This window comes from Stenotrophomonas sp. CS3K5 (assembly GCF_059515225.1).
Map to the genome: position 1 here is coordinate 1 of NZ_JCAKRX010000012.1, position 56,310 is coordinate 56,310.

Genomic DNA, 56,310 nt, shown 5'->3' on the forward strand with positions numbered 1-56,310 from the left:
TCGCCTCACCGGAGTGGACGTTGTTGCCGATGCTGCTCCGTCGTTAGACCCGAGAGTCTTTCGTCGTTGCGAGCCGCCTATTATGCCGGACTTTTCGAGTCCGTCAACACCTTCGTTCGATCATCTCGTTCGTCGGTGGTGGCGTCGCTGCTCGCGTGCCGTTTCCGAAGAAGCGATGCGCTGCAGCAAGGGGGCGAATTCTAGAGATCCCGCAGATTTCGTCAAGCTCTTTTTTGCATGTTGATGACAGAAGCGCCACGACATCACGCATGACCTACGCTCGACGATCACTGCGGCGTTGCCCGCGCGTTGCGCGGTCAACGCCGCAACCCCTATCAATGCAGGGATGCACAATGCAGGGATGCACAGTGGAGACAGAGCAATGAACATGCAGGTGCGGCATGGCTGGTGGCGCGATCTTTCGGTACCGGCAATCGTCGCCGGCTTCATCACCGTGCTGGTCGGTTTCGCCAGTTCTGCGGTGATCGTGTTCCAGGCCGCACAGGCCGTGGGTGCCGACCAGGCGCAGATCGCCTCGTGGATGTGGGCGCTGGGGCTGGGCATGGGCGTAACCTGCATCGGGCTGTCGCTGCGCTATCGGGTGCCGGTGGTGACGGCATGGTCGACCCCGGGCGCGGCCATGCTGGTGGTCGGTGCCGGCGGCGCGTCGCTTGCCGAAGCCACCGGTGCCTTCCTGCTTGCCGCCGTGCTGGGCATGCTGGCCGGGTTCTCCGGCATCTTTGCGCGGCTGATGCAACGGGTGCCGATGGCGCTGGCTGCCGGGATGCTGGCCGGGGTGCTGCTGCGCTTCGGCCTGGAGGTGTTCGTGGCAATGAACACCCAGCTGTTGCTGGCGCTGGCGATGTTCGCCACCTGGCTGGCCGGACGTCGCCTGTTCCCGCGCTATGCGGTCATCGCCACCCTGCTGGTCGGCATTGCGGTTGCGGCCAGTCGTGGCCTGCTGCACGCACAGCAGGTGCAGCTGCAACTGGCGGTACCGCAATGGGTGACCCCCTCATTGTCATGGACGGCGGTGGCCGGCATCGCCCTGCCCCTGTTCGTGGTCACCATGGCTTCGCAGAACATACCGGGCGTAGCGGTGATGCGCGCGTCCGGCTACGACGCCCCGGTGTCGCCGCTGATCGGCTGGATCGGTGTGGTCAATACACTGCTGGCGCCCTTCGGTGCCTATGCACTCAACCTGGCGGCGATCACGGCGGCGATCTGCATGGGTGGCGATGCGCATGAGGATCCGGCGCGCCGCTATATCGCCGCGATGGCCGCTGGCGCGTTCTACATTCTCATCGGCCTGTTCGGTGCCACCGTGGCCGCACTGTTCACTGCCTTTCCGAAGGAGCTGGTGGCCTGCGTGGCCGGTATCGCGTTGTTCGGCACCATCGCCAACAGCCTGGCCAGTGCGCTGGCGGTGGAGCGCGACCGCGAGGCCGCACTGGTCACCTTCCTGGTCACCGCCTCCGGCGTCTCCCTGGCCGGCATCGGCTCGGCGTTCTGGGGCCTGGTGGCCGGTGCGCTGTGCCTGCTTGTGCTGCGGGCCAGGACGACGGCCTGAACGATCAGGTCAGCCCGCGACGCCGCCGGCGCAGGTGATCACCATGCCGGCCTCAGCCGGCAAGCCCCTGCGCCACCAGTATCACCGCGACGACGACGATGGCCACCATGGCCGCGGCCGGCGCATGGGTGTCGCCGCGCGCGGCCAGCACACTGTGCAGGCGTGCCTCATCGCCTCCAGCCTGCGCCCTGGCGCGGGCGATCTCGCGCTGGCAGTGGGCCAGGTACCAGCGGTTGGCATACAGCGCAGCGGTGGTGTTCAGCCCCAGGGTGATGATCACCGACAGGCCTTCAGGCACCCCCAGCAGCATTTCGGCAATGCTGAAGAACACCAGCGTGCCGGCCCAGATGGCGGCGAGCCGGTACATCCTGCGGTACGCCATCCAGATCACGCCGATCAGGAATGCCGGCCAGTGCCAGGTGCCGCGGCCATCGGCAACCCCCTGGTCCAGCCGCCAGCGCTGACGGTAGATCGGGAAGTTGCCCCCGACCACGGCGGCATACAGAGCCATGTCACCGTCCAGCCCTGCCACCGGCGTGGCGATGGGCGCCGTTGCGGGTGCGCGATAGGGGTCGGCGCGATCTGCGACGGCGACCGCAGTGGCAGCAGCAGGCTCCGGCGAAGGCGCGACCGGCTCGGCGGCGGCCACCGATGGATCCAGTTCGGCCAGTGGTCGCCACGACGGCATTCCCTCCCGCCACACCAGCGTACGCGCGGTCACGGTTCCGTCCTGCTGCAGGCGGCGCAGCCCGGCCAGGTCCACCGGTCCCTCGCTCTGTCTGCTGTTGGCATACCACCACTGCGCATCCTGCATGCGGCCCATCCCTGTTGAATCCATCGTCACTGTGAGGCACTGCCCAGGGTCTGCGCCATCTGGTGGCGCGCGCCCGGCGCAAGAGTAATCCGCTCCGGTCCGGCATTGGCCACTTCCAGGCACACATAGTCGCGCCAGCCATCGCCGACATCGGCCATTTTCGCTGCGGCGTCGGCGCCGGGATTCCAGACCACCAGGGTCTGGCTGCCTTCGCTGCGGATCTCGATCTGCCGCTGCAGCACCGGATCGCGCAGCAGGTAGTGGCCAGCAGCGCCGGTATAGATGCGGTCGCTACGGCCCGGGTCACGCCGGTCACGCAGCGACCATGGACCCTGCTGCTGTCGCGGCGGCGCGCCCTCCTCGTATTTGTCCAGGTACTGCAGGCCGTCAAGGCCTTCGACCTCGACCCGGCTGGCGTCGCCCACCCTGAAATAGCTGTGCAGGGCCTGGGTGAAGGTCAGCGGCGAGGACCCGATGTTGTCGGTGGTCAGCTGCTGGCGCAGCTGGTGGCCGATGCGCAGCTGCATCTGCATGTGCAGGCCGGACGCACTGACATCCACAGGCGCCAGCTGCAGTTCCACCGCACCGTGATCGTCATACCGGGCCTGCAGCAGCTGCCAGCGCGCGGTTCGCACCAGGCCGTGCGCCGGTACATCATCGCTCTGGTCCTGGCGACCGAACCAGGGCCAGCACACCGGCACGCCCCCGCGGATCGGCGTCGGCAGCGCGGCGCGCGTGGGTGACAACCACAGCAGGTCCGGCTGTCCTTCCGGAATGAATGACAGCAGCTGTCCACCGAACACGCTGATGGCGGCAGTGGCGGCGGGAGTCCTTACCAACCACGCCTCAAGCCCGTGGAACAGGCCGGTGCTGATGTCCGGAGTCGATTGCATGCGCTGACGCTCTTTTGGTGGCCGCGGCGATGATGTCGCGGCCAGTGTGCGAACGGCAAGACCTAACGCGCGGCGGGGGCGGTGCCGGCCGCCGCTTCCTGCTGCAGCGTGCGCAGGATGCGCTGCCCGGCACGACCGTCCGCCGTGGCCCAGCCGAGGCGCTGCTGTTCGGCCTGGATCGCACGGCGGGTGGCGGCACCGATCATGCCGTCGGCGGCACCGATATCGTGGCCACGCGCCAGCAGCAGGGTCTGCAGCTGGCGGCGCTCGTCGCGGCCGATGCCGGGATCGTCTGTCGGCCAGGCGGTGGCCAACCCACCGCCGCCGCGCAGCAGGTCGGCCAGCGTGGCGATCGCCAGCGCATAGCTTTCGGCGGCGTTGTAGCTGTAGATGGCGTCGTAGTTGCGGAACACCAGCAATGCCGGGCCGTTGCTGCCGGCGGGCAGCAGCAGAGCCGCGCGCGCGTCGGCCGGCAGATTGGGCGGCACCACTGCGCTTCCATCCAGCGCGGTCACGCCCAGTGTGCGCCAGTCCGCCAGCGCGCGGCGCTGGGTGCGACCGGCCTGGCTGGCATTGAAGCCGGCCGGCACGCGTACTTCCATGCCCCACGGCTCGCCAGTGCGCCAGCCCGCACGCTTGAGATAGTTGGCGGTGGACGCCAGCGCATCGGGAATGCTGCCGACCAGGTCGCGGCGGCCATCGCCATCGCCATCGACGGCGATACGCGCATAGGTACTGGGCATGAACTGGGTATGGCCGAAGGCGCCGGCCCAGGAGCCGGTCAAGCCCTGTGCCTGCAGGTCGCCACGGTCGATCAGCGTGAGCAGGGCCAGCAGTTCACCGCGGAAGAACGGCTGGCGGCGGCCGGCGCAGGACAGCGTGGCCAGCGACTGCAGCAGTGGGCGCTTGCCGAACACGCGCCCGTAGTCGCTTTCCACACCCCAGACCGCAACGATGGTGGCCGGGTCGACGCCGTACTGGGCCGACACGCGTTGCAGCAGATCGCGATGCTGTTGCAGCAGGGCGCGCCCGTCGTCCACGCGCTGGCGGTCAACCAGTGCTGCCAGGTAATCCCAGATCGGCGTGGTGAATTCCGGCTGCGCGTCGAGCAGGCCGAGCACGCTGGGGTCCGGCGTGAGGCCGGCGGTGATCTCAGCGAAGCGCTCGGCGCTGATGCCGCGGCTGCCGGCGGTCGTCTGCAGGCCAGCCATGCAGCGGACAAACGCCGGATCGCCGGCGGTGGTCGCTGCTGCCGGCGCTTGTGGTGCCGTTGCCAGAGCGGCCGCCAGGCCGAGCGTGGTCAGGGTGGGCATGGCGTCCTCCGTGTTGCCGTTGCAGGGCCATCTTAGGCCGAGCGCCGCCCCTGAACCTGAAGCGGCGCCGGCTGCCGGCCGCTAGGTGACGCGCAGCAGCCGCAGGCCGTAGGCCGGGCTGTCGGCATCCCAACGCTGCACGACCTGCAGGCCGGCCTGCAGCAGCAGCGCATCGAAGCTGTCATCGGTGTACTTGTGGCTGTACTCCACGCGGATGGGTTCGTCGGCGGCGAAATGGAAAGTTCGGCCACCGAGATGGACATCCTGCGCCCAGCGGCTCACCAGGTCGGTCTCGATGCGCAGCCGCGCGGTGCTGTAACGGGCGCGATGGCGGAAGCCGTCGAGGTCGAAATCGCTGCCGATCTCGCGGTTGAGCCGGGCCAGCAGGTTGAGGGTGAACGCGGCGGTGACGCCCTGCGCATCGTTGTAGGCCGCTTCGATCAGCGCCGGGTCCTTGTGCAGATCGATGCCAACCAGGGCCAGGCCATCAGCGCCCATGGTGTGGCGCATCGCGCGCAGCAGGGCAACCGCATCCTCTTCGGCGAAGTTGCCCAGTGTGGAACCGGGGAAGAACAGCAGCCGGCGTGCAGGCCGGCGCTCGGGTGTGGGCACGGCGACAGGCCGGGTGAAGTCGGCGCATACCGGCAGCATCTCGACCTCGGGCAGCGCCGGCGCCAGATGGTCGATGCTGGACAACAGCGCCGCCCGCGAGATCTCGATGGGGGTGTAGGCCACCGGGTCCTGCAACGCGGCCAGCAGCAGCGCGGTCTTGCGGCCACTGCCGCTGCCCAGTTCCACCACGTGCAGGCGCGGACCCACGGCGCGTACGATGTCCGGCAGGACACGATCAAGCAAGGCCAGTTCGGTGCGTGTGGGGTAGTACTCGCGGGTCTGGGTGATCTGCTCGAACAGGCGCGAGCCGCGCGCATCGTAGAAGTACTTGGAGGGCAGCTGGCGCGAGGCCCGCGACAAGCCTGCCACCGCATCGGCCAGGATCTGCTGGCGGCCCGGGGTCAGGTCGGTGAGCGCCTGCAGGGCGTCGTGCACTGTACTCATGTTGGATCCCGGGCCAGGCGCAGGCCGGAGAACTGCCAACGCGCCGGCGGCATGAAGAAGTTGCGGTAGCTGGCACGTACGTGGCCGCCGGGGGTTGCGCAGCTGCCGCCGCGCAGTACCCACTGCCCGCACATGAACTTGCCGTTGTATTCACCGAGATTGCCGGCGAACGGACGGAAACCCGGGTAGGCGCCGTAGGCGCTGTGGGTCCATTCCCAGACATCGCCGAACAGCTGGCGCAGGCCGTGGCCCTGCGCGGCCTGCGGATGCAGGTGATCGTCATCGGCGAAATGACCACTCACCGGCCGTGATGTGGCGGCCGCCTCCCATTCGAATTCACTGGGCAGGCGCGCACCGGCCCAGCGGGCACAGGCATCGGCCTCGTAGTAGCTGAGATGGCAGACCGGTGCATGCGGATCCAGTTCGCGCCAGCCGCCCAGGGTGTATTCGCGCTGCAGGGTATCGTCCCAGTACAGCGGATGCTGCCAGTCTTCGGTTTCGCGCAGTGCCCAACCCTCGCTGAGCCACCAGCGCGGTTCGCGGTAGCCACCGGCCTCGATGAAGTCGAGGTATTCGGCATTGCTGAGCGGGCGCTCGGCCAGCGCGTGGGCGGGCAGCAGCACCCGATGCTGCGGTGACTCGTTGTCGTAGGCGAAGGCGACGTGACGAGGCCAGGCGGCAGCGCCGACGGTGACGATGCGCTCGGGCGATTCGACCCAGCCCTGTGCGCTGGCGATGCTGCTGGCCGGTAGCAGATCCTCGCGATACGGCGGCTGCAACGGATTGCACCAGAACGCATGCTTGATGTCGGTCAGCAGCAGTTCCTGGTGCTGCTGCTCGTGCTGGAGGCCGAGCTGCAGGTGCTGCAGTGCCTGCGGATCAAGATCGCCGTTGGCCAGCCGTGCCTGCACATGTGCATCGACCTGCTGGCGATAGTCGTAGACCTGCTGCAGCGAGGGGCGCGACAACAGGCCCCGCTGCGGCCGTGCGTGTGCCGGACCGATGCTCTTGTAGTAGCTGTTGAAGAGGTAATCCCAGGCAGGGTCATGCGCAGCTGCAGCCGGGAAGCCGGCCAGCACGAAGCGTTCGAAGAACCAGGTGGTGTGGGCCAGGTGCCATTTGCTGGGGCTGGCGTCGGCCATGCTCTGCAGCATGGCGTCCTCTGCGCTGAGGGGCGCCGCCAGCTGCACGCTGCGGTTGCGCACACGGGCGAACTGACGGGCGAGATCGCGCTGCGGGGCAGCGACGGCGACGGGTACGCTGTCCATGGCCGCAGGATCGGCGCCAGCGGGTGAGTGCGATGTCATGGTCTGGCGTCACCGCGTTCACATGGATGACCGGCTCGCATTCAAGAAGCGTGCGTCAACGCCGCTAACGGCAGTGCTGCGGCCGCGTTGTCACCGCACTGGACTTCCTGCGTGCCCCTGCATCCGCTCCGCCAGCCTGCGCATTACTTGTTCGTGCTGCCCGCCGTGCTGGTCGTGCTGGTGCTGTGGATGGCGCTGGGCAACGAGGACGTGGCCAGCCCGGCGCAGCGCATCCTGCCCTGGCTGCTGGCCTGTCTCGGTGCAGGCCTGGCCCTGCTCTACCACCAGATGCGCACGCTGTGCCTGCTGCTGGTGGTGGCGCTGGTGTTCGCTCTGCTGCACCAGGATGTCGGCGGCTACCTGCGCCGTGGTCATGTCGACCCGTTGACCCCTCTGCGCTTCCACGCCGTCTCAGCATGGGTGCCGCTGCTGTTCGGCGGGCTGGCACTGTGGCCCGAACGCGGACGCCGTCGTCACGATCTGCTGCTGCGCGGCGTGGTGTGGGGTGTGGCGCTGATGATCTTCCTGCTGCTGGCGGTGCAGCAGCCACGCGGGATGCACGATCTTCTGTCTGACCGTCACTGGGCCTGGATCCCGGCCAGCTGGAACGCGCTGGCGCAGCTGCCGGCCCTGCTGTTCCTGCTGGCCACCGCCGCGCTGGCCTGGCACGCATGGCGATACCCGCGACCATTGCACACGGCCATGCTGCTGGCCCTGCTGTGCCTGTGGTGGATGCTGCCGCGGGTGTTCCTGCAGCCGGTGCTGCTGCCCGCGCTGAGCAGTGCCGCGTTGCTGCTGATGCTGGGCGCGATGCTGCAGGAATTCTTCCACATGGCCTTCCGCGACGAGCTGACCGGCCTGCCCGGGCGGCGCGCGTTCAACCAGACCCTGCAGCGGGCGCGCGGCACCTTCAGCATCGCGATGGTGGACGTGGACCATTTCAAATCATTCAACGATACCCATGGCCACGATACCGGTGACGATGTACTGCGCCTGGTGGCCTCGCGGTTGGCGCGGGTGGGCGACGGCGGCCAGGCGTTCCGCTACGGGGGCGAAGAGTTCGCGGTAGTGTTCCTGGACCGCCCGGCGGCGGCCTGCGTGGATGCAGTGGAGGCCTTGCGGCAGCGTATCGAAGACACCCGAATGCAGCTGCGTGACCGCAGTACGCGCAGCCGTGACGACGAGGCCGGGCGCCAGCAGCGCGGACGCGGTGGCAGCGGCCAGGTGGTGCAGGTGACGGTGAGCATCGGGCTGGCCGACAGCCGCACCGACCCGCGTCCGTTGGCGGTGGTCAAGGCCGCCGACCAGGCGCTGTATGCGGCCAAGGGCGCCGGCCGCAACCAGGTGCACGCGTCAGCGGACGCTCAGACCGCGTCGAGGTAGTACCAGCGGCCGTCGATCTGCCGGAAGCGGCTGTGCTCGGTCATCTTCACCGCGCTGCCGCCGCCGACCCGATAGCGGGCGGTGAAGCGCACCTCGGCACTGTCGGCACCGGTAACCGTATGTTCGTGCACGGTCAGGCCCAGCCACTGCGTGCGCTGGCCGGGCGCATCCTGCAGCGACAACTCGGCAGGCCGGGTGTCCGGGTGCCAGGTCTGGCGCAGGTAGTCGGCCAGGCCGCGCACGTAGGCGCTGTAGCGCGAGCGCATCAGCCGCTCGGCATCGGGTGCGGCCGCGCCGGCATGGAAGCGGCCGCAGCAGGCGGCATAGTCGGCGGGCAGGCCACAGGGGCAGGGATCAGCAGGCGTTCGGCTCATGCCGGCATTGTCGCGCGGGACGCGGCCAGCATCCATCACCGATAGGCGTATGCTGTCGCGCCCCCACCTTGATTGATCGCCGTGCTGGAACTGGTTCCCCCTGAGTTGTGGTGGCTGGTGGTGATCGCGTTCATCGCCGGCCTGGTCGATGCCGCCGTCGGTGGCGGTGGGCTGGTGCAGCTGCCGGGCCTGTTCACGGTGCTGCCGCAGCAGACGCCGGCGATGCTGTTCGGCACCAACAAGTTCAGCTCGATGTTCGGCACCGGTGCGGCGGCGTGGCGCTATGCGCGCAACGTGCGTTTCCCGTGGAAGCCGGTGCTGTTCGCGGCGGGTACGGCCTTCGTGTTTTCCTTCGCCGGCGCCACGGCGGTGAGCCTGCTGCCCAAGGACGCGGTGCGCCCGCTGGTGCTGGTGCTGCTGATCGCGATGCTGGCCTACACGCTGTGGAAGAAGGATTTCGGCGCGCTGCACCGGCCCCAGCAGATCGGCCGCCGCGAGCTGGCCATCGCGCTGGCCATCGGTGCGGCGATCGGCTTCTACGATGGCTTCTTCGGGCCGGGTACGGGCAGTTTCCTGATCTTCCTGTTCGTGCGCTTCTTCGGGCTGGATTTCCTGCGCGCCTCAGCAGCGTCGAAGGTGGTGAACCTGGCCACCAACATGGCAGCGATCTCGTTCTTCGTGCCGACCGGCAACATCCTGTGGCTGTTCGCGCTGCCGATGGCGGCGGCCAACATCATCGGTTCGGTGGTGGGCACGCGGTTGGCACTGAAGGGCGGCACGCCCTTCATCCGCAAGCTGTTCGTGGGCCTGGTGGTGGTGCTGATCGCGCGGATGGCGTGGGATACGTTGCGCGGTTGATGGTGGGTGTTGCCGGCCAGCGGCCGGCACTATCGGGTCATGAACCCACCCCGCGGTAGTGCCGGCCGCTGGCCGGCATTCCCGTTCAACCGGCCGGGTCAGGCCTCGGCTTCTTCCGGTTCGCTGGCCTGCTGGCGGCTGCGCTCGGGCAGCTTCAGGCGCTTGCCTTCTTCGTCGTACTCGATCAGCAGCACGCCGGAGTCGTGACGGCCGCTGATCTCGACGAAGCAGGCGCCGCCGATGAACGGTTCCAGCGTCATCACCGACTTCAGCGGGGTGGCGACCACCATCTGGAAGCCGAAGTTGTCGAAGATGTTCATCGCCAGCGCGGTGAACTCGTTATCGGCCTTGTCGAACGCTTCGTCGAGCACCACCGCGGCGTAGCTGGGCAGCTGGCTGTCGGCACCGCCGAGCTGGTAGCGCAGCGCGGCGGCCAGGCAGGTGGTGGCCAGCTTCTGGCGCTGGCCACCGGACTTGCCGGCGCCGCTGCGGTAGATCTCGACCTGCTGGCGCGTTTCCGCGTCCAGCTCGACGCCGATGAACTCCACGTGCATGCGCACGTCCAGCACCAGTTCACGCCAGCGCTTGTCCTCGCCTTCCTGCGAGCCGAGGCGGTTGACCAGCTGGCGCAGCACGGTGAACTGCGATTCGGCCAGCTCGCGCTGTTCAGTCTGCTGCTGTGACAGCACCTCGCGCAGCTGCTGCTGGAACTCGCCGACTTCCGGCAGGCGACGGTCGCTCAGCTCGATGGTCAGCAGCGTGCCACGGTTGAACGGCACCTGTTCCAGGCTGGCGTTCACTTCGTCCAGGCGCTGGCCGATCGACTTGCGGGCCTCGGCACTGTGGCGCTGCAGCGCCAGCAGGTTGTTCTTGCTCTGGTTCTGCAGCAGATCGAAGAAGCGCTCTTCGTGCTGCGGCAGGCCGTCGCGTTCCAGGCGCTCGAGGCGGGCCAGGAAGTCCTCGGCCGAGGCCACCGACACGGTGAAGTCGCCCGATTCCTCCGGCCATTGCTGGATGAAGCGACGGAAGCAACCGACCAGCTGGTTCTCGATGCGGTTCAGGTCCTGCTGCGAGGATGACAGCTGCTCGTTCAGTGCATTGCTGACCTGGCGCATGTGCGCCTCCAGCGTTTCCAGGCTGAGCGGGCCCTGCTCCTGCAGGCGCTCGGCCAGGCCGGCTTCCTGCTCCTGGGCCAGGGTCGGCAGCACCAGCGCACGGCTCTGCTGGCGCGCGCGGTCGAGCCGATCGCGTTCCTTGACCAGCTGGCCACGCTCGACGCGGACGTCTTCATAGGTGCGGCGCGACTGCTCGATATCGGCGCGCACCGCGTCGATCTGCTTGGCCAGCTTGGCCAGGTCGGCGTTGCCTTCGCGCAGATCGCGCAGGGTCGCTTCGATATCGCTCAGGCGCTGCTGCGGGGCGGCGATGTCGATCTCGTTCCAGTTGATGCTGACCAGCTCGTGGCAGGCGAGGCGACGTTCGTTGTCGCGGTCACGCTGGCCACGCAGGCGCGCGATGTCGGTCTCGCAGCCGGCGATGCGCTTGGCCAGTTCCTTCGCTTCGCGCTCGAAGGCGCCGACCTTGTCGTGGTTGTTGAAGCCGAGGATCCAGCGACGGCGATCGCCGACGGCACTGCGGTCATCCTTCTCGAAGCGGTCACCGGGATGCTTGACCTGGCCTTCGCGGGTGATGCCGCGGTCGACGTTGCGCAGCTGCTTGGCATCCACGCACTCGTAGTCGAAGCGCTTGCCGAGTTCACGGCGCAGCCAGCCTTCGAACACGTGGTCGCGCAGCTCCAGCTTGTGCAGCAGCGACTTGGCCGACGGCTCGCGGGCGAACGCTTCATCGTTGCGGCGTACGCGGTAGTAGGTGAAGCGCATGCCCAGGTGGGTACGGTTCACCCACTCGGCCACCTCGTTGTAGTGCTTGTCATCGACCAGCAGCGACAGCGCGAAGCCACCCAGCACGCGTTCAATGGCGCCCTGCCAGCCCTGTTCTTCCGAGCGGACCTGGATCAGCTCGCCGACGAACGGCAACGCCGCTTCGGCGATGCCGGTTTCCTCGGCCAGGCGCGCGCGCAGCTTCTGCATCGGCGCAGGAATGTTGGACGGCGTGCGCTGCATCGCCTCCAGCTCAAGGCGCACTTCACCGAAGCGGCGCTCGTCATCGCGCTTGCCGCCCAGCCGGTCGCTGATGGCATCGTCCAGTGCCGCCGAGGCGCGCTGGCGGTCCTGCAGTTCGTTCTGCGCGCGCTCGACCAGTTCGGCGAAGCCATGGGCATCGTCGGGCAGTTCGGCCTGCAGCTGCTGTGCGGCCTCGCGAGCCTGTTCGCGCTTGGCCTGGCGGCGGTCGCGCTCGGCTTCGGCGCGGCCCTGCTCCCGTTCCAGTTCCTCGATGCGCTCACCGCCCTGCTGGCGACGCTGCAGTTCCAGTTCGGCCAGGCGTTCGGTGTGGTTGTCGAGTGCGGCACGGCGCTGGGCTTCTTCGCCGAGCAGGCCGCGGTCGCGCACGTCCATCTCGCGCAGGCGCGCTTCGATCAGCGCCTGGCGACGGCTTTCGCGGAAGCTGTCGACGCCGAGCTTCAGCGCTTCGTCGTCGCCGCGCTGGCGATGCATGCGCTTCAGGTCGTTGTAGTAGGCGCGTGCCGGCAGCAGGGTCTCCACCTGGCGGCGCGCGGTGACCACGGCCTGGTGCGCGCCATCGAGCTCGGCGAAGTCGCTGACCAGGCGCTCGGCGGCGTCAAAGGTCTTCGGCGTGTCGAGCATGAAGTCGCGCAGGAAGACGTTGAGGTCGCCCAGGTTCTTGGCCGACTGCGTTTTGTGCAGCAGGCGAAGCGCCATCTCGTTGTCGATGCCGAGCAGGTCGCGGAAGCGCTCGGCGTAACCGGAGAAGGTGTCGAAGTGGTGCAGGTCGGCCAGCTTCTGCTTGAGCTTGCGCAGGTCCAGGTCGAAGCCGCCGAGATCCTTGGCGATGTCGAACGGACGCTCGGCGATCATGTAGTGCTTGCGCACGTCACCGGCCGAGGTGCCGTTGCCGGAGATCCACAGCAGGCGCACCAGGCTGACCACGCGGCCATCGCCAGCGCGGTACTCCAGCACCAGTGCGGTCCAGGTGGCACCCTTGCGCAGGTACTGGGTGGCGATCTCGCCGGTGCCGCTGTCCTGCTGGTCGGCCCAGGCGCCACGCACATAGGAGACCAGGTTGCGGTCGCGGCCACTGCGCTCGGCTTCACGCGCGGCGGCGTTGAAGTCGACGATGGCCGGCGGCGTCAGCAGCGCGGACATGGCATCGAGCAGGGTCGATTTGCCCGAGCCGGAACGGCCGACAAACAGGAAACCGCGCTCGGCGATCGGCACTTCGGTCAGGCCGTTGAAGGTGCCCCAGTTGTGCACCTGCAGGCGGCGCATGCGGAACTGCTGCAGGCGCGGGTCCGGCAGGCCTTCGTTGAACAGGGCGGGAGTGTGCTTGGAGATAGCCATGCGATGGTCGGGTCTCTCAGGCCTCGGCGGCCGGGGTTTCGCGCAGCTGGCGGTAGACCGCCGAAAGCTGGGACACGTCTTCGGCGGAGAACAGCAGCTTCAGCGCCGGCGAGACTTCGTGGCGGTCTTCCTGGCCGCTGAGGCGGGTCAGGATGTGGTTGTCCTTCATCTTCTGCACGGCCGAGGCGACGCGGCGGTTGAAGCCAGCGCGGTCGGTGGACAGGTTCTTTTCGTAGATGGCCAGCGCTTCGGCCATCTCGGCGTCGGCGACCACCGCGCGGTTGCCGCGCGCATCGGCCTCGGCCAGCTGCTGGCGCAGGAACAGCAGCAGCACCGAGTCGATGAAGGTCAGCGGCGAGGTGCGCAGCAGCACCGGCGCATCGACGTCTTCGGTATCCGCCTGGCGGGTGAAGGCCACGCCACTGTCACGGTCGAGCACCAGTTCCAGGAACAGGTCAGCCAGTGCCGAACGGATCGCCGCTTCACTGCGGATCAGCGCCGGCCACAGCTTGGCGTGGCGCAGCTGGTCGATGCTGGGGCCGATCAGCAGCTGGCACAGCGCGCGGCGCGCATCCAGCGGCAGCCGCCCGGTATCGCCGAGGTAGTACACGTCGTTGCCACGGCGGGGCTGCGCCATGGTCGCCACCGGCTCGGCCTCGTAGGCGTCTTCCGCCACGTCGGCCTGCGATGCGTCGATGGGATCTTCATGCCAGCTCATGGCGTCTCTCCTGGGTAAACCAAACCAGCGGGATGCGGGCGCGACGGATCTGGCCGTCGCCACCACGCCATTGCGCAAGCTCCTGCTCGCCGGCAACCACGTTGCCGAAGCGCGTGCCCAGCGACAGGTAGCCGATGACACTGCCGAGCCCCTGCGGCGCTTCGCGCTGCGACAGGGCCTGGGCAATGCTGAGCCGCGGCTGTGCATCGAGCAGGTCGTGCAGGTCGCGGCGCAGGGTGCGGAAGTCGATTTCGGACGAGGCCACCAGATCGCCGACGCTTTCCAGGCTGATCGCGGCCGCGTCGTTGTACTCGACGTTGCCATCGACCTGGGCACTGCGCGGATCGTGCAGCTTCCACTGCGACCACGAACGCAGGCGGCTGGTGGTCAGCTGCAGGTCGCGACCGATGCCGCGTTGTGCGGGGAACTCGTCACGCAGCGCCAGCGCTTCGGACTGTGCCTGCTTCAGCAGCTGGTTGAGGCGGCGCTGTTCCAGGTAGCCACGGCTCTGCACGAAGCCGCGCAGGCTGCGCGCGAAGTTCTGCAGCACGTCGTGCACCTGGCCACCGCGCTCGAGCATGGTGCTGGTGAACCCACGCAGGAAGTTGCGCTCGTTGCGGTCCAGGCGGCGGGCAAAGCCACGCGCCAGCACCGCTTCCAGTGCGGCATCCAGCTGCGCGCTCTGCTCGGCGTCGTTGAGCAGCCGCCAGAACGCCTGGAAGCTGCGGCCAGCGTCGCTTTCACCGATCACGTCCACGCCTTCGAACAGCTGCGACAGCACGTCGCCGCGTTCGCCTTCGTCGTCGATGATGCGTTCGCGGAAATCGCGGTTGAGCTGCTCGAAGTCGTCACGCACGCGGCGGAAGTCTTCGGTCAGTTCGTCGGCCAGGCCGATGATCTGGCGCGCACGTTCCAGCGCGCGCTTGCCATCAAGCGCGATCACGCGGCCGGCGCCGACGCGGGCGATCTCGGCGTCGATGCGGTCACGCTCATCGCGCAGCGCCGACAGGCGTGCGTCCGGATCGGATTCGGTCTGCGCGGCCAGCTGCGAAAGCTGTTCGATGACCAGCGCCAGGCGGCTTTCGGTGGCGGCTACGCGGGCCTGCTCGAGGCCATCGGCGAAGCGGATCGCCTGCAGTGCGGCGGTGGACAGCTCGTACTGCTCCTGGTCGGCACCTTCGGGCAGGCGTCGTTCCAGCCAGCCCTGGGCCAGCCAGTGCGCGATATAGGCCTGCGCGGTACGCGGCAGCTCGCGCGACAGTTCATCGCCGTTGAGCTGGTCCAGTGCGCGTTGCAGGCGCTCGTTGAGCACCGACGACGGCAGCGTGCGCTCGCCGTCCATCAGCAGCCCTTGCAGCAGGCCGATGATTTCCGGGGCGTGGTCGGCGGCGAGCAGCTTCCACTGGGGCTGTTCGCGCAGATGGCGGTAACGGGAGATGCGTTCGCGATGCTTCATGCAGCGAAAGAGGTCTGTAGGGCTGACAGGGACGCGCCGTCACGCACGGCTGCCGCGCGGGCAGCCGTGAGCATGCCGGCCACACCGGGCCGGCGGGGTGCGGGCACGCGGCTCAGCGCTTGCCGCCCACTTCGATGAAGCGCAGGAACTCGGCGCGGGTGCGCGCGTCGTCGCGGAAGCTGCCCAGCATCTTGGAGGTGACCATGCTGACGCCGCGCTTGTGGATGCCGCGGGTGGTCATGCATTCGTGGGCGCCTTCGACGACCACGCCGACGCCGATCGGCTGCAGCACATCCTGGATGCACTGGGCGATCTGCGCGGTCATCTTCTCCTGCACCTGGAAGCGGCGGGCGTAGGCTTCGACGACGCGGGCCAGCTTGCTGATGCCCACCACCTTGCCGGCCGGCAGGTAGCCGACGTGCACGCGGCCGATGATCGGCGCCATGTGGTGTTCACAGTGGCTTTCGTACTCGATGTCGCGCAGGACGATCAGTTCGTCATAGCCGGCCACTTCCTCGAAGGTCCGCTCCATGTAGGCGCGCGGGTCGTCGCGGTAACCGCTGAACCAGTCGCCATAGGCTTCGGCGACACGGCGGGGGGTATCCAGCAGGCCTTCGCGGGACGGGTCCTCACCGGCCCAGCGCAGCAGGGTGCGCACCGCATCCTCGGCCTGGTCCTGGGTCACGTCGCCCTGCGGGGCGGCCTTTTCGTTGTTCTTGCTCATTGCGTACAGCGTCCCGAACGGGGGGCGAGCATCGTACCCGACCGGGGGGTGGGTCGTCCTGTGGGGACGGTTCATCGGGGGGTCGTTGCTGGCGCGTCGTTGCTATCGGTTTGGAGGAGGAGAGGGGGCTGCGCAGGACACGCCGTGAACCCGTCCCTGGGGGCTCGATGGCGCCATCCATGGCGCCAACGGTCCTGCGCAGCCCCCTCTCCCCCTCCCTGACGGTTTCCTGCGGGCGCGGCCGGACCGCCCGAAAGCGGGGTCAAAAGCTGGGGTTCATGGCTGCGGCGAGCGCACCGGTAGCGCCGGGCCATGCCCGGCGAGCCAAGCGGTGCGACCAGGAGCCGCCGGGCATGGCCCGGCGCTACCGCTCTTGCCTTTAAAGAGCCAACCCACCGCGCTCGCACGGTGATGGGCGGGCCGCGGGGGTCGGGCGGTGCAGGACCGTCCGCGGCATGGATGCCGCGGCCGAGCCTACAGGGACGTACTTGCGGCGTGTCCTGCACCGTCCGGCCCCCGCTGCCCCACCCGACAGCAGGCAGGCGCAACGCCTTCCTCAACACACCCAGCCCATTCAGCAAAAACTATTGATAGGAATGAAATTAGTAGTATCCTATCTATCTCTTATGGACCGACCCCTCGACGAGCGCACCGTGCTGCAGATGCAGCTCAGCTCCGGCCTGCTGTACGCAGGGCGGCAGTGGCAACGCCTGGCCGACAGCCGGCTCGGCAGCTACGGCATCTCCACCGCCTGCACCATGCCGCTGCTGATGATTGGTCGCTCCGGCGGTGGCATCCGCCAGGTGGCGCTGGCCCAGCAGCTGGGCATGGAGGGGCCTTCCCTGGTGCGCCTGCTGGACAAGCTGTGCGCCAGCGACCTGGTCCGCCGCGAGAGCGATGCCAGCGACCGCCGCGCCAACCTGTTGTGGCTGACCGACGCCGGCCAGGCGCTGGTGAGCGAGCTGGAAGACCAGTTGATCGGCCTGCGCCAGGACGTCTTCGGCGAACTGTCCATGGATGAACTGCACGCCGTGCTGAAGGCATGGCGCCTGCTGGCCGAGGCCGCCGACCGCATCACGTAAGCGCACTGCCCCCGAACACCGCCGCTGCCGTGCACACGCCAGCGGCTTTTGCCTGTTGCTGTTGTTTCGTTGTCCCTCCCCTCCCCCACCTCGTCCCCGCCCCTACCGATGCCCGGTGAATTCAGTCTCCACGGAGTGTTCGTCCCGACCCTGCTCGGGTTGATGCTGCTGGCCTACCTGGTCAACAGCGGCCTGCACGCGCTGCTGCAGCGTGCCGGCGCCTACCGCCACGTATGGCACCCGGCGCTGTTCAACCTGGCCCTGTACGGGATCGTGCTTGGCCTGCTGTTCCACCTCGTGCGTTGGATGCAATCGTGAACAAGATCGTGAAGAAAGCCCTTCCCGTACTGCTGACCAGCGCAGCGGTGATCGTCGCCCTGCTGGTGCTGCGCCAGTTGTGGGTCTATTACATGGATGAGCCATGGACCCGCGACGCCCACGTCGGCGCCGATGTGGTGCAGGTGGCGCCGGACGTGTCCGGGCTGGTGGAAACGGTGGACGTGGCCGACAACCAGGCGGTGAAGAAGGGCAACCTGCTGTTCGTGGTCGACCGCGCCCGCTACCGCATCGCGCTGGAGCAGGCGCGGGCCAGCCTGGCCGAGCGCCAGGCCTCGGTGGCGCAGCTGCGCCGCGAGATCGGCCGCGACCGCAGCCTGCAGGATCTGGTGGCTGCCGAAGACGCCGAAGTGCGCCGCGCCAAGCTGCAGGCCGCACAGGCGGCGCTGGCCACCGCACAGGCCGCGGTCGATCTGGCCGAGCTCAACCTCGGCCGCACCGAAGTGCGCGCGCCAGCCGATGGCCGGGTCAGCGACCGCACGATGCGCGTGGGCGACTATGTGGTGGCCGGCAAGCCGGTACTGGCACTGCTGGATACCGGTTCGTTCCGCATCGATGGCTACTTCGAGGAAACCCGCCTTCGCGGCGTGGCGCCGGGGCAGCGCGTGGACATCCGCCTGATGGGTGAATCCACGCCGCTGCGCGGCCACGTGGAAAGCATCGCCGCCGGCATCGAGGACCGCTATCGCAGCAACGGCAGCACCCTGCTGCCGAACGTGACCCCGGCCTTCGACTGGGTGCGGCTGGCGCAGCGCATCCCGGTGCGCATTGCCATTGATGAAGTGCCCAAGGGCGTGGAGCTGATCGCCGGCCGTACCGCCACCGTGACCGTCGAAACCAACAGCGCCAAGCACGCAGACAAGGCCGGCACCACGCCGACACAGGCGGGCCTGTGAACGCCGCCCTGCCCCGCCTGGGCCTGATCGTCGCGCTGGCCAGCCTGGCCGCATGCAGAACCGTCGGCCCCGACTATGCCTTGCCGGAAGGCTCGGCATTCAAGCGCCCCGAAGCCAATGCCGCCTTCATCGATACGCAGAACCCGCAGGTCGCGGCCAACCAGGCGCTGCCCGACCGCTGGTGGTCGCTGTACAACGACCCCGTGCTGGACGGGCTGATCACCCAGGCGCTGCGTGACAACGTGGAACTGAAGGCCGCCGATGCACACCTGCGCCGCGCCGCGGCCGTGTACGAGCAGGCGCTGGACGCCGGTGGCTTCGAGTACGAGGCCGAGGCCGGCGTCAGCCGTGCACAGCTGTCGGCCGAGTCGTTCCTGCAGGAGCACGAGCTGCCGGTGATCAACCTGGCCGACGGCAAATTCGCGGTCAGCTACCAGTTCGACCTGTTCGGCAAGCTCAAGCGCGGCGCCGAAGCGGCGCGTGCCGACGAGCAGTCGGTGGCGGCGGCACGCGATCTGGCCCAGGTCAGCGTGGTCGCCCAGGTGGCCGACAGCTACCTGGAAATCTGCCACGCCAACCACGAGCTGCACGTAGCCGAGCATTCGCTGCAGCTGCAGCAGCGCAGCCGCACGGTTACCGAACGCCTGATTGCAGCCGGTCGCGGCACGCCGCCGGAACTGGCCCGCGCCAATGCGCAGGTGGCGCTGCTGGAGGCCGCGCTGCCGCCGCTGCGCGCGCAGCGTTCGGCGGCGGCCTATTCGCTGGCCGCGCTGCTGGGCCAGACCCCGGGCCAGCTGCCGGCCGGCGTGATCGACTGCGCGCACGCGCCCGGCCTCGCGCAGCCGCTGCCAGTCGGTGATGGCCGCGCCCTGCTGCAGCGCCGCCCGGACGTGCGCCAGGCCGAACGCAAGCTTGCCTCGGCCACCGCGCGCATTGGCGTGGCCACTGCCGAGCTGTATCCGGACATCCGCCTGGGGGCCTCGCTCGGTGCCGCCGGCCTGCTGGAAGACTTCGGCACGCCGATGACCCAGCAGTGGTCGATCGGCCCGCTGATCTCGTGGACACTGCCGTCGTCGGGTACGCATGCGCGCATCCACGCTGCCGAAGCCGGCGCCGATGCGGCGCTGGCCGAGTTCGACCACACCGTGCTGCAGGCGCTGCGCGAGACCCAGACCGCGCTGGACCGTTATGCGCAGGACCTGCGCCGCCTGCAGTCGCTGCGCATTGCGCAGCAGCAGGCCGCGTTGGCCGCCGAGCAGAACCGCCGGCTGTACCAGGGCGGCCGCACGCCCTACCTGTCCAGCCTGGATGCCGACCGCAGCCTGGCCACCAGCGACGCCACCCTGGCCGCTGCCGAAGCGCAGGTCTCGCGCGACCAGATCCATCTGTTCCTGGTGCTGGGCGGCGGCTGGCAGGCAACGGTCGCCCCGTCGGCGCCGGCCACCGCACAGGCCCCGGCGAAGTAAGCCATGAACGCGCTGACCGACCGCCAGGCCTGGCTGTTCTCGATCAAGACCTATCTGGCCGCGGTGGCCGCGCTGTACATCGCCATGGCCGGCAACCTGTCGCGCCCGTACTGGGCGATGGGCACGGTGTACATCGTCAGCCAGCCGCTGCTGGGCCCAACCCGCGCCAAGGGCGTGTACCGCATCGTCGGCACCATGGTGGCCGGGCTGGCCACCCTGCTGGTACTGCCGGCGCTGGTGGAAACGCCGCTGCTGCTGAGCGCAGCGATGTCGATCTGGCTGGCCGGCTGCCTGTTCATGGCGCTGCTCAACCGCGGCCCGCGCGGCTACGCATTCCTGCTGGCCGGCTACACCACCGCCTTCATCGGCTTCCCGGCGGTGACCTCGCCGGAAACCATCTTCGACACGGTGGTGGCACGCAGCGAGGAGATCATCCTCGGCACGGTGGTGGCGGTACTGTTCGCTTCGCTGCTGTTCCCGGCCTCGGTACGACCGATGCTGCGTGCACGCATCGGCAACTGGATGGAGGACGCCGCGCAGTGGTGCCGGCAGATCCTCGAACGCGGCCGCGCACATGCGCCGCGCAACCGGCTGGCCGCCGACCTGGTGCAGTTCGAGGCGCTGATCGAGTTCCTGCGCCGTGATGACCCACGCCACGCCGGTTCGGCGGTGTCGATGGAACGGCTGCGCGAGCGCATGCTGCTGCTGTTGCCGGTGCTGTCCTCGATCGCCGACCGCCTGAGTGCGCTGCGCAGCGATGGCCAGGCCCTGCCGGAGGGCCTGCCTGAGCTGATCGATGACATCCACGACTGGCTGGATGGGGCGACCAACGCCAGCGAGTACGCGCGGCTGCGCGCGCGCATCAGTGCGTTGAAGCCGCAGGTGGACCGCGACCTGCAGCACCTGCAGCTGGCCAGCCTGCTGCTGCGCCTGGAGGAGCTGGTGGACCTGTGGCAGGACTGCCGCACCCTGCAGCACGCAATCGACCACGGCACTGCACCGCTGGATCGCGCGCACTACCGCATCCGCACCGAACGTGTGGCCGCCGACAAGCACGTCGACTACGGCATGGCACTGTTCTCCGCGCTCAGTGCCGGCGTGGCGCTGATGAGCTACTGCGTGCTGTGGATCGCACTCGGTTGGGAAGGTGGTGGCAACGGCGCGATGATGGCCGCGGTGACCGCCGCGTTCTTCGCCGCACAGGACGACCCGGCACCGAGCATGGTCTCGTTCCTGGTGTGGGCGATGGTCGCCTCGGTGGTGGCCGGCGTGTACCTGTTCGGCGTGTTCCCGGCGGTGCACGACTTCGGCCTGCTGGCGCTGGTGCTGGCGGTGGTGTTCCTGCCGCTGGGGTTGATGCTGCACCACCCGAAGAGCGCGCTGTTCGCACTGCCGTTGACGGTGAACCTGGCCGCGCTGCTGAGCCTGCAGAACACCTACAGCGCCAACATCCAGACCTTCCTCAATTCGTCGATCGCGATGTTCATCGGCATTGGTTTTGCGGTGGTGATGACCCGTCTGTTCCGTTCGGTGGGTGCCGAATGGACCGCGCGCCGGCTGGTGCGGCAGGGCTGGACCACGCTGGCCGAGGCCGCCGAGGGCCGTGGCCAGCAGGACCGGCAGCGCTTCGCCGCACGCATGCTCGACCTGCTGGGCCTGCTCGCACCGCGCCTGGCGGCGACGCCGGAAGGCAGCGACATCGCCTCGGTGGACATGCTCAACGAGGCACGCATCGGCCTGAACATCCTGCAGTTGCGCCGCGCCCGTCTGGAGCTGCCCGAGCGCAGCCGCGAGGCGGTCGAGCACATCCTGGAGGACATCGCCGCGCACTACCGGCGGCAGATTGCCGCGCGCAAACCGATGGTGGCGGCCGAGGCGCTGCGCGAGCGGCTGGATACCTCGCTGGGCCGGGTTGGCAGCGTGGGCGCGTGCAAGGCCCGCGACGAGGCGCTGATGGGCCTGATCGGCCTGCGCTTTGCGCTGTTCCCGGAGGCGAAGGCGCTGGCGCCGGGGTTGGCAATGGACATGGCAACGCAGCCGTAGCGCGCTACCCTGCGTGTCCACAGACTCCGCTCCGGGGTCGGATCCTTCGTCCCGGCGAAGGCTCTGACCCCCGCTCTGCACAGGAAGCTCCAATGAGTTACGACATGATGGTGTTCGAGGCCAGCGCCGCTCCACGGGAGGCCGCGGCCTTCATCGCCTGGTTCGAGAAGCAGACGCAGTGGAACGAACGCCACGAGTATGACGACCCGGTAGTCAGCAGCCCGGCGCTGCAGGCGTGGTTCGCCGAGATGGCGCAGGAATTCCCGCCGTTGAACGGGCCATTGAGCAACGACGATGACGAACGCGCCGAGGTAACCGAGTACAGCATCGGCGGCCAGGTGATCTACGCCGCATTCGCGTACTCGGTGGCCGAGCGCGCGCATGGCCGCGTGCAGGACCTGGCCGAGAAGCACGTCGTGGGCTTCTTCGATGTCAGTGCCGATGAAGCAGCCATCGTCTTCCCCGATGGGTTGGTCCTGATCGCGGAATGACGCCCGGTCAGATCCCTCCCGAAGGGAGGGATCTGACCCCGGTTCAGAACAACTGGCCCTGCACCGTGGGTTGCTCGATGGGTGCCGGTGCTTCGGCCACATCGTCGGCACCCAGCCGCCAGGCCAGACCACCGAGGCGGCTGGCGTGGCGCTTCAACGCAGCCTGCAACACGTCGGCGCTGCCGGCCACATGCAGCACCTGGCGGGCGCGGGTCAGGCCGGTGTAGACCAGCTCGCGCGACAGCACGCGGCTTTCCTGGCGTGGCAGCTGCAGCCACACTTCGTCGAACTCCGAGCCTTGCGCCTTGTGCACGGTCATCGCGAACGCGCTTTCGTGCGCGGGCAACGCGGCCGGGTGGAAGGCGCGCGGCTGCTCTACGGTCTCGCCGGGGAACCAGGCCACCATCGCGCCGCGGCCATCGCGCAGGCAGATGCCGATATCGCCGTTGAACAGGCGGTGCCGATAGCTGTTCTCGGTGACCAGCAGCAGGCGGCCCTGGAAGTAGCCCGGGGTATTGCCGGCCAGCAGCTGTTCGATACGGCTGTTGAGGCCGCGTGCGCCCTGCGGGCCTTCGCGCAATGCGGTCAGCACACGCAGGCGCCCGGCCTGCTGCAGCGCAATCTCCGGATCGGCCGCCTCGGCCAGCGCGCGCCAATGGCCGAGCAGATGCTCACGCTGGCCGCGCAATGGATCGGCCTCACCTTCGTGGAAGTGCACGCCCGCCAGCGACCCACCACGCAGCAGCTGCAAGGCGGTGCTGCTGTCGCCTTCGCGCACGGCGTGCGCCAGCGGCGCCAGGTCCAGCGCATCGCTCTGCCGGTAGCCGCGTTGCAGCTGCACGCGGCGACCGGCGAAGGGGCGTGGTGCGGCCTGGGGTTGCAGCGTGGCCGGCGCCAGCAGGCCATGCAGCGCCTGCGCGTCGTCGGCGCGGGTGCCGAAGCCATCGCCGCTGGCGCGCAGGATCGCGCTGAGCACATCACCAGCCTCGACCGACGGCAGCTGGTCGGGGTCGCCAAGGAGAATCAGGCGGGTGCCGCTGGCGATCGCGTCGACCAGCTTGGTCATCATCGGCAGATCGATCATCGAGGCTTCGTCGACCACCACCACATCCACCGGCAGCGAATTGTCGGCGTGGTGCCGGAAGCGTGGTGAATCGGGAATCACCCCGAGCAGGCGATGCAGGGTGGTGCCGGTACTGGGCAATGCCGCGCACAGCGCCGGGTCCAGTCCTTGTTCCTGCAGACGTTGCACGGCTACGCGCAGACTCTCGGCCATGCGTTCGGCGGCGCGCCCGGTGGGTGCGGCCAAGGCCACCTCGGGCAGCGGTTGGCCCGCCTGCCGGGCCTGTGCCGCCAGCAACAGCAACAGGCGCGCGATGGTGGTGGTCTTGCCGGTGCCGGGACCGCCAGTCACCAGCGCCAGCGGATGACGCAGGGTCACGCCGGCGGCGCGCGCCTGGTGATCCTCATGGCCCGCTGCCTGCGGGAACAGGCGCGCGAACAGCGGTGCCAGTGCGCTCATGTCCGGTGCCGGCAGCGGATGGCGGCCGATGCGCTGCAGGCCGGAGGCCAGCTGGCGTTCGTACTCGCGGTAGCGGCGCAGGTACAGCAGGCCGTTCTCCAGCACCAGCGGTACGTCCTCGGCGATGGCGTCGGCCTGCTCGGGTGTCGCCACCCACGGCGACGCACGCAGCTGTGCCAGCCAGTCGTGCGCAGCAGGCCACTCGGGTACGCCTTCCAGCAAGCGCTGCGGCTGCGCCGGATGGAAGCCGGCGTGGCCCTGCGACACCGCCAGCGAGGCCAGTGCCGCAGCCAAGGCCACGCTCTCGGGCGTGTCCTCGCGCAGCCGTTGCAGGCTGGTCGCCAGTGCGTGGTCGAGGGTGCGCAGCAGGCCCTTCTGGTGCAGTTCCTTCAGCAGGCTCATGCGCTGGCTCCCCGCGCACGCGCGGCCAGTTCGGCCTGGGCCTGCTCGCCACCGGCGAACAGCGCATCCAGCGCATCCACCAGTGCCAGCGGGAAGCGGTCCACATGCACGCCGTTGCCCGTGCCATCCAGGCCGCGGCAGAACAGGTAGCGGATGCCGCCCATGTCACGCTCGTAGTCGTAGGCCGCGCCGAGCCGGAAGCGCAGCCAGCGATGCAGGGCCACGGTGTAGATCAGCGCCTGCAGGTCGTATTCGCTGTGGCGCATGGCGATGGCCAGCAGGTCCGGGCTGTAGCCGGGCAGGCGGTTGGACTTGTAGTCGAGCACGTACCAGCGCCCGTCGCGCACGTAGGTCAGGTCGATCATGCCGGTCATCAGTCCTTCCAGGCGGCGGCGCTGGCCGAAGCCACGCCGTGCGCTGGAGACACCATGCGCGTGCAGCACCTGCAGCAGCGCCGGCACGCTGGTGGCCTCGATGGCGAAATGGAAATCGATTTCGGCGCGGCGCTCGCCTTCGCCGAGGCTGTGCAGCGCGCCGCCCTCGGGCAGCGGCACGGTCAGCGTGTGGCCCACCAGCGGCACCAGCACCGCCACACCATCATCCAGATCGGTGTCGGCATAGCCTTCGTCGTGCAGCGCCCTGCGCAGCACCTCGATCTGCCCTTCGGGCGCGTCCAGGCCCGGTTGCCAATCCGCCCAGGCGGCGAAGTCGACGTTCTCCATCGCCTCATGCAGCACGTTGCCGAAGCGGCTGCCCATGAAACGCGGGTCGAGCGGTGTGCTGTCTTCGGCGACCGCGGCGGGTTCCGGCAGGGCCGGTTCCAGCGGCAGTTCCGGGCCGGCCGGTTCGTCGGCCGCCGGTGCTGGCAGTTCGGTGGCGGCCGCTTCGATATCGTCGCCGGCGCCAGCATCGGCGTGCGCCAGCTGGGTGAAGCTGTACACCCACCAGTCGTGCGGCACGCGCCGGCTCAGCGCGCGCACGGCCGGAAGGTCACCTTCCACCTCGGCGGCCAGCGGCGGCAGGGCGGCGGGCACTTCGCTGTCATCGACACTTACATCGGCCTGCCCACGCAGCACCTGCAGGTCGCCCAGCAGGGGTGCCAGGCGCGTCTTTCCCAGCCCGGCCAGGTCGCCCACGGCGATCCACAGCGCGTGCTCGGCACGGGTCAGGCCGACATACAGCAGGCGCGCATCCTCGGCGCGTTGCTCGCGTTCGCGCTGCGCGGCGGCGGCCTCCCAGGCCTCGTCCCTGTCCAGTTTCCAGTGCAGCTGGCGCTGGCCATCCACATGTATCGTGCAGTGCGCCGCCGTGTTGGGGGCGCCGCCGTCGATGCCGACGAACGGCAGGAACACCAGCGGGTATTCCAGGCCCTTGCTCTTGTGCAGGGTGATGATCTGCACGCGGCGCGCGTCCGACTCCAGGCGCAACAGCTGCTGCTCGTCATCCTGGTCGGCGCTGGCCATCTGGCCCTGCAGCCAATCCAGCAGGCCGTGCATGCCCAGCGCCTGCGCCGAGGCCTCCTGCAGCAGTTCGCCCAGCTGCAGGTAGTTGGTCAGGCGACGTTCGCCGTCGATCAGCGCCAGCAGGCGTTCGCCCTGTTCGGCACACACATCGGCGATCACCGCGAACGGTCCGCCGCGCTGCCAGCGCTCGCGCCACTGCAGCAGCTGCGCCTGGAATTCGCGTTGCAGATCGCCTTCACGCTCCATCGCGGTGATCGCACTGGCGCGTTGGCCCAGCAGCACGGTGGCCAGCGCTGCGCGCAGGCGGCCTTCGTCAGCCGGTTGCAGCAGTGCCAGCAGCAGCGCGCGCAGATCACGCGCTTCGGGGGTGGCGAACAGGCTCTGCTTGCCGGCCGCCACTGCCGGAATGCCGGCCGCGGCCAGCGCGCGCTGCACCAGGGTGGCCTCGCGGTGCGAACGCACCAGCACGGCGATGTTACCCGGCTGCACCGGTCGCCCTCGCAGCACGGCCCTGCCGGCGCGCGCGTCGACCAGGGTCTGGTGGATGGCGGCGACGCAGGCCCGGGTGGCCGCCTCGCGCGAGGCGTCGGCGCTCATTGCCTTGTCGCCGCCGCTGCGCAGCACACGCAGGGTCAAACCGGGGGCGCAGAGGCCGTCGCGCAGGTAATCATCATCGCCGCGCACCCCGCCAGGGCGCACCGGTTCGAACTGGATGTCCGGTTCGAGGAAGGCGTCCTCGCCGCCGTTGTCATACAGCGCCTGCAGCGCGCGCAGCACGGCCGGGCGCGAACGGAAGTTCTGGTCCAGCACCGGCGCCTGCTGCGCCGCCTGCTTGGCCTTCAGGTAGGTGTGGATATCACCGCCGCGGAAGCCATAGATGGCCTGCTTCGGGTCACCGATCAGGAACAGCGCCGGCGCCAGGCCCAGCTCGCGCACCTCCGGCGAATCGCCGAACACGGTGTGGAAGATGCCCCACTGGCGGTCGTCGGTGTCCTGGAACTCATCGACCAGCGCGATGCGGTACTGCGCGCGCAGCTGCCGGACCAGTGCCAGCCGCTGCGGGCCTTCCAGGGCCAACGCCACGCCATCGATCAGGTCATCGTAGGTCTGTACCCGGCGCGTGCGCTTCAGTGCCTGCAGGCGTTGCGTGGCTTCGTCGCGCAGCATGTGCAGGAAATTCAGCGCGGTGGCGCGCAGCCAGGTGTCACGCTCGGCCAGCAGCGCGACGTAGCGGGCCAGCTCGGCCTGCAGCGGCGACGACGGCGTGCGCTCGGCGAACTTCTTGTTGGTCTTGGCCGCCAGCGCCTCCGGCAGCAGCGCCGGCAGGCGTTCGCTGGTCAGCAGCTCGCGCGGGTCGGCGCGCTCGGCCCAGGCCAGCAGCTGCCGGCCCAGCGGATGCAGCCAGCCCAGCTTGTAGGACACGCCGTTGATCCACTTGTTGTCGACCGCATCGCAGAGGTCGATGAAGAACCGCTCGCCGTGTTCGCGCACGCGTGCAGACAGCGCTTCCGCCGCGTCCTGCAGGGCCACATGTGGATCGGCCAGCGCCACCGGCTGCGGCAACGGGTGCAGGGGCGGCGCCGCCAGCAGCGCGCGCAGATCGGCGGCCAGTGCGTCCGGGGTGGACCACAGCCAGGTCAGCGGCTCCAGCGTGACCGGGTCATTGGCATGCACACGCCACAGGTCGGCCGCCAGTTCCTCCAGCAGCTCGCGGTCGCTGGCCAGCAGTTCCGGCGGGTCGAAGGTATGGCTGCTCTCCAGCGCATGCTCGCGCAGCACGCGGTTGCAGAATCCGTGGATGGTGAAGATCGAAGCGAGGTCGATCTCATCGGCGGCCACCTGCAGGCGACGCTTCAATGCCGGCGCGCTTTCGCTGCCCCCCTGCAGATGACGCTGCAGCACCTCGCGGGTGAGGCGCACGTCCGGCGCTTCGCCCTCGGCCGGCTCCAGATCGACCAGCCGCGCCGCCAGCGCCAGGCGCTCGCGGATGCGCTTGCGCAGTTCCTGGGTGGCGGCATCGGTGAAGGTCACCGCCAGGATCTGGCCGATGCGCAGGCCCTGCTCCACCACCAGGCGGGTGAACAGCGTGGCCAGGGTGAAGGTCTTGCCGGTACCGGCGCTGGCCTCGATCAGGCGGATGCCATGCAGCGGCAGCGCCAGGTAGGGATCACCGCCGGAGCGGTCGATGCGGTCGTCCACGTTGACGTTGTTCATTCGCTGCCCTCCTGGCGTGCATCCGTACCAAGAGTGCGGCCTTCGCGTACCGCACTGAAGACCACCAGGCTGTTGCGCAGCAGATCGGCATAGCTGGCGTCGGTGGCGAACGGATCGGCACCGCGCAGCAGCAGCTGCCAGGCGTCGCTGCTGGATTCACCCCAGCTGCGATCGCTGCCATGCCACTGCTTCCAGCCTTCGCTGCGTTGCTTCTCGCCCGCGGTGCTGTACAGCACCCAGCCGGTATAGGGCGCAAAGCGCAGCGGTTCTCGCAGGCCGCGCTGGCGCAGTTGCAGCAACGCACGCAACGCCGCGCGTGCTGCCGACACGCTCAACGCCGGCTGCACATGCGGGCCCGGCCCGGCATCGCCACCGTCGTGGAACTGCACCAGTGGCAAGGCATCACCGGCGGCATTGGCCAGCAGCCAGTCCAGGCCCTGGCGGATCACCGCATTGCCGTTGAGGGTGCCTGCGCGCAGGCGCACCAGGCCTTCGGGATGGCGGTCGGCGATCCGGCCGTGCAGGCGCACGCCATCGATGTTCACCTCATAGCGGCGGCTTTCCAGCGCTTGGCCCTGCATCCAGCCCAGCAGGGCGCTGGCATACGGGCGGGTCTTCAACTGCTCCACCTCGAACTGGCGCTCGCCCAACGCACCGGAGGGCAGCAGGCCGCGCGCGCGCAGCCGCGGATACAACGGCTCGGTGTCACCATTGAGCGTGGCCCGCACCACCGCCGCCTGCACGCTGCGCTTTTCCGGGCCGCGCGAAGACAGCACCAGCGGCTCCACGTCGTCCACCTCTTCAACCTCATCGGCCAGGCGCAGGCCGAGCGACTGCGCCAGGAACTGCCCGGCCGGGTCGCACAGGAAACGGCGCAGGCTATCGAGCGCAACCTCGTCTTCCACCGCGTCCTCCGGCGGTGGCGGCAGCGGCGCATCGAACCACGGCGGCAGGCCACCGCGCTGGCCGCTCAACCGGCCCGCCGCCGGATGCCATTGGCGGCGATAGCTGAAACGGCGCGGATCGCCATCGCCGAACGCCGCTGGCGAGAACGGCTGCAGCGCATGGCGCACGGTGAAACCACCCACCGCCGCCGCCGGATCGAGGTGATAGGCGGCAGCGGCATCGATCAGTTCGCTGACCAGCACCGACGGTTCGCGCACGCTGCCATCGCGCGGATCGGCGCCCAGGTAGCTGAGATAGAACACCTCCTGCGCGGCGGCGAACAGCTGCAGGAACAGGAAGCGGTCATCCTCGCGGGTGGAGCGGTCGCCCGGACGGCGGCGCGGTGTATCCAGCTCGGCGGTGAGCTGGTTGAGGCCGGCGGCCGGATCGCGGCGCGGGAAATCGCCGTCGTTGAGCCCCAGTACGCAGATCACCCGGAACGGCAGCAGGCGCATCGGCACCATGCGACCAAAGCTGATGCCACCGGTCAACAGCGGCGCACGCGTATCGGCCTCGCCCAGTGCACCGGCAAAGTGTGCACGCACCACCTCCGGTGGCACGCCCTCGTCGAAGCCGGCCTTGGCAGCGTCTTCGGCAAACTGGTTGAGCAGCTTGCGCAGGCGCTCCAGCGCACGCTGACTGTTGGGCGAGCTGGGCGCGACCGGCAGCAGCGCCTCGAGCAGCGACAGCAGCCGCTGCCGCCATTGCGCCGGGGTCAGCAGCTCGCCGAGGCGACGCTGATAGATCGCCAGCACGCGCAGCAGCCGCAGCAGCCGGTCCAGCGCCTCCAGCGCGCCGCCTTCCAGCTCGATCCACGGTGCCACCCCGGCCAGGTCGGCCTCGCTGCCGGTGGCATGGCCCAGCAGCAAGCGGTCCAGTGCGAACTGCCAGGTGTAGGCATCGTCGGCCGGCGCCTGGTGCTGGTGGCGGTGCCTGGCATCCAGGCCCCAGCGTGCGCCGGCCTGCTGCAGCCAGCCGTGCAGGCGATCGAAGTCCGCCGCTTCCAGCCCGGCCGCTTCGGCCAATGGCGCGCTGGCCAGCAGGTCCAGCACCTCGTTCAGGCCGAAGCGCGAGACCGGCAGGCCCAGCAGGTGCACGAACACATCGGCCAGCGGCTCGCCGGCCAGCGGGCTGCTGTCGGCCAGCGCATAGGGAATGTGCTCGTCCTCGCCGGCGCGACCACCGAACACCGCTTCCAGGTAGGGCACGTACGGGTCGATATCCGGCGCCAGCACCGCGATCTCACGCGCCTGCAGCGGCGGGTCGAAGCGAGGGTCCTGCAGCAGGCTGCGCAGCTGGTCATGCAGTACCTGCAGCTCGCGCAGGCGGGTGTGGCAGGCGTGTACCTGCAGGCTGGGGTCGTCGCTGCGCAGCCCGTCGCGCAGTGCGCCCGAGGGCAGCGCGCGGCGGTGGAAAAGGTCGCGCTGCAGCCGGTGCAGCAGGCTGTCGGACAGGCCGCCGTCGTCCAGGCTCGGCCGGGTGTCCTCTTCCGGATCGGAATAGGCGGCGATCTCGCCGGCCGGGTGCACCACCTCGTAGCTGCCCAGTACCGCCATGAAGTCGCGCCCGGCCGCGCCCCAGGCTTCCAGCAGGCGGTTCTCGCCGGCGGCCTCGCCGAAGGGGTCGGGCGCGCCGCTGCGCAGGCGCTCGGCCAGCGTCTGCAGGTCGCCCCAGTACGACTGCACCGGAGTGGGCATATAGAAATGGAGTTCGCCCACCCGCGCCTGGGTCGCCATCACCCGCAGCACGTCGGGGGAGATGTTGAGCGTTGCGAACGCGGACATGCGCAGCGGCAGGCCCTGCGGCAGGGGTTGTTCGGGCCCTTCAAAGCGGTCCAGGTAGGCCTGGATGCGGCGCGCGCGGTAGTCGCGCCCTTCGGCGATGGTGCGCCAGAGGATCGCCTGCGGATCGGCCGGATCGGCGCCGGCCTCCCAGCGCAGCAGCCAGTCGCGGCGCCAGGCCTGGTACTTCTCGAATGCCGAGGCCAGCTCCCCGGCCAGCGCCCAGGGCTTGAGTGCATCGTCGCCGGCAAGGTAGCTCTGCAGCGCGCGCATCGGCGGTTGCGCCAACAGGGACGGATCACGCAGCGCCTGGTACAGCTTCCAGTGCAGGCCGGCGGCATCCAGATCGTCGTGTTCGCCCGGCACATTGGCGTTGAGTGCACGCGCCACGAACTCACCGGGCGTGAGGAACTCAAGATTGGCGGCCACGCCATACTCGGCGGCCAGCGTCGCCTGCAGCCAGCGCCGCATCGCCACCTGCGGGATCAGCACCACTTCCGGGGCGAGCAGCGGCTGGCCCGGAACCGGCGCACGCACGTTGCGCGCCAGCAGCGCGGCCAGCACGTCCAGGGAGTTGGAATGGTAGAGGCGGAAGTCGCTGCCCGGGTCACTCATCGTGCACAGTGTGCAGCACCGCAGGCTGTATTCAATGGCCGATGCCGTCACCGGTACGGATTGTTCCGGCGCCCCCGCCGATTGTCCCGGGCCGGGCGAGCCCTTGTCGTGCAACAATACTGGACCGTCCAGTCTGCTTTTGTTCAGCCGACTGACCCGATCCTTCGATGTCTAAAAAACGTTAATGGTGCCCATGTCGGCTTCCGCCTCCAGTCTGGTGCAGTTGTCCAACGTCCGCATCGAACGGAGCGGGCGCACGATCCTGCGCGACGTCTCGCTGCAGGTGCGCACGGGCAGCATCACCGCCGTGCTCGGTCCGTCCGGCAGCGGCAAGTCGACCCTGCTGGCGGCACTGACCGGCGAGCTGCGCCCGATCGCCGGCGAGGTCACGCTGTTCGGCAAGCCCATCCCGCACGACAGCGGTGCACTGCTGGAGATGCGCAAAAGCGTGGGCGTGCTGCTGCAGGGCAACGGCCTGCTGACCGACCTTACCGTGGCCGAGAACGTCGAGCTGCCGCTGCGCACGCATACGCGCCTGCCCAGGGCCGTGCTGCGCCGGCTGGTGGAGATGAAGCTGCATGCGGTGGGACTGCTGGCCGCCGCCGATGCCTGGCCGCGTGAGCTGTCCGGCGGCATGGCGCGCCGCGTGGCGCTGGCCCGTGCGCTGGCGCTGGACCCGCCGCTGATGATCTATGACGAGCCCCTGACCGGGCTGGACCCGATCGCCTCCGGGGTGATCATGAGCCTGATCCAGCGCCTCAACCACAGCCTGGGCCTGACCAGCATCATCGTCACCCACCACGTGCACGAGACCCTGCCGATCTGCGACCAGGTGATTGCGATCGCCAATGGCGGCATCGTCTTCCAGGGTACGCCCGAAGCGCTGCAGTCCAGCCAGGACCCGCTGCTGCGGCAGTTCCTGCATGGCCAGCCCGATGGCCCCATCCCGTTCGATGCCGCGCCGCGTGCGAGGGTTGCCTGATGCCGTTCGTTCAAGCCACCCGTTCGCTGGGCCGCGCCGGCCTGTTCTCGCTGACCGTGCTGCGCGGTTCGCTGCCGACCCGTGATTTCATGGCCGAACTGACCCGCGAGATCTACAAGATCGGCGCGCGCTCGCTGCCGATCATCGCCGTCGGTGGCGCCTTCGTCGGCCTGGTCCTGACCCTGCAGGGCTATCGCACGCTGACCACCTTCGGTGCGGCAGACGCGCTGTCGACCCTGCTTGGCCTGTCGCTGTACCGCGAGCTGGCCCCGGTGCTGACCGCGCTGTTGTTCATCGGCCGCGCCGGCAGCTCGATCGCCGCCGAACTGGGCCTGATGCGCGCCACCGACCAGATCAAGGCGCTGGAGCTGATGGCCATCGACCCGGTGGCCAAGGCCGTGGCGCCGCGCTTCTGGGCGGCGGTGCTGACCGTGCCACTGCTGACCGGCGTCTTCTGTTCGCTGGCGATCAGTGCCAGCTACTTCGAAGCGGTGCACGTGCTGGGCCTGGACAATGGCGTGTTCTGGTCGGCGCTGCGCAACAGCGTGGACTTCTGGGATGACTTCGGCGTGGCGATGCTGAAGTCGGCAATCTTCGGCGGCACCGCCGCGCTGGTTGCCGCCTACGTTGGTTTCCACGCCGAGCCGACCATCGAGGGCACCTCGGTGGCGACCACCCGGGCGGTGGTCAACGCCTCGCTGCTGGTGCTGATGTTCAACTTCGTGCTGTCGGCAATGTTGTTCACCTAACCCCTCCACCGGCGGTGCGCAGGCGCGCGCGGCCACCACGACTCGATCAGGTAATCCACATGGCCATCCGCGGTCCCAGACTCGAATTCTCCGTCGGCGCTTTCCTGCTGCTGGCCCTGGCCTCGCTGATGGTGCTGGCCGTGGCCTCGACCAACCAGCGCTGGAGCTGGGGCAGCGACGGCTATGAGCTGAAGGCACGCTTTTCCCAGGTCGGCCAGCTGCGCAAGCAGGCGCCGGTCAAGATCGGCGGCGTCACCGTCGGCCAGGTCGCGGCGATCGACCTGGACCCGGTGAAGTTCGAATCCATCGTGACCCTGCGCATGGACAGCAAGGTCAAGGACCTGCCGGCGGACACCTCGGCCGGCATCTTCACCAGTGGTTTGCTCGGCGAGAGCTATATCGGTCTGCAGCCGGGCGGTGATCCGGAGGTGCTCAAGGCCGGCGACGAGATCGTCTTCACCCAGCCGGCGGTGGACCTGATCCAGCTGGTCGGCAAGTACATGTTCAGTGGCGGCGCCGGTGGCGGCGCTGCTCAGAAGCCCAACGATGGCGCGCAGGCGCCTGCAACGGAACCGCAACCATGAAGATGAAACTGATCCCGGCCCTGCTCGCCTCGGCGCTGCTGGTAGCCACCCCGTTCCTGGCCCAGGCCCAGGCCGCCGCCCCCGCCGCAGCCGCGACCCAGGGCCAGGCCGGCAAGGTGGTGATCGATGCCAGCAGCCGCATCCTGGCCACCCTGCAGCAGCGCAAGAGCGAGTTCACCAGCAACCCGGCCAGCCTGCGCAGCTACATCGACAGCGAACTGACCCGCACCTTCGACCGCGACTATGCCGCGCGCCTGGTGCTGGGCCCGCACGCCCGCGGCGCCTCGGACGCGGACATCAAGCTGTTTGCCGATGCGATGGCCGACAGCCTGATGCAGCGCTACGGCTCGACCCTGCTCAACATCCAGGGCAAGCCCAGCTTCCGCCTGAAGGGTGAGAGCCCGCTGCCGGGCAACCGCGGCGTGCGCGTGAGCACCGAGCTGGTGCGCGCCGGCAACGAGCCGACCCCGGTCGAATACTGGATGCGCAACGTGAATGGCCAGTGGAAGATCTTCGACGTCAACATCGAAGGCATTTCCTACGTGCAGACCTTCCGCAACCAGTTCGACACCCCGCTGCGCCAGAAGGGCATCAAGCAGGTGGCCAGCGACCTGCGCAGCGGCAGCATGCAGGCCGGGCCCACGGGCAATGGCAAGTAACGCACTGGCGCTGCTGGAGGGCGACACCCTGCGCCTGCGCGGTCTGCTTGACCGTGCCGCGGTGATCGCGCTGTGGCCGCAGCTGCAGGCGCTGCCGGCGAAGCTGGCACGGCTGGACCTGGGCGAGGTCGAGCGCGTGGACAGCGCCGGCCTGGCCCTGCTCGCCGAGCTTTCGGCGCGCGCACGCAAGGCTGGTCACCCGCTGGCGATTTCCGGCGTACCGGCAGGCTTCAACGAGCTGAGCGCGGCCTACCGGCTGTCGCCCGACCTGGATTTCACTGCAACTTCTGCTGCGAGCTGACATGAACGTCGTACGCGCTTTTCCCCTGATCGTCCTGGCCACCGCGCTGACCGCCTGTGCCGGCAAGCCCGCACGCAGCGATGCACCGGCCGCCAGCACCGTCGTTCCGGCCAGCTCGGCCGCCGAGGCCCCGGCCACTGCCGATACCAGCATGGCCGAGGCGGCACCGGTGACGCCGGTGGCCGCTCCGCCGGCCGCCGCTGCGGCCTCGCCGGCGCCCCCCGTTGCCGGTGCCGATACCGATGCGGCCAGGACCGCAGCAGCCACCGCACCAGGCGGTGATGACGATTTCGATGCCCTGTACGGTGGCACCAACAACACCGGCAGCGCGGCCGCCTACGACCCGTGGGAACCGTTCAACCGCAAGGTGCACAGGTTCAACAACGCGGTTGACCGTGGCATCGCCCGTCCGCTGGCCACGGCCTATACCCACGTGGTGCCACGCTTCGCACGTACCGGCGTGAGCAACTTCTTCAGCAACCTGCGCGCACCGGTGACCATCACCAACCAGCTGCTGCAGGGCCGTGGCGCCGATGCGTGGGACAGCCTCGGCCGCTTCCTGATGAACAGCACGCTGGGCATCGGTGGCCTGTTCGATCCGGCCAGCAAGGCGATGGTGCCGCGTCGCAACGAAGACTTCGGCCAGACCCTGGGCGCCTGGGGCTGGCGTCGTTCGCGCTACGTGGAACTGCCGTTCTTCGGCCCGCGGACCGTGCGCGATGTGTTCGGCCTGGCCGGTGACATCCCGTTGTCGCCGATCCGCCGCATCGAAGAAGACAAGCTGCGCATCGGCCTGCAGGGCCTGCAGCTGGTCGATACGCGCGCACAGCTGCTGGCGATCGACGATCTGCGCGACACTGCCGTGGACGAGTACTCGCTGGTCCGCGATGCGTGGATGCAGCGCCGCAACTACCAGATCGAGAACGATCTGCGCAGCAAGCGCGACCGTGGCCACGACGATGCCAACTCGCCGATTCCGGTCGACGCGATGCCGATGCCGCAGTGGACTCACTGAGGTCGCTGATCGGTGCATGAAAAACCCCGCCTCGGCGGGGTTTTTCTTTTCCGGTAGGTGCCAACCTTGGTTGGCACGCTTTGCTCAGGCCGCCAGCGCGGCCTCGATGGCTTGGCGCAGGCGCGCGTCATCGGCGGCCACGTCCGGGGCGAAGCGGGCAATGACCTTGCCATCGCGACCGACCAGGAACTTCTCGAAGTTCCACAGCACCGCCGGTGCGGCGTGGATCGGAATCTCCTTGCTGGCCAGGCGCTCGCGCAGCGGGCCTTCACCGATCGACTGCGGCTGCGCGGCGGTCAGCTGCTGGTAGAGCGGGTGGGTGTCTTCGCCGGCCACGCTGATCTTGGAGAACATCGGGAAGGTGACATCGTAGGTGAGCTGGCAGAACTGCTGGATCTCCGCCTCGCTGCCCGGTTCCTGGCCCAGGAAGTTGTTGGCGGGGAAGCCCAGCACTTCCAGGCCTTGCGCGTGCTTTTCCGCATACAGCGCCTGCAGGCCTTCGTACTGTGGGGTCAGGCCGCACTTGGAGGCGACGTTGACCAGCAGCAGGACCTTGCCCTGGTAATCGGCAAGCGTGGACGGCTGGCCGTCGATGGTGGTGAGGGAAATGTCCTGGATCGGGGTGCTCACGCGGAGGCTCCGGCTACGGCGGGGAATGGCCCACCAGCATAGCGCTGTGCGATGCCCGTAGCGTCGAGCTTGCTCGACGGGATTCACGCGCGATCGCGAGCGTTGATGCGGTTGCCGGCCAGCGGCCGGCACTGCCGTCAACCCACGCACATCTCTGACGCGGTAATGCCGGCCGCTGGCCGGCAATCGCGGCAGTTTCATCAATCCACGCAGATCGTGCCCTGCGCTTTGCCCTCATCAACGCGCTGGCGGCAGCCGAAGTTCTGGCGGGCATCGCGCTGGCAGGTGCCGGTGGTGGCGATGCCGGCGGCCACTTGGCCGGTGGCCAGGCACTGGCCCGTGCAATCGCTCTTGCGGCTGCAGGCCTTGCCGGCGTCGGCATAGGGAATCACGCACTGCAACCGCTGCAGGCGGCCGAGCCGTTGCAGCGTGCCGCCGGCGGCCTGGCAGTCGACATCGCGTGCCTCCTGGTAGGCCTCGGCGGCCTGCGGGCTGTCGGTTGCGTCCGCAGCAGGTGGGGCCGGCGGCGCACTGCTGCAGGCGGCGAGCACGGCGGACAGGAGCAGGCTGATACAGAGGCGAGAATGCATGGCGGCACCCGAACGCGGCGGACAGGCCGCCAGCATACGCATGGACGATGCAGGCGGCGTGTCAGCGTGGCTCAGGTTTCTTCACCGTCGCCACTGTCGTCGGCCGACAGCGCATCGGGCAGCAGCTGCCGGCTCTGCTCGACCGGCAGCGATTCGACATCGCGCAGCTTGCGGGCGATCGCGCGGGTGCGCACGCCGGTCTGGTCGATCTGCTTGCTGGCCTGATCGAGCTTGGCCTTCACATTGTCGAGCACGTCGCCGAACTTGCCGAACTCGGTCTTCACCGCGCCCAGCAGGCTCCACACTTCGCTGGACCGCTTCTCGATGGCCAGGGTGCGGAAACCCATCTGCAGGCTGTTGAGCAGTGCGGTGATGGTGGTCGGCCCGGCGACCACCACGCGGTGGTCGCGCTGCAGCAGGTCCACCAGGCCGGGGCGGCGGATCACCTCGGCATACAGCCCTTCGGTCGGCAGGAACATCACCGCGAAATCGGTAGTGTGCGGCGGCACGATGTACTTCTCGCAGATGGACTTGGCCTGCACCTTCACCGCGCGCTCCAGCTGCGCGCCCTGCACGCGCACCAGTTCTGCGTCGCCCTGCTCCTGCGCGTCCAGAAGGCGCTCATAGTCTTCGCGCGGGAACTTGGAGTCGATCGGCAGCCACACCGGCGTGTCGTCGCTGCTGCGCCCCGGCAGGCGCACGGCGATGTCGACCATTTCCCCGCTGTCCGGGCGTACCTTCACCGCGCGCGCGTACTGCTCCTGGATCAGGGTCTGCTCGAGGATGTTCTCCAGCTGCACTTCACCCCAGCTGCCGCGCGTCTTGACGTTGGTCAGCACGCGCTTGAGGTCGCCCACGCCGGTGGCCAGCTGCTGCATCTCACCGAGGCCGCGCTGGACCTGCTCCAGGCGCTCGGAGACCAGCTTGAAGGACTGGCCCAGGCGGGTTTCCAGCGTGGACTGCAGCTTCTCGTCCACGGTCACGCGCATCTGTTCCAGCTTCTGTGCGTTGTCGCTCTGCAGCGCACGCAGCTGTTCTTCCAGCGTCGTGCGCATCTCGGCGATACGCTGCTCGTTGCGCTGGGTCAGCTCCTGCAGCCGCTGGCCCAGGTTCTCGGTCAGGCGCTGCTGCGACTGCGCGCCCTCCTCGCGGCCCTTGCGTGCATCGTCCACCTGGGTCTGGCGCAGGGCACCGAGCTGGCTGTCGGTGCGCGTGGTCAGTTCCTGCAGCTGCTGGCCGAAGGCATGGATGCGCGCCTCCTGCTGCTGGCCAAAGGTATCCAGCTGGCCACGCAGTTCCTGCAGGCGCTGGCCCATCAATGCAGCGCCGCGCTGCTGGCTTTCGGCGGACTCGGCGCGCGCCTTGCGGGCGTCCTCGCCCAGGGCCTCGCGCAGCAGGTCCAGCCGCTGGTCGGTACGCGTGGACAGATCGGTCAGCGCGCGGGCGAAGGTGTCCAGCTGTTCGCGCAGTTCGCTGCGCCCGGCCCGCGCCTCCTCGCGCACCGCCTGTTCCAGGCGGTCGTGGGGCGGGCGCCGCAGCAGGGCGACCAGCTGCAGGATGAGCACGGCCAATAGAAGGCCGCCGATGAGCAGGGATTCGGTTTGCATGGGGCAAGTGTAGGCTGGTGCCGTCTCAAACGCTGCGCCGGGCCATGCTGGAACTGTACGGAAAACCGACCTCGATCAACGTGCGCAAGATGCTGTGGCTATGCGCCGGGCTGGATCAGCCGGTGCAGCACGAACCGGCACCGCCAGCGGATCTGCTGGCCGCGCTCAACCCGAACCGGCAGGTGCCGGTGCTGCGCGACGGAGACTTCGTGCTGTGGGAGTCCAACAGCATCTGCCGCTACCTGGCCGCCCGCGCCGGCCGCGACGACCTGCTGCCGGTTGCGCTGCAGGCGCGTGCGCAGGTTGAGCAGTGGATGGATTGGCAGGCCAGCGACCTCAACAGTGCCTGGCGCCAGGTGTTCATGGCCCGGGTACGGCAACACCCGGACTACCCGGATGACGCCCGCGCCGAGGCCAGCTGGGCACAGTGGAACCGGCTGATGGGCGTGCTCGACGCGCAGTTGGCCGATGGCCGGGCCCATGTCACCGGCAGTGCATTCACCCTGGCCGACATCGTGCTGGGCCTGTCGACCCAGCGCTGGCGCAGCACGCCCGGCGACAGGCCTGCACTGTCCAACGTGGAGGCCTGGTTCGAGCGCCTGCACCAACAGCCCGGTTTCGCCGAATACGTCGACAACGGCGTGGCCTGAGGCAGGGGTCAGATCCCTTTCCCAAAGGAAAAGGGATCTGACCCCAACGACGCAGGAGAAAGCCGGGCCTTACCAGCCTTCCAGCACGATCTTGCCCTTGGCGCGGTGGCTCTCCAGCAGCGCATGGGCGCGCCGCAGGTTGGCCGCGTCGATGCGGCCGAAGTGCTCGCCGAGGGTGGTCTGCAGCACACCGGCATCGATCAGCTCGGCCACCCGGTTCAACAGCTCGTGCTGGCGCTGCATGTCCGCCGTCCTGTACAGCGGGCGGGTGAACATCGACTCCCAGTGCAGCGACAGCGCCTTGCGCTTGAGCGCCATCACATCCACCTGGCCCGGATCATCGATCAGACCGAACTGGCCCTGCGGCGCCAGCAGCTCGACGATCTGCGCGTAGTGCTGGTCCGAATGGGTCAGGCTGGCCACGTGCTGCACCTCGCTGATGCCCAGCCGTGCCAGGCCCTCGGCCAGTGGCTGGCTGTGGTCGATGACGTGGTGGGCGCCCATCGCGTACACCCAGTCCTGGGTATCTGGACGCGAGGCGGTGCCGATCACGGTCAACTTCGTCAGCTTCCGCGCCAGCTGCACCAGGATCGAACCGACACCACCGGCTGCACCGATCACCAGCAGGGTCTGGCCCTCGCCACCGCCTTCGGGAATGCGCAGGCGGTCGAACAGCAGCTCCCAGGCGGTGATCGCGGTCAGCGGTAATGCTGCGGCGGCGGCATCGTCGAGGCTGGCCGGCTTGTGGCCGACGCTGCGCTCGTCCACCAGCTGGTACTCGGCGTTGCTGCCCGGGCGGTCGATCACACCGGCGTAGTAGACCGCGTCGCCGGGCTGGAACAGGGTCACCTCGCTGCCGACCGCGTCGACGATGCCGACCGCATCCCAGCCCAGCACGCGCGGGCCATCGGTGGCCACGCCCCGGCGCACCTTGGTGTCGACCGGATTGACCGCCACCGCGCGCACCGCCACGCGCAGGTCGCGCGGGCCAGGCTGGGGCAGTTCCAGTTCGATGTCGATCAGGGCCTGGGCATCTTCGATCGGCAGGCCGGCGTGGGTATAGGCAATGGCGCGCATGGTGGCGGTCCAGTGGGGAAGGAGGCGACAGGTTGCGCCGCGCACGGCCCTTCAGAAAGGCGCAGAATCGGGCATCACTTTCACTCCGGCAATGAAGATGATCCGCTTCGATGACCTGCACCTGTTCGTCCGCACCGCTGCGCTGGGCAGCTTCTCGCAGGCCGCGCGCGAAGCCGATCTGCTGCCCGGGCAGGTCGCGGCCGCGGTGGCGCGGCTGGAGCGCGAGCTGGACCTTCGCTTGTTCGTGCGCACCACCCGCAGCCTGCGCCTGACCGGCGAGGGCGCGCTGTACCTGCCGTATGCGCAGGAGGTGCTGGCCACCCTGCGCGAAGGCCAGGCCCGGGTGCAGGGCGAGGACGCCGACCTGCATGGCACCCTGCAGCTGTCGGCACCGTCGGACTTCGGTCGCAACCTGCTGCTGCCGTGGCTGACCGCATTCCGTGCCGCGCACCCGCGGTTGCGCCTGCACCTGCGTCTGTCCGATGAAGTGGCCGATGTGTTCCGCGACCCGGTGGATGTGGCGATCCGCATCGGCCACTTCGATGACGCCAGCTATGTCGCCCTGCCACTGCTGGAGGGCAACCGCCGTGTGCTGGCCGCCTCGCCCGATTACCTGCAGCGGCGCGGCATGCCTGCGCGGCTGGATGACCTGCGCGAGCATGATTGCCTGGTCTACCAGCTCAGCGGCCGCGCCTACGATCGCTGGTCGTTCGAGGTCGACGGGCGCCGCGTGGTGGTGCCGGTGCGTGGCCCGCTGGTCTGCGATGACGCCGATGTGGTGCGACGCTGGGCGGTGGCCGGCGAAGGCATCACCTACAAATCCTGGCTGGACCTGCGCGAGGACGTGCTGGCCGGGCGCCTGCAGCTGCTGCTCGATGGCGTTGGCAGCCACATTCCGCTGCAGCTGGTATGCCCGCACCGCAAGCAGTTCTCGCCGGCGGTGCGGCAGTTGCACGCGCAGCTGCGCCAGCACCTGCAACCGCTGCTGTCTGGCATGCCCGATGGACTCGCCGGCCCCCTGTCGCCCGTTCCGGTGCTGGCCGACAATGGCGGCCCCCCGTAAGAGAGAACACCGCCATGCCGTGGATGGGCATCCAGGACCTGTGGACGTTTCTGGTCGCCGTGCTGGTGTTTCTCGCCCTGCCCGGCCCCGGCACGTTCACCCTGCTGACGGCCACCGGCCGTGGCGGCGTGCGTGGCGGCTACACCGCGCTGGCCGGCCTGCTGGTCGGCGACCAGATCCTGATGTGGCTGGCCCTGGCCGGTGTGGCGGCACTGCTGAAGGCCAATCCGCTGGTGTTCCACGCCGTGCAGTACCTGGGTGCGGCCTACCTGGTCTGGGTCGGCATCAGCCTGCTGCGTACCCCGAAGCACGAGGGCGGTGACGCCGGTCCCATCCGCATGCAGCCCGGCCGCTATTTCCAGCAGGCGATCCTGGTCAGCCTGCTCAACCCGAAAGCGATCCTGTTCTACATGGCGTTCCTGCCGTTGTTCATCGACCCGAAGGCGCACCAGGGCATCGCCACCTTCGGCGCGCTGGCCGGCATCATCCTGGTGGTCAGCATCGCGTACTGCTCGATGCTGATCGGGGTGGGCAACCTGGCCCGCCGCCGGTTGATCCAGCACCCGCGCATCAGCGACGCATTGCGCCGCGTGGCCGGCCTGTTCCTGGTCGGCTTCGGCATCCGCCTGGGGTTGAACGGGTGAAGGCCTGGCGGGCCGCGGTCGGCGCGTTGCTGTTGACGGCCGGTGCTGCCTCGGCCGCCACCGTGCAGGACCATCGCTGCCTGAGCGGCGGTCGCGATGACCGCATCCATCTGGAATGGCGCTGGCTGGATGACGGTGGCGCCGATGTGCGCTACGCCGGCCAGCATGAGCGCCTGACGCTGCGCCGGGTTGCGCTGGAGACCACGGTGCTGGCCGAAGATCGCCCCTACCAGTTCGACAGCGTGTGGGAAGAGCGCATCGACGGGCGCCTCAACGGCCACTACCGGTTGAGCACCCAGGGCGCGCTGGTGCTGGAGTTGAGCTACCAACGCGCCCGCGACGGCCGCACCACCGCCTTCCACGATGCTCCCGAGGCCTGGCAGGAACACGGCTGCCACTGGCCCAGCGCCCGATAGCGCAGCACCGGGCCGACGGCCCTTTATGCCGATTCCGGCAGACTGCTCGCGGTACAGCGCGCGACGGGTCGGGCATGACCCCCGTCAGTGGCAATGCTGCGCTGCGTTCGGTCACACTCGGGGACTTGTCGTTCTCAGTCACCCCTTCCGAGGCCTGCATGTCCCTGCTCCGGCGCAAGTCCCTAGATTCCGTCACCGTCCATGAAGCCGGCAGGCGCCTGGTTCCCACGCTCAGCTGGCCGCACCTGATCGCACTGGGCATCGGTGCCATCGTCGGCACCGGCATCTACACGCTGATCGGCGTCGGTGCCAACCTGGCCGGCCCGGCGGTGCTGATCTCCTTTGCCATCGCCGGCGCGGTCTGCGCCTGCGCGGCGCTGTCCTACGCCGAGCTGTCGACGATGATGCCGGCTGCCGGCAGTGCCTATACCTACAGTTACAGCGCGCTGGGCGAGGTGTTCGCCTGGGTGGTGGGCTGGAGCCTGATCCTGGAGTACTCGCTGGTGGTGAGTACGGTGGCCGTGGGCTGGTCGGGCTACTTCGTCGGATTCCTCGAATGGGTGCACACCCAGTTCGGCTGGAACGTGCACCTGCCGGCCTGGCTTGCGGCCGGCCCGCACGTGGAAGGCGGCATGATCAACCTGCCGGCGATCGTCATCACCTGGCTGGTGGCCGGCATGCTGATGGCCGGCACCAAGGAAAGCGCCACCCTCAACGCCATCCTGGTGGTGTTCAAGCTGATCGCGCTGGCGATCTTCGTGGCCGTGGCACTGCCGGCGTTCGACAGCGCCAACCTGCAGCCGTTCATGCCCTATGGCTTTGCCAAGTCGATCGGCCCTGATGGCGTCGAACACGGCGTGATGGCGGCGGCGGCGATCATCTTCTTCGCCTTCTACGGCTTCGATGCGATTTCGACCGCCGCCGAGGAAACCAAGAACCCGGGCCGCGACCTGTCGATCGGCATCATCGGTTCGATGATCGGCTGCACCATCGTCTACGTGCTGGTGGCATTGGCCGCCGTGGGTGCGATGAGCTACGCCGTGTTCGGCCACAGCGCCGAGCCGCTGGCGCTGATCATGCGCCAGCTGGGCCATCCGACTGCGGCGATGGTGATCGGCGTGATCGCGATCATCGCGCTGCCGACGGTGCTGCTGGCCTTCCTGTACGGCCAGAGCCGCATCTTCTTCGTGATGAGCCGCGACGGCCTGCTGCCGCGTGGCCTGTCCAAGGTCAACGCTCGCACCGGCACGCCGGTGGCGACCACGCTGTTCACCGCAGTGGTGGTGTCGGCGCTGGCCGGCGTGGCGCGCCTGGACGAGATCGCCGCGCTGGCCAACGCCGGTACCCTGGCCGCGTTCACTGCGGTGGGCATCTGCCTGGTGGTGCTGCGCCTGCGCGAGCCGAACCGCGAGCGTACCTTCCGCACGCCGCTGGCCTTCGTGGTCGGCCCGCTGGCCGCGCTGGGCTGCATCTACCTGTTCATCAGCCTGCCGCACAGCACCCAGCTGTACTTCCTGCTGTGGAACGTGCTCGGCCTGGTGCTGTACTTCCTGTACAGCCGCCGCAATGCGTTGATCGCGAAGTAAACGCATCACCGGGTATGCCGGCCAGCGGCCGGCACTACCGCAGGGCGCTCAGCCATCCTGCTTTGGCATCACGGGTAGTGCCGGCCGCTGGCCGGCATTTCCTCAGGGCGCTCAGCCGCCCTGCGTTGCCGCGTAGTCCTGCGCCTGGCGCATCACCCGCAGCAGGTTGCCGCCCCAGATGCCGGCAATCTGCCGCTCGGTGTAGCCCTTGCGCAGCAGCCAGGCGGTGATCTTCGGCAGCTGGCTGACATCAGGCAGATCGCTCAGGCCGCCGCCGCCGTCCCAGTCCAGGCCGATGCCCACGTGTTCGGGGCCGACCACCTTGAGAATGTGCTCGAAGTGGGCGAAGAAGTCGTCCAGGCTGGCGTGGCGCACCGGGTGCTCGTGGTCCAGCGCCTGCTCGGCCTTGAGCAGCGCGACACCCTGCTCGATGCCCATCCCTTCCCAGCCGCCCAGTTGCTTGCTCAGCGCTTCCTCGGCCAGCTTGCGCTCGGGCGTCTTGGCGGCGTCGATCAGATAACCGCCATAGGCATTGACCTGGATCACGCCACCGGCCTTGGCCAGCTTGCGCAGGCGTGCATCATCGAGGTTGCGCGGGTGGTCGTAGACCGCCTTGGCCGAACTGTGCGAGAGCACGAACGGCACCGGCATCATCGCCAGCAGGTCATCGAACACCGCATCCGAGGCATGCGACTGGTCGATGACGATGCCCAGCTTCACCGCCTGCCGCACCAGTTCCTTGCCGGCCGGGCTCAGGCCTTTCCATTCCGCACCCTTGGGGTCGGTGGCCGAATCGGCGAACTCGTTGTTGGCGAAGTGCACTGTGCTGAGCAGGCGCAGGCCGGCGCGGTGGTAGAACGAGAGCAGGCTCGGGTCGGCCACCAGCGGGCTGGCGTTTTCCATGCTGATGTAGACCACGCGCTTGCCCGCCGCCTTGATCCGCGCCGCGTCATCGGCGCTCAACGCCAGCGCGAAACGCTCGGGATTGGCCGCCAGCATTTCTCGGATCTGCATCAACCGCTGCAGGCCGTGGTCACGTTCGGCCAGATGTGCAGCGGCGCTGCGGTCGCCCTGGTCGGTGTAGATCGCCCAGAAACCGCCGTCCAGGGCGCCTTCGACCATGCGCGGGTAATCCACCTGTGACAGCGCGTTGCGGTCGTGGCGCTGTTCGATGTCAAAGCCGCTGCGGCCGAAGTTGGCCGGCGTATCCAGATGGCTGTCGAGGGTGACCAGGCGCTGCTGCAGGGTCTTGGCCCGCGCCAGCTCCTGCGCGCTGAACTCGATGGCATGGGCCGACAGCGGCGCACTCAGCGCCAGGGCAAGCAGCAAGGACAGGCGACGCAGCGACGGCATGGGACTCTCACCGGTGAAGAGAAGAGCCCGACCATAGCGCTGCGCCCGGCCTTTTTGTAGGGCCGGGCATGAGCCCGGCACTAACAGACGGGTGCCAGGCGTCGATCAACCCGGCAGGAAGTGCTGCATCAGCTGCAGCTCATCAATGGCGGCCATGTACGGTGCAAAGCGCGCATCACCACCCGCGAACGCCTGTGCCACCGCCTGCGCGCTGGCCAGGTCCTTCCAGTGGGCGATGTCGACGAAGCGGTCGTCGCCATCCATCGGCGAGAACGGCTGGTAGTCGATCAGGCCGGGAAACTGCGCGATGGCCGCGCGCAGCTGCTCACGCAGCATCGGCATGTCGGCACGGGCGTGCGGTTTGACGGTGAACACGGCCAGTTCGAGGACAGAAGAAGCAGGGTGCATGGAGATGCCCGTTGTGGGAGGAGCGCGCAGTCTGCGCAGCCCCTGCTGCCAGCGGGGTGTCAGTGGCCGCGCAGCGCCCAGGCCCGCTGTTGGTAGCCCAGATAGGCTTCCAGACAGACCTGCGCCGGCAGGTCCAGCCCCTCTGCTTCGGCGAGGGCTTCGATCTGGTCCAGGCGGAAATCGCGGTAGTCCTGGCGCAGCGCGCACCAGCTGCCCAGTGTCCAGTGCTGGCCCCAGTGGAACAGGCCAAGCGGGTGCACGGTCCGCTCGCTCGATGCGCCCTGCAACGTGCGATATCGCAGCTGCACACTGCGGCCGTCGGCGATGGCCGTATGCAGTGGCTGCCAGCACGGCAGCGAAACGGGTATGGCACGCAGCGCGCGGGCAGTGCGTGGGCTGGTCGCACGCGTGGGCATGGCCGCCTGCAGTTTGTGCAGCAGCGAACGCGCCGCAGGTTGCAGGTGGCCCGCGCCACTGCAGGCCAGCATCTCCACGGCCAGCTGCAGTGCCTCGGCTTCTGCCCCATCCAGGTTCAGAGGCGGCAGTTCGAAACCGGGATCAAGGCGATAGCCGATACCGGCCTCGCCATAGAGCGGGATGCCGGCCACGGACAGATCATCGACGTAGCGGTAGATGCTGCGCACCGACAGGCCCAGTTCCGCCGCCAGCACGGCGGCGGTCACCGGCTGGCGCACGCGGATCAGGTTGACCAGTTGGAACAGGCGGTCGGCTTTGCGCATGGGCGGTCTTGGTTGTGTAGAGCCGAGCCCATGCTCGGCTGCCAGGCCGATCAGCCGAGCATGGGCTCGGCTCTACAGAGATCGGCGGTCACGCGGTCAATCAACCACGCGGCAGAACACAGCCTTCAGGTAACGCGATTCCTGCACGTGGGCCATGAACGGATGGTCCGGACCGGCGCCGGCCACCTTCAGGATCTGGATCGTGCGGCCGGAGAAGTACGCCGCCCGACGCAGCATGTCCAGGAACTGGTCCTCGGCCACCAGGCCGGTGCAGGAGAACGTGGCGAACAGGCCACCGGGCTTGACCACGCCCAGCGCGAGCTTGTTCATGTCCAGGTACTTCTTCAGCGCGGTGATCACCTGGTCGCGGTCGCGGGTCATCTTTGCCGGGTCCAGGATCACCACGTCGTACTGCTCGCCGCGGTTGGCGGCATCGCGCAGCCACGGGAAGATGTCGGACTGCACGAACTTCGGGCGCACGTTGTTCAGGCGCGAATTGCCCTTGGCGATCTGGATGACGTCCTCATCGATGTCGATGCCAACCACTTCGGTGGCTCCACGCGCAGCGGCATACACGGCGAAACCGCCGGTGTTGCAGCACAGGTCCAGCACGCTCTTGCCTTCCACCTGCTGGCTCAGCCACTGCCGGTTTTCGCGCTGGTCGGCGAAGAAGCCGGTCTTGTGCGCGCCGGCCGGGTCGGCGCGGAACTTGATGCCGTACTCGGTGATTACCGCCGCTTCGGTGGTGGTGTTGCCGTGGAAGTCGAAGCTTTCCTGCTTCTGCACATGTTCGTCGGCGAAGCTGTGGAAACGGCAGCCCGGGAACTGTTCGCGCAGGGCGTCGTAGATCCACTCGCGGTGGCGGAACATGCCGGCGGCGAAGAATTCGACCACCACCAGGTCGCCGTAACGGTCGACCACCAGGCCGGACAGGCCGTCGCCTTCGCTGTGCACCACACGCCAGGCGTCGGACACCGCGTCGAGCTTGAGCACCTCACGGCGCAGCGACACCGCCTGGGCGATCTTGCGCGAGAACCAGCCGGCATCGACCGGCACATGCTGATCGGTTTCAAGGATGCGCACGGCAATGCGCGAATGCCCGTTGTAGAACCCACGGCCGATGAACTCGCCCTCGATGCCGACCACGTCGACGATGGAACCGGGCTTGGGCCGGACGGTCGGCTTCTCGACCAGTTTCTGGAAGATCCACGGGTGGCTGGAACGCCACGCGTTCTTGAGGCGGACAATCGGAAGGGGGGTATTCATCCACCTATTGTAAACCGGCAGCCGGGGGTCGGATCCCCAACGGGGCTCCGACCCCGCCGCCGCCCCATTTGACGGCGGCCCGGCCAGACGGCAGAATCGGCGCCAGAAGGGGAGTAGCTCCCAGACGTTGTCGCCGTCAATTCGAGCCCGCAGGCTCCGGTGCAACGGCAGTTCCAGCCATTGGAACTGCGAGCGAGACCTTCGCCGTACTGGCGAAGCTCTGTCCCTGGATCCCCTCCCGATCCTCCGTTGCAGATCCTCGCCGTCCGGCCTGGCATTCACTTTTCCAACGGACATTCCCAATGCAGACGATCGGTAACGTGTGGTTGTGGGGCGGCTTCGCAGCGGTGGTGGTCATCGCCCTGCTGGTCGACCTCGTATTGATGCGCCATGGTGGACCGCACAAGGTCACCTTCAAGGAGGCCCTGTGGTGGTCCATCGGCTGGGTCGCGCTGGCCCTGCTGTTCAACGCCGGCCTCTGGTACTACCTCAATGAGACCGCCGGCCAGGTGGTGGCCAACAAGGTCGGCCTGGAGTTCCTGACCGGCTACCTGGTCGAGAAGGCGCTGGCGGTGGACAACATCTTTGTCTTCCTGATGATCATGAGCTACTTCGCGGTGCCGGAGGAGCAGCGCCAGAAGGTGCTGATCATCGGCATCCTGGGTGCGATCGTGCTGCGTACGATCATGATCTTCGCCGGCAGCGTGCTGATCAGCCAGTTCCATTGGCTGCTCTACGTGTTCGGTGCCTTCCTGCTGTTCACCGGCTGGAAGATGTGGTTCGCCGCCGGCCAGGAGCCGGATCTCGAGAGCAACCCGGCCCTGCGCTGGATGCGCAAGCACCTGCGCCTGCTGCCGAACTATGAAGGCAACGCACTGAGCGTGACCCGTGATGGCGTGCGCTGGTTCACCCCGCTGTTCGCGGTGCTGATCCTGATCGCGGTCACCGACGTGATCTTCGCGGTGGACAGCATCCCGGCGATCTTCGCGATCACCACCGACCCGTTCATCGTGCTCACCTCCAATGTGTTCGCGGTGCTGGGCCTGCGCGCGATGTTCTTCCTGCTGGCCGGCATGGCCGACCGCTTCCACCTGCTGCCGTACGGCCTGGCGCTGGTGCTGGGCTTCATCGGCATCAAGATGATGATCATCGACCTGTTCAAGATCCCGACCCCGGTGTCGCTGGGCGTGGTCGCGGTGATCATCGCCGCCACCGTGGTGCTGAGCCTGAAGTACCCGCCGAAGGAAGGCTCGGGCCACGCCTGAACCTGACCGGCGGGAAGACGCGGCCGGCGGGATTGTCCCGTCGGCCGCACCCACTCTCCCGCAGCGGTGGCCTTGGTTTCGCGCCGGCCACCGCCATTGCTTGAGGTATGGACAACAACGCGCCCCTGCCCGCTGGCGATGCGCCGGCCCCCCGCAATGACCGCTCGCGCATCCTGCGGGCGTTCAACGTCAGCCTGGCCGCCGTGCTGGTGCTGGTGGTCGTGTTCGCCCTGCAGGGCACGTTTGACTGGCGCCCCTGGGCGGTGGCGCCGCTGGAAGCCAAGGGCCTGCTCGGCCTGATCGGAGGCCCGCTGCTGCATGCCTCGGTCGAGCACATCGCGGCCAACAGCATCGCGATCCTGATCCTGGGCACCCTGGCCGGCAGCGTCTACCCGAAGGCCACCGTGCGCGCCCTGCCCCTGCTGTGGCTGGGCTCGGGTGTTGGCGCGTGGATGCTGGGCAACCCCGGCAGCGTGCACCTGGGCGCCAGTGGCGTCACTCACGGCCTGATGTTCCTGCTGGCCAGCCTGGGCCTGCTGCGCCGCGACCGCGCGGCCATCGCCACCGGCCTGATCGGCATGCTGTTCTACGGCGGCATGCTGATGACCATCCTGCCGCATGCCGACGGCGTGTCCTGGCAGTCGCACATGGGCGGCGCCTTCGCTGGCATCATCGCCGCGCTGTTGTTCCGCAACGCCGACCCGCTGCCGCCGCGCCAGCGCTACAGCTGGGAAGATGAGGAAGAATCAATCGAGCCACTGGCCGACGACGAGCTGGAGCCGCCGTCACCGCAGCGTGTGCCGGTGCTGTGGCAGCCGCGCGAGGGCCAGGACTACGTGGTGATTCCGTTCCGCCGCCCGGACGATCCGCGCGGTTGAAGCAACGGTAGTGCCGGCCGCTGGCCGGCACTACCAGAATCAATTGCCCGCCGTACCCATCCCATCCACCGCCTGCCGGCCCAGCGCCGGGTCATCGGTGAAGAACGCATCGATGCCCGTGGCCAGATAGGCGCGCATCTCGGCGATCGACCCCTCGGCATTGCGCGCGCTGTCGGCGCCCTTGCGCAGGTTGCTAGCCTGAAAGTGGTTCTCCGGGCGGAACGTGTACGGGATCACCATCAGGCCGGCGGCGTGCGCATCACCTACCAGCGAGGTCGGCGCCCCCAGCGCACCCTGGGCATCAAGCGGAATGATCGAACGCAGCTCCGGGCCGATGCCATCGGCATAGGTGGCGATGTCCTTCAGGCCAGCCGGGGTCATCATCTGCGCGTAGGTCAGCGTGCCGCCAGCCTTGGCGATGTCGGCAGGCTGGGTATCGCCCTTCCACAGCAGCTGCAGCAGGCGGATGTTGCTGCCGCGCCCGATCTTGCCGCGCAGATAGCGCAGGTTGGCGGTCTCGAACGACTGGATCGTGACCGGGCCGACGTTGGTATATGCGTTGCCGCGCAGCGCGGCCAACAGCGCGTCTTCCATCGGCAGTCCGATGGACTGGAAGTAGGTCGGGTGCTTGATCTCCGGCACCAGACCGATGCCGCGGTTGGCGCGGCCGGCCTGCTGTACCAGGAAGGCCAGGATCTCATCCAGGCTGGCGATGCGGAACTGGCCGTCGTAGGCCGTGCTGCGCAGGTCCGGCAGGCGCTCGCGCGCGTACAGGGTCTTCAGCTCGGCCAGGGTGAAGTCTTCGGTGAACCAGCCTTCCACCTTCTGGCCATCAATGATCCGGGTGGTGCGGCGGTTGGCGAACTCCGGATGCGAGGCGACGTCGGTGGTGCCACTGATCTCGTTCTCGTGGCGGGCCACCATCACCCCGTCCCTGGTCATCACCAGGTCCGGTTCGATGTAGTCGGCGCCATCGGCAATCGCCTGCGCGTACGAGGCCAGGGTGTGCTCGGGCAGCAGCGCACTGGCACCGCGGTGCCCATAGACCGACGCCTTGGAGGACGGGGTGGAGGATTCAGCACTCATGGCCACCGATGGTGCCACGGCCAGCGACAACAGCAACGCACAACCCCACGACTTCACTGCGACTTCCCCAAGCGGTATGTGATGGGCGTCAGTATGCGGCGGCAATATGACAGGTGGGGGAAGCCTGCACCTGTAGAGCCGAGCCCATGCTCGGCTGAGCGGCAGAACAGCCGAGCATGGGCTCGGCTCTACAGTTACTTGCCGATGCAGAAGCTGGAGAAGATCCGGCCCAGCAGGTCGTCGGCACTCATCTGTCCGGTGATCTCGCCCAGCGCGTCATGCGCCAGCCGCAGCTCTTCGGCGGCCAGTTCCAGATGCTCATGGGCCAGCTCGCCATCGGCGCGCCGCGCATGTTCCTGCGCGCGTTCGATCGCATCGACGTGGCGGGTGCGCGCGGAAAATTCACCGTCCACCTGCTCGCCGGCCCCGGCCGAGGCGATGCTGCGCAGGCGCGCGTGCAGGTTCTCCAGGCCGGCGCCGGTGGCGGCCGAAACGAATACGCGGTCCGGGTCATCCAGCGTCGGCAACGCGTCCAGCAGATCCGACTTGTTGTGGATGTAGACCTTGTGCGGCACGTCGGCCACGGCCTGCCCCAGCGCCGCTTCACCGGCGACCGGATCGCGTGCATCCAGCACGATCAGCGCCAGGTCGGTGCGCTCGATTTCCACATGGGCGCGGCGCATCCCTTCGCGTTCGATGGCGTCGCCGCCGTCGCGCAGGCCGGCAGTGTCGACCAGGGTCAGCTCCAACCCGTCCAGACGGATGGTCTCGCGCAGGGTGTCGCGGGTGGTGCCGGCGATGTCGGTGACGATGGCACGCTCGCTGCCGGCCAGTGCGTTCAGCAGTGAACTCTTGCCGGCATTGGGCGGGCCGATCAGCACCGCATGCAGGCCATCGCGCAGGCGGCGGCCGCGCTCGGCATCGCGACGCAGCAGGGCCAGGTCGCCACGCGCCTGCTCCAGCCCGCGCCGCACCTGCGCACCACCGAGGGTATCCAGTGGCTCGTCGGCGAAGTCGATGGCCGCTTCCACGTGGATGCGCAGCAGCACCAGCTGTTCGACCACTGCCTCGATACGGCGCGAGAACACGCCATCCAGCGAACGCCGTGCAGCGCGCGCGGCGCGGTTGTCGCCCGCGGCGATCAGATCGGCGATGGCCTCGGCCTGGGCCAGGTCGAGCTTGCCGTTGAGGAAGGCCCGCTCGCTGAACTCACCCGGCCGCGCCTGGCGCGCGCCCAACGCGATGCAGCGCGCGACCAGCTGCTGCAGCAGCACCGGGCTGCCGTGGCCCTGCAGTTCCACCACTTCCTCGCCGGTGAAGCTGTTCGGTGCCGGGAACCACAGCACGATGCCGTCGTCGATCACCTCGCCATCGGCATCGCGCAGGCGCGCATAGTGCGCGTGACGCGGGCGCAGTGCTGGTGCGCCCAGCGCGTTGGCGATGGCGGCAGCGCGCGGGCCGGACAGGCGCAGCAGGCCGACGCCGCCGGCGCCGGGCGCGCTGGCAATGGCGACGATGGTCTCGGTACGGGTCAGATCATTCATGGCTCAGAGCTTCTCCAGCTGTGCGCGCGCCTGCGCGGCACCACTGCCCTGCGGCTGCAGCGCCAGATAGGTGGTGTAGGCCTGCTTCGCCTTGGCCTTGTCGCCAGCATTGAAGTAGGCATCGCCCAGATTGAGGTGGGCGACCGCGCGCGAGGGATCGATCTTCAGCGTGTTCTCCAGCCAGCGCGCGGCTTCGGCGTAGCGCTGCTGGCGGTAGTAGACGAAGCCGAGATTGTTCGCTGCCTGGGCGAAGTCCGGGCGCAGCTTCAGCGCTTCGGTGAACTGCGCCGCCGCTTCGTCGTACTGCTTTTCGCGGTACAGCTGCAGGCCACGGTCATTGGCCTGCTGCGCGCGCTGGCGGTCCGACGCCGGGCCGGCGCTGGGCACCACCAGCTTGGCCTTGCCGCCCTGCAGGTCGGCCACGGTGACCGGTGCCTGGCTGCCCTTGGCTTCGCTGGCAGCCTCGACCCTGGTGTTCAGCGCGATCGCATCGGCGGTCAGCTGGCGCGTATCGGCGTTGAGGAACTCCTGGCTGTCCGGCACCTGGAACACGAACTCGCCGCCCTGCGAACCGGGCAGGCTGCCGAACGCCGGGGTCTGGTGCGACACCGCCGACACCGCCGGTGCCACGTAGGCGGCCAGCTCGGTACCGGTGATCAGGCCATCGCCATTGAGGTCACCCTTGCCGGCCAGCGCCTGCAGCAGCACCCAGGTGAACACCGAATGGCCATTGGGCCCGGCGTCGGCCACCTGCTGGTCGGCACCGCCGGCGGTCAGCATCTGCCGCGCGCTGCGGCGTGCGTTCTCGCGCAGGAACGACGACGACGACGGCCCGCCACGGGTCAGGCCCAGGCCGCTGTAGCAGGCATCCATCACGAACATCACGTGCTTGGCCTGCAGGCTCTCGGCGATGTTCTGGATGTCGGTCATCGCGATCGCATCGCTGGCGAACTCCTTCGGGTCCGAATCCACCGGGATGATGTAGCCGAGGTCGCGGCCGGAGGCGAGCTGGCGGGTGGCGCCGTGGCCGGCGAAGAACACGAACACGCGGTCGTTCTTGCCGGTGCGGTCATCGGCCAGTCGGTCGTGGAAGGCGGCCAGGATGTTGTTGCGGGTGGCCTGCTCGTTCTTCAGCACGATCACCTGCGAAGGCGGGAAACCGAACTGCCCGGTGAGCGTATCGGCCACCGCCTGCGCATCGTGGCTGGCGTATTCCAGCTTCGGCCACTTGGCGTAGCTGTCGATGCCGACCACGATCGCCCATGATTTGTCGTAGCCGGTGGTGACGGTGGCGGCGCTGGCATCACCCTTGCGCGCGCGGGCCACGGTGAAGTCGCGACCGTTCCAGCCGGCAAACTGGTAACCGTCGGCAATCAGCCGGTCGAGGATCTGCGGCAGCGCCTTCACTGCACGGTCGTGGATGTCGTGGAACAGGATGATGCCGCGCTGTTCCTTGTTCACCTGGTCGAGCACGCGCTGCACGATCGATTCCGGCACCGGATCGGCCCAGTCCATCGAGTCGATGTTCCACATGATCGACTTCAGCCCCGCCTCGTTGAGCAGCTGCATGCCTTCGGCGTTGCGCGCGCCGTACGGGAAGCGGAACAGCGGTGCGCGCTTGCTGTCGACATCCTTCAGCAGTGTATCGGTGTCGAGCACCTGCTGGCGCAGCGCATCGCCGGTGGTGCGCGACAACTGCGCATGGGTCAGGCTGTGGTTGCCCACGGCATAGCCGTCTTCCATCAGCTGGCGGCTGATCTTTGCCATCGGGCCAAGGCTGACCTTGCCGTCGGCCTCGATCGTGCCCAGGTTACGGCCCACCTCGAAGAACACCCCCGGCACGTCGTAGCGCTTGAGGATGGCCACCACCTCATCGGTGTAGGCCTTGTGCGGGCCATCGTCGAAGGTCAGCACCACGGTCTTGGCCGGCAGATCGCGGCCGAAGATCTCGCGGTCGCTGTCCTTCATCGACATCGGATACGGCTCGATCACCCCGTAGTCGCGCAGGATCGCCTCGCGGCTGTAGTCCTTGTGCAGGTGGGCGATGTAGTCCTCCCACTTCTCGCGCTTCAGAGCAATGGCGCGGGTGCGCTCGAAGCGGCTGAAGATGCGGGTCAGTTCCTGGTTGTAGTTGCGTTCGATCTCGTCCAGTGCGTCCAGATCCTCGCCGATGCGCTGGTGCAGCTTCACCGCCGGCAGCGACGAATCGGCACCGACACGGTCGTGCAGATCGCGCAGCACTTCGCGGAACGCCAGGCGGTCGGCATCGAACAGCTCGGGCGCCGATTCGATGTAGTCCAGCACCGTGCCAAGCGTCGCGAAGCGCTGCGGGCTGGAGCCGCGCAACAGCGTGTCGAACTGCGCGGCGATGGCGGTGCGCTGTTCCAGGCCATCGTGGAACAGCTGCTGGCCGACGCGGGTGGAGGTGCCACGGTCGGCGGCGCTCTGCTGTGTTTCGTCGGCCAACAGCACGATGATCCGGCGGTAGCCGTCGAGCTGCTTCTGCAGCGCGGCCAGCAACGGCGCGGCGGCCGGATCGGCAGCGGCGGCGGCCTGCGCGCTTGGCTGGGTGACGGTGCTCGCCGGCGCCTTCGCGTCCTTGTCGCCACAACCGGCAACGGCCAGGGTGAGCACCAGTGCGGGCAGAAACAGGCGGAACGACGACGTGCGCGGCATGGCGGAACCGGAGGTGGGGGAGCGGTGTGCGGGGAATTCTAACGCCGCATGCGAAAAGCCCGCCTTGCGGCGGGCTTTTGCGTCGTTTGGGCCGGGTCGGGGTTACTTCTTCTTGACCGGGGCCGGGGCGGTGGTGGCCGGCACCGGCTCGCCGCCGTGGCGCTTGGTCATCCACCACTGCTGCAACAGGCCCAGGCCGCCGTTGACCACCCAGTACAGCACCAGGCCGGAGGGCATGAAGGCCATCATGACGCCGAACACCAGCGGCATGAACTGCATCATCTTCTGCTGCATCGGGTCCATGCCCGGTGCCGGGGTCAGCTTCTGGGTGAACCACATCACCGCCACGTTGATCACCGGCAGGATGAAGTACGGGTCGCGTGCGGTCAGATCCTGGATCCAGCCCAGCCACGGCGCCTGGCGCAGCTCGACCGATTCCACCAGCACCCAGTACAGGGCGAAGAAGATCGGCATCTGGATGAGGATCGGCAGGCAGCCACCCATCGGATTGATCTTTTCCTTCTTGTACAGCTCCATCATCGCGGTCTGGAACTTCTGGCGGTCATCGCCATAGCGTTCCTTCAGCTGCGCGATACGCGGCTGGAAGCGACGCATCTTGGCGCCGCTCTTGTACTGCACGGCCGACAGCGGATACAGCACCAGCTTCAGCAGCACCACCAGGCCGACAATCGCCCAGCCCCAGTTGCCGACCAGCTTGTGCACCTGGTTGAGCACCCAGAACAGGCCCTGGCCGATCACCGCCATCATCGAGAAGCGGCTGTAGTCGACCACACGGTCCAGGCCCGGCACGTCTTCCTTGGCAATCAGGTTCACCAGCTTCGGGCCCACCCACAGGCGTGCTTCGGTGCTGGTGGACTGGCCCGGGGCCACGGTGAAGGCCGGGCCACGCGCTTCGATCAGGTCACGACCGGCCACCTGCGACAGCACGTAGTGCGCGGTCTGGTCCTTCTGCGGGATCCAGGCGGTGAAGAAGTGGTGCTGCAGCATCGCCAGCCAGCCGCCGGTGATGTTCTGGTTCAGCGTGCCGTCTTCCAGGTAGTCCTTGAACGCACGACGCTGGTACTTCTTGTCGTTGTCGTACCAGGTGGCGCCGTTGAAGCTGAAGGAATCCGGGTTGGTCATGCTCCGCGACAGGATGGTCGGGGTGCGGTCCAGGGTGCGGTAGACGTAGCCGTTCCACGGCGCGGCGCCGGCGTTGCTTACTTCGTCCTTGAAGCGCACGGCGTACTCGTTGCGCGAGACGGTCAGGGTGCGCTTGATGGTCACGCCGTTGTCGGCGGTCCACACGAACGGGATCTGCAGTTCGTTCTGGCCCTTGG

The 56,310-nt window shown here is 68.4% G+C and carries 47 protein-coding genes (1 of these 47 only partly in view); 22 read left to right on the forward strand and 25 right to left on the reverse strand.

Annotated features, from left to right (window positions below; all coding sequences use genetic code 11):
* The first annotated feature begins 382 nt into the window (after nt 1–382).
* On the forward strand, nt 383–1,570 hold the full coding sequence (locus AC5YGJ_RS16370) for a benzoate/H(+) symporter BenE family transporter (RefSeq protein ID WP_496187148.1): 1,188 nt from the start codon (nt 383–385) through the stop codon (nt 1,568–1,570).
* A gap of 52 nt (nt 1,571–1,622) precedes the next feature.
* Here AC5YGJ_RS16370 and AC5YGJ_RS16375 read toward each other — a convergent pair whose 3' ends face one another.
* The 5 genes from AC5YGJ_RS16375 to egtB form a co-directional block, all read right to left on the reverse strand.
* Nucleotides 1,623–2,384, reverse strand: coding sequence for a GYF domain-containing protein (locus AC5YGJ_RS16375; protein ID WP_496187217.1), 762 nt, complete (start codon nt 2,382–2,384; stop codon nt 1,623–1,625).
* A 26-nt stretch (nt 2,385–2,410) separates the two neighbouring features.
* A complete protein-coding gene (locus AC5YGJ_RS16380; protein WP_496187149.1) occupies nt 2,411–3,277 on the reverse strand; it encodes a D-hexose-6-phosphate mutarotase in 867 nt (288 codons plus the stop codon).
* A gap of 62 nt (nt 3,278–3,339) precedes the next feature.
* A complete protein-coding gene (locus tag AC5YGJ_RS16385) occupies nt 3,340–4,590 on the reverse strand; it encodes a lytic murein transglycosylase (protein WP_249842416.1) in 1,251 nt (416 codons plus the stop codon).
* 81 nt (nt 4,591–4,671) lie between these two features.
* Nucleotides 4,672–5,646 carry an L-histidine N(alpha)-methyltransferase gene (egtD, locus tag AC5YGJ_RS16390; RefSeq protein WP_309337997.1) on the reverse strand — a complete coding sequence of 325 codons (975 nt, stop codon included), beginning with the start codon at nt 5,644–5,646 and terminating at the stop codon, nt 4,672–4,674.
* Nucleotides 5,643–6,914 carry an ergothioneine biosynthesis protein EgtB gene (gene egtB, locus AC5YGJ_RS16395; protein ID WP_496187150.1) on the reverse strand — a complete coding sequence of 424 codons (1,272 nt, stop codon included), beginning with the start codon at nt 6,912–6,914 and terminating at the stop codon, nt 5,643–5,645. Before egtB ends, egtD begins: the two co-directional genes overlap by 4 nt.
* A gap of 150 nt (nt 6,915–7,064) precedes the next feature.
* Here egtB and AC5YGJ_RS16400 point away from each other — a divergent pair, with 150 nt between their 5' ends.
* Complete coding sequence (locus AC5YGJ_RS16400; protein ID WP_496187151.1) at nt 7,065–8,336, forward strand: GGDEF domain-containing protein; 1,272 nt, start codon at nt 7,065–7,067, stop codon at nt 8,334–8,336.
* Here the strand turns inward: AC5YGJ_RS16400 and AC5YGJ_RS16405 are convergent.
* Nucleotides 8,318–8,710, reverse strand: coding sequence for a YchJ family protein (locus AC5YGJ_RS16405; protein WP_279920637.1), 393 nt, complete (start codon nt 8,708–8,710; stop codon nt 8,318–8,320). The genes AC5YGJ_RS16400 and AC5YGJ_RS16405 overlap by 19 nt on opposite strands.
* 81 nt (nt 8,711–8,791) lie before the next feature.
* Here AC5YGJ_RS16405 and AC5YGJ_RS16410 point away from each other — a divergent pair, with 81 nt between their 5' ends.
* The gene (locus AC5YGJ_RS16410) at nt 8,792–9,568 is read left to right on the forward strand and encodes a sulfite exporter TauE/SafE family protein (RefSeq protein WP_249842411.1); all 777 of its coding nucleotides are present in this window, start codon (nt 8,792–8,794) and stop codon (nt 9,566–9,568) included.
* A gap of 98 nt (nt 9,569–9,666) precedes the next feature.
* On the opposite strand, the gene AC5YGJ_RS16415 is transcribed toward AC5YGJ_RS16410, so the two are convergent.
* The 4 genes from AC5YGJ_RS16415 to folE all read right to left on the reverse strand — a co-directional run bounded on the left by AC5YGJ_RS16415 (nt 9,667) and on the right by folE (nt 15,945).
* Nucleotides 9,667–13,047, reverse strand: a complete 3,381-nt coding sequence (locus AC5YGJ_RS16415) for an ATP-binding protein (RefSeq protein ID WP_496187152.1) — start codon at nt 13,045–13,047, stop codon at nt 9,667–9,669.
* A 16-nt stretch (nt 13,048–13,063) separates the two neighbouring features.
* Nucleotides 13,064–13,765 carry a DUF4194 domain-containing protein gene (locus AC5YGJ_RS16420; protein ID WP_249842409.1) on the reverse strand — a complete coding sequence of 234 codons (702 nt, stop codon included), beginning with the start codon at nt 13,763–13,765 and terminating at the stop codon, nt 13,064–13,066.
* The gene (locus AC5YGJ_RS16425; RefSeq protein ID WP_249842408.1) at nt 13,752–15,221 is read right to left on the reverse strand and encodes a DUF3375 domain-containing protein; all 1,470 of its coding nucleotides are present in this window, start codon (nt 15,219–15,221) and stop codon (nt 13,752–13,754) included. The genes AC5YGJ_RS16420 and AC5YGJ_RS16425 overlap by 14 nt, the downstream gene beginning before the upstream one ends.
* Nucleotides 15,222–15,333: 112 nt before the next feature.
* Nucleotides 15,334–15,945: a GTP cyclohydrolase I FolE gene (gene folE, locus AC5YGJ_RS16430; RefSeq protein WP_004141296.1), complete on the reverse strand. Its 612-nt coding sequence runs from the start codon at nt 15,943–15,945 to the stop codon at nt 15,334–15,336.
* 626 nt (nt 15,946–16,571) lie between these two features.
* Here folE and AC5YGJ_RS16435 point away from each other — a divergent pair.
* The 6 genes from AC5YGJ_RS16435 (at nt 16,572) to AC5YGJ_RS16460 (ending at nt 22,259) form a co-directional block, all read left to right on the forward strand.
* Nucleotides 16,572–17,027 carry a MarR family winged helix-turn-helix transcriptional regulator gene (locus AC5YGJ_RS16435; RefSeq protein ID WP_008265191.1) on the forward strand — a complete coding sequence of 152 codons (456 nt, stop codon included), beginning with the start codon at nt 16,572–16,574 and terminating at the stop codon, nt 17,025–17,027.
* 108 nt (nt 17,028–17,135) lie between these two features.
* Nucleotides 17,136–17,345: a DUF1656 domain-containing protein gene (locus AC5YGJ_RS16440; protein ID WP_150454998.1), complete on the forward strand. Its 210-nt coding sequence runs from the start codon at nt 17,136–17,138 to the stop codon at nt 17,343–17,345.
* Complete coding sequence (locus AC5YGJ_RS16445) at nt 17,342–18,259, forward strand: efflux RND transporter periplasmic adaptor subunit (RefSeq protein ID WP_496187153.1); 918 nt, start codon at nt 17,342–17,344, stop codon at nt 18,257–18,259. The genes AC5YGJ_RS16440 and AC5YGJ_RS16445 overlap by 4 nt, the downstream gene beginning before the upstream one ends.
* Nucleotides 18,256–19,725 carry an efflux transporter outer membrane subunit gene (locus tag AC5YGJ_RS16450; RefSeq protein WP_496187154.1) on the forward strand — a complete coding sequence of 490 codons (1,470 nt, stop codon included), beginning with the start codon at nt 18,256–18,258 and terminating at the stop codon, nt 19,723–19,725. The genes AC5YGJ_RS16445 and AC5YGJ_RS16450 overlap by 4 nt, the downstream gene beginning before the upstream one ends.
* Nucleotides 19,726–19,728: 3 nt before the next feature.
* Complete coding sequence (locus tag AC5YGJ_RS16455) at nt 19,729–21,768, forward strand: FUSC family protein (protein WP_496187155.1); 2,040 nt, start codon at nt 19,729–19,731, stop codon at nt 21,766–21,768.
* Nucleotides 21,769–21,860: 92 nt separating this feature from the next.
* Nucleotides 21,861–22,259 (forward strand): hypothetical protein, encoded by a 399-nt coding sequence (locus tag AC5YGJ_RS16460; protein ID WP_496187156.1) that lies wholly within the window; start codon nt 21,861–21,863, stop codon nt 22,257–22,259.
* A 43-nt stretch (nt 22,260–22,302) separates the two neighbouring features.
* On the opposite strand, the gene recD is transcribed toward AC5YGJ_RS16460, so the two are convergent.
* Genes recD through recC form a run of 3 tightly spaced genes read right to left on the reverse strand, consistent with a single transcriptional unit; the run spans nt 22,303 to nt 31,201 of the window.
* The gene (recD, locus tag AC5YGJ_RS16465; RefSeq protein WP_496187157.1) at nt 22,303–24,183 is read right to left on the reverse strand and encodes an exodeoxyribonuclease V subunit alpha; all 1,881 of its coding nucleotides are present in this window, start codon (nt 24,181–24,183) and stop codon (nt 22,303–22,305) included.
* Nucleotides 24,180–27,860 (reverse strand): exodeoxyribonuclease V subunit beta, encoded by a 3,681-nt coding sequence (gene recB / locus AC5YGJ_RS16470; RefSeq protein WP_496187158.1) that lies wholly within the window; start codon nt 27,858–27,860, stop codon nt 24,180–24,182. Before recB ends, recD begins: the two co-directional genes overlap by 4 nt.
* Nucleotides 27,857–31,201, reverse strand: coding sequence for an exodeoxyribonuclease V subunit gamma (gene recC / locus AC5YGJ_RS16475; protein ID WP_496187159.1), 3,345 nt, complete (start codon nt 31,199–31,201; stop codon nt 27,857–27,859). Before recC ends, recB begins: the two co-directional genes overlap by 4 nt.
* Nucleotides 31,202–31,394: 193 nt before the next feature.
* On the opposite strand from recC, the gene AC5YGJ_RS16480 reads away from it, so the two are divergent.
* The 6 genes from AC5YGJ_RS16480 to AC5YGJ_RS16505 are packed head-to-tail and all read left to right on the forward strand — an operon-like array spanning nt 31,395 to nt 35,491.
* Entirely contained in the window at nt 31,395–32,183 is a 789-nt protein-coding gene (locus AC5YGJ_RS16480) for an ABC transporter ATP-binding protein (RefSeq protein ID WP_496187160.1), read from the forward strand.
* Nucleotides 32,183–32,932: an MlaE family lipid ABC transporter permease subunit gene (locus AC5YGJ_RS16485; RefSeq protein WP_496187161.1), complete on the forward strand. Its 750-nt coding sequence runs from the start codon at nt 32,183–32,185 to the stop codon at nt 32,930–32,932. Before AC5YGJ_RS16480 ends, AC5YGJ_RS16485 begins: the two co-directional genes overlap by 1 nt.
* A gap of 59 nt (nt 32,933–32,991) precedes the next feature.
* On the forward strand, nt 32,992–33,516 hold the full coding sequence (mlaD, locus tag AC5YGJ_RS16490) for an outer membrane lipid asymmetry maintenance protein MlaD (RefSeq protein WP_057495957.1): 525 nt from the start codon (nt 32,992–32,994) through the stop codon (nt 33,514–33,516).
* On the forward strand, nt 33,513–34,175 hold the full coding sequence (locus tag AC5YGJ_RS16495) for an MlaC/ttg2D family ABC transporter substrate-binding protein (protein ID WP_249842399.1): 663 nt from the start codon (nt 33,513–33,515) through the stop codon (nt 34,173–34,175). The genes mlaD and AC5YGJ_RS16495 overlap by 4 nt, the downstream gene beginning before the upstream one ends.
* Complete coding sequence (locus AC5YGJ_RS16500; protein ID WP_309337952.1) at nt 34,165–34,476, forward strand: STAS domain-containing protein; 312 nt, start codon at nt 34,165–34,167, stop codon at nt 34,474–34,476. The genes AC5YGJ_RS16495 and AC5YGJ_RS16500 overlap by 11 nt, the downstream gene beginning before the upstream one ends.
* A gap of 1 nt (nt 34,477) precedes the next feature.
* Nucleotides 34,478–35,491, forward strand: a complete 1,014-nt coding sequence (locus AC5YGJ_RS16505; RefSeq protein WP_249842397.1) for an MlaA family lipoprotein — start codon at nt 34,478–34,480, stop codon at nt 35,489–35,491.
* Between the two features lie 84 nt (nt 35,492–35,575).
* Here the strand turns inward: AC5YGJ_RS16505 and AC5YGJ_RS16510 are convergent, their stop codons facing one another.
* The 3 genes from AC5YGJ_RS16510 to AC5YGJ_RS16520 form a co-directional block, all read right to left on the reverse strand.
* Nucleotides 35,576–36,121: a glutathione peroxidase gene (locus tag AC5YGJ_RS16510; protein ID WP_249842396.1), complete on the reverse strand. Its 546-nt coding sequence runs from the start codon at nt 36,119–36,121 to the stop codon at nt 35,576–35,578.
* Nucleotides 36,122–36,321: 200 nt separating this feature from the next.
* Nucleotides 36,322–36,711, reverse strand: coding sequence for a hypothetical protein (locus AC5YGJ_RS16515; protein ID WP_496187162.1), 390 nt, complete (start codon nt 36,709–36,711; stop codon nt 36,322–36,324).
* 71 nt (nt 36,712–36,782) lie between these two features.
* Nucleotides 36,783–38,318 (reverse strand): DNA recombination protein RmuC, encoded by a 1,536-nt coding sequence (locus tag AC5YGJ_RS16520; RefSeq protein WP_309337943.1) that lies wholly within the window; start codon nt 38,316–38,318, stop codon nt 36,783–36,785.
* 44 nt (nt 38,319–38,362) lie between these two features.
* On the opposite strand from AC5YGJ_RS16520, the gene AC5YGJ_RS16525 reads away from it, so the two are divergent.
* Nucleotides 38,363–38,968 carry a glutathione S-transferase family protein gene (locus AC5YGJ_RS16525; protein WP_496187163.1) on the forward strand — a complete coding sequence of 202 codons (606 nt, stop codon included), beginning with the start codon at nt 38,363–38,365 and terminating at the stop codon, nt 38,966–38,968.
* Between the two features lie 69 nt (nt 38,969–39,037).
* On the opposite strand, the gene AC5YGJ_RS16530 is transcribed toward AC5YGJ_RS16525, so the two are convergent.
* Entirely contained in the window at nt 39,038–40,045 is a 1,008-nt protein-coding gene (locus AC5YGJ_RS16530) for a zinc-binding alcohol dehydrogenase family protein (protein WP_309337937.1), read from the reverse strand.
* Between the two features lie 91 nt (nt 40,046–40,136).
* On the opposite strand from AC5YGJ_RS16530, the gene AC5YGJ_RS16535 reads away from it, so the two are divergent.
* The 4 genes from AC5YGJ_RS16535 to AC5YGJ_RS16550 all read left to right on the forward strand — a co-directional run bounded on the left by AC5YGJ_RS16535 (nt 40,137) and on the right by AC5YGJ_RS16550 (nt 43,754).
* Nucleotides 40,137–41,108 (forward strand): LysR family transcriptional regulator, encoded by a 972-nt coding sequence (locus tag AC5YGJ_RS16535; protein WP_409460703.1) that lies wholly within the window; start codon nt 40,137–40,139, stop codon nt 41,106–41,108.
* 14 nt (nt 41,109–41,122) lie between these two features.
* A complete protein-coding gene (leuE, locus tag AC5YGJ_RS16540; protein ID WP_107231299.1) occupies nt 41,123–41,752 on the forward strand; it encodes a leucine efflux protein LeuE in 630 nt (209 codons plus the stop codon).
* Complete coding sequence (locus AC5YGJ_RS16545) at nt 41,749–42,168, forward strand: hypothetical protein (protein WP_249842389.1); 420 nt, start codon at nt 41,749–41,751, stop codon at nt 42,166–42,168. Before leuE ends, AC5YGJ_RS16545 begins: the two co-directional genes overlap by 4 nt.
* A 158-nt stretch (nt 42,169–42,326) precedes the next feature.
* Nucleotides 42,327–43,754: an amino acid permease gene (locus AC5YGJ_RS16550; protein WP_496187164.1), complete on the forward strand. Its 1,428-nt coding sequence runs from the start codon at nt 42,327–42,329 to the stop codon at nt 43,752–43,754.
* Nucleotides 43,755–43,865: 111 nt separating this feature from the next.
* Here AC5YGJ_RS16550 and AC5YGJ_RS16555 read toward each other — a convergent pair whose 3' ends face one another.
* The 4 genes from AC5YGJ_RS16555 to AC5YGJ_RS16570 form a co-directional block, all read right to left on the reverse strand.
* The gene (locus tag AC5YGJ_RS16555; RefSeq protein ID WP_496187165.1) at nt 43,866–45,107 is read right to left on the reverse strand and encodes a dipeptidase; all 1,242 of its coding nucleotides are present in this window, start codon (nt 45,105–45,107) and stop codon (nt 43,866–43,868) included.
* Between the two features lie 105 nt (nt 45,108–45,212).
* Nucleotides 45,213–45,482: an antibiotic biosynthesis monooxygenase gene (locus AC5YGJ_RS16560; RefSeq protein WP_496187166.1), complete on the reverse strand. Its 270-nt coding sequence runs from the start codon at nt 45,480–45,482 to the stop codon at nt 45,213–45,215.
* A 92-nt stretch (nt 45,483–45,574) separates the two neighbouring features.
* Nucleotides 45,575–46,255, reverse strand: coding sequence for a helix-turn-helix transcriptional regulator (locus tag AC5YGJ_RS16565; RefSeq protein WP_496187167.1), 681 nt, complete (start codon nt 46,253–46,255; stop codon nt 45,575–45,577).
* Nucleotides 46,256–46,351: 96 nt separating this feature from the next.
* A complete protein-coding gene (locus tag AC5YGJ_RS16570; protein WP_249842386.1) occupies nt 46,352–47,521 on the reverse strand; it encodes a class I SAM-dependent rRNA methyltransferase in 1,170 nt (389 codons plus the stop codon).
* A gap of 302 nt (nt 47,522–47,823) precedes the next feature.
* Here AC5YGJ_RS16570 and AC5YGJ_RS16575 point away from each other — a divergent pair, with 302 nt between their 5' ends.
* Together AC5YGJ_RS16575 and AC5YGJ_RS16580 are read left to right on the forward strand one after the other, a co-directional pair.
* On the forward strand, nt 47,824–48,786 hold the full coding sequence (locus AC5YGJ_RS16575; RefSeq protein ID WP_057495943.1) for a TerC family protein: 963 nt from the start codon (nt 47,824–47,826) through the stop codon (nt 48,784–48,786).
* A gap of 107 nt (nt 48,787–48,893) precedes the next feature.
* A complete protein-coding gene (locus tag AC5YGJ_RS16580; protein ID WP_309337920.1) occupies nt 48,894–49,664 on the forward strand; it encodes a rhomboid family intramembrane serine protease in 771 nt (256 codons plus the stop codon).
* Nucleotides 49,665–49,703: 39 nt separating this feature from the next.
* Here the strand turns inward: AC5YGJ_RS16580 and AC5YGJ_RS16585 are convergent, their stop codons facing one another.
* The 4 genes from AC5YGJ_RS16585 to yidC form a co-directional block, all read right to left on the reverse strand.
* A complete protein-coding gene (locus AC5YGJ_RS16585; RefSeq protein WP_496187168.1) occupies nt 49,704–50,807 on the reverse strand; it encodes a glycerophosphodiester phosphodiesterase in 1,104 nt (367 codons plus the stop codon).
* 137 nt (nt 50,808–50,944) lie between these two features.
* Entirely contained in the window at nt 50,945–52,294 is a 1,350-nt protein-coding gene (gene mnmE, locus AC5YGJ_RS16590) for a tRNA uridine-5-carboxymethylaminomethyl(34) synthesis GTPase MnmE (protein WP_409460704.1), read from the reverse strand.
* 3 nt (nt 52,295–52,297) lie between these two features.
* Nucleotides 52,298–54,970: a polysaccharide deacetylase family protein gene (locus AC5YGJ_RS16595; RefSeq protein ID WP_496187169.1), complete on the reverse strand. Its 2,673-nt coding sequence runs from the start codon at nt 54,968–54,970 to the stop codon at nt 52,298–52,300.
* A gap of 102 nt (nt 54,971–55,072) precedes the next feature.
* A protein-coding gene (gene yidC / locus AC5YGJ_RS16600; protein ID WP_475289706.1) for a membrane protein insertase YidC crosses the window boundary here: on the reverse strand, nt 55,073–56,310 show its 3' portion. It continues 478 nt past the right edge of the window; the window shows 1,238 of its 1,716 coding nt (coding positions 479–1,716); its start codon lies beyond the right edge, outside the window — the gene reads right to left on this strand; it ends in the stop codon at nt 55,073–55,075.

Excerpts from the sequence above, each read along its gene's own strand:
- AC5YGJ_RS16370 (WP_496187148.1), top strand. The coding sequence starts at position 383 with ATGAACATGCAGGTGCGGCATGGCTGGTGGCGCGATCTTTCGGTACCG.
- AC5YGJ_RS16375 (WP_496187217.1), bottom strand. The coding sequence starts at position 2,384 with ATGCAGGATGCGCAGTGGTGGTATGCCAACAGCAGACAGAGCGAGGGA.
- AC5YGJ_RS16380 (WP_496187149.1), bottom strand. The coding sequence starts at position 3,277 with ATGCAATCGACTCCGGACATCAGCACCGGCCTGTTCCACGGGCTTGAG.
- AC5YGJ_RS16385 (WP_249842416.1), bottom strand. The coding sequence starts at position 4,590 with ATGCCCACCCTGACCACGCTCGGCCTGGCGGCCGCTCTGGCAACGGCA.
- egtD (WP_309337997.1), bottom strand. The coding sequence starts at position 5,646 with ATGAGTACAGTGCACGACGCCCTGCAGGCGCTCACCGACCTGACCCCG.
- egtB (WP_496187150.1), bottom strand. The coding sequence starts at position 6,914 with ATGGACAGCGTACCCGTCGCCGTCGCTGCCCCGCAGCGCGATCTCGCC.
- AC5YGJ_RS16405 (WP_279920637.1), bottom strand. The coding sequence starts at position 8,710 with ATGAGCCGAACGCCTGCTGATCCCTGCCCCTGTGGCCTGCCCGCCGAC.
- AC5YGJ_RS16415 (WP_496187152.1), bottom strand. The coding sequence starts at position 13,047 with ATGGCTATCTCCAAGCACACTCCCGCCCTGTTCAACGAAGGCCTGCCG.
- AC5YGJ_RS16420 (WP_249842409.1), bottom strand. The coding sequence starts at position 13,765 with ATGAGCTGGCATGAAGATCCCATCGACGCATCGCAGGCCGACGTGGCG.
- AC5YGJ_RS16425 (WP_249842408.1), bottom strand. The coding sequence starts at position 15,221 with ATGAAGCATCGCGAACGCATCTCCCGTTACCGCCATCTGCGCGAACAG.
- folE (WP_004141296.1), bottom strand. The coding sequence starts at position 15,945 with ATGAGCAAGAACAACGAAAAGGCCGCCCCGCAGGGCGACGTGACCCAG.
- AC5YGJ_RS16435 (WP_008265191.1), top strand. The coding sequence starts at position 16,572 with ATGGACCGACCCCTCGACGAGCGCACCGTGCTGCAGATGCAGCTCAGC.
- AC5YGJ_RS16440 (WP_150454998.1), top strand. The coding sequence starts at position 17,136 with ATGCCCGGTGAATTCAGTCTCCACGGAGTGTTCGTCCCGACCCTGCTC.
- AC5YGJ_RS16455 (WP_496187155.1), top strand. The coding sequence starts at position 19,729 with ATGAACGCGCTGACCGACCGCCAGGCCTGGCTGTTCTCGATCAAGACC.
- AC5YGJ_RS16460 (WP_496187156.1), top strand. The coding sequence starts at position 21,861 with ATGAGTTACGACATGATGGTGTTCGAGGCCAGCGCCGCTCCACGGGAG.
- recD (WP_496187157.1), bottom strand. The coding sequence starts at position 24,183 with ATGAGCCTGCTGAAGGAACTGCACCAGAAGGGCCTGCTGCGCACCCTC.
- recB (WP_496187158.1), bottom strand. The coding sequence starts at position 27,860 with ATGAACAACGTCAACGTGGACGACCGCATCGACCGCTCCGGCGGTGAT.
- recC (WP_496187159.1), bottom strand. The coding sequence starts at position 31,201 with ATGAGTGACCCGGGCAGCGACTTCCGCCTCTACCATTCCAACTCCCTG.
- AC5YGJ_RS16480 (WP_496187160.1), top strand. The coding sequence starts at position 31,395 with ATGTCGGCTTCCGCCTCCAGTCTGGTGCAGTTGTCCAACGTCCGCATC.
- AC5YGJ_RS16485 (WP_496187161.1), top strand. The coding sequence starts at position 32,183 with ATGCCGTTCGTTCAAGCCACCCGTTCGCTGGGCCGCGCCGGCCTGTTC.
- mlaD (WP_057495957.1), top strand. The coding sequence starts at position 32,992 with ATGGCCATCCGCGGTCCCAGACTCGAATTCTCCGTCGGCGCTTTCCTG.
- AC5YGJ_RS16495 (WP_249842399.1), top strand. The coding sequence starts at position 33,513 with ATGAAGATGAAACTGATCCCGGCCCTGCTCGCCTCGGCGCTGCTGGTA.
- AC5YGJ_RS16500 (WP_309337952.1), top strand. The coding sequence starts at position 34,165 with ATGGCAAGTAACGCACTGGCGCTGCTGGAGGGCGACACCCTGCGCCTG.
- AC5YGJ_RS16505 (WP_249842397.1), top strand. The coding sequence starts at position 34,478 with ATGAACGTCGTACGCGCTTTTCCCCTGATCGTCCTGGCCACCGCGCTG.
- AC5YGJ_RS16515 (WP_496187162.1), bottom strand. The coding sequence starts at position 36,711 with ATGCATTCTCGCCTCTGTATCAGCCTGCTCCTGTCCGCCGTGCTCGCC.
- AC5YGJ_RS16520 (WP_309337943.1), bottom strand. The coding sequence starts at position 38,318 with ATGCAAACCGAATCCCTGCTCATCGGCGGCCTTCTATTGGCCGTGCTC.
- AC5YGJ_RS16525 (WP_496187163.1), top strand. The coding sequence starts at position 38,363 with ATGCTGGAACTGTACGGAAAACCGACCTCGATCAACGTGCGCAAGATG.
- AC5YGJ_RS16530 (WP_309337937.1), bottom strand. The coding sequence starts at position 40,045 with ATGCGCGCCATTGCCTATACCCACGCCGGCCTGCCGATCGAAGATGCC.
- AC5YGJ_RS16535 (WP_409460703.1), top strand. The coding sequence starts at position 40,137 with ATGAAGATGATCCGCTTCGATGACCTGCACCTGTTCGTCCGCACCGCT.
- leuE (WP_107231299.1), top strand. The coding sequence starts at position 41,123 with ATGCCGTGGATGGGCATCCAGGACCTGTGGACGTTTCTGGTCGCCGTG.
- AC5YGJ_RS16550 (WP_496187164.1), top strand. The coding sequence starts at position 42,327 with ATGTCCCTGCTCCGGCGCAAGTCCCTAGATTCCGTCACCGTCCATGAA.
- AC5YGJ_RS16555 (WP_496187165.1), bottom strand. The coding sequence starts at position 45,107 with ATGCCGTCGCTGCGTCGCCTGTCCTTGCTGCTTGCCCTGGCGCTGAGT.
- AC5YGJ_RS16565 (WP_496187167.1), bottom strand. The coding sequence starts at position 46,255 with ATGCGCAAAGCCGACCGCCTGTTCCAACTGGTCAACCTGATCCGCGTG.
- AC5YGJ_RS16570 (WP_249842386.1), bottom strand. The coding sequence starts at position 47,521 with ATGAATACCCCCCTTCCGATTGTCCGCCTCAAGAACGCGTGGCGTTCC.
- AC5YGJ_RS16575 (WP_057495943.1), top strand. The coding sequence starts at position 47,824 with ATGCAGACGATCGGTAACGTGTGGTTGTGGGGCGGCTTCGCAGCGGTG.
- AC5YGJ_RS16580 (WP_309337920.1), top strand. The coding sequence starts at position 48,894 with ATGGACAACAACGCGCCCCTGCCCGCTGGCGATGCGCCGGCCCCCCGC.
- mnmE (WP_409460704.1), bottom strand. The coding sequence starts at position 52,294 with ATGAATGATCTGACCCGTACCGAGACCATCGTCGCCATTGCCAGCGCG.
- AC5YGJ_RS16595 (WP_496187169.1), bottom strand. The coding sequence starts at position 54,970 with ATGCCGCGCACGTCGTCGTTCCGCCTGTTTCTGCCCGCACTGGTGCTC.